Origin of the sequence: Pseudovibrio sp. W64 (assembly GCF_001623145.1) — a bacterium.
GTDB lineage: Bacteria > Pseudomonadota > Alphaproteobacteria > Rhizobiales > Stappiaceae > Pseudovibrio.
Genome location: NZ_LMCI01000018.1, coordinates 26,837 through 84,507, shown reverse-complemented (window position 1 = coordinate 84,507; position 57,671 = coordinate 26,837). Strand labels below are relative to the sequence as shown.

48 protein-coding genes and 1 other RNA gene (1 of these 49 cut by a window edge) are annotated in these 57,671 nt (G+C 52.8%); 16 read left to right on the top strand and 33 right to left on the bottom strand.

Annotation, left to right across the window (positions count from 1 at the left end):
• Positions 1–154, top strand: the 3' end of a protein-coding gene (locus PsW64_RS09180) for a 2-isopropylmalate synthase (RefSeq protein WP_063303414.1). Its footprint begins 1,403 nt before the window's first position; 154 of the gene's 1,557 nt are visible here — the last part of the coding sequence; the start codon falls outside the window, past its left edge; it ends in the stop codon at positions 152–154.
• Positions 155–214: 60 nt separating this feature from the next.
• Here PsW64_RS09180 and PsW64_RS09175 read toward each other — a convergent pair whose 3' ends face one another.
• The gene (locus PsW64_RS09175; RefSeq protein WP_208980682.1) at positions 215–751 is read right to left on the bottom strand and encodes a GNAT family N-acetyltransferase; all 537 of its coding nucleotides are present in this window, start codon (positions 749–751) and stop codon (positions 215–217) included.
• Between the two features lie 609 nt (positions 752–1,360).
• The gene (gene miaA / locus PsW64_RS09170) at positions 1,361–2,359 is read right to left on the bottom strand and encodes a tRNA (adenosine(37)-N6)-dimethylallyltransferase MiaA (RefSeq protein ID WP_082831072.1); all 999 of its coding nucleotides are present in this window, start codon (positions 2,357–2,359) and stop codon (positions 1,361–1,363) included.
• On the opposite strand from miaA, the gene serB reads away from it, so the two are divergent.
• Positions 2,337–3,230 carry a phosphoserine phosphatase SerB gene (gene serB, locus PsW64_RS09165; protein ID WP_063303412.1) on the top strand — a complete coding sequence of 298 codons (894 nt, stop codon included), beginning with the start codon at positions 2,337–2,339 and terminating at the stop codon, positions 3,228–3,230. The genes miaA and serB overlap by 23 nt on opposite strands.
• Positions 3,231–3,302: 72 nt before the next feature.
• Here the strand turns inward: serB and PsW64_RS09160 are convergent, their stop codons facing one another.
• The 5 genes from PsW64_RS09160 to PsW64_RS09140 form a co-directional block, all read right to left on the bottom strand.
• Positions 3,303–4,787 (bottom strand): Do family serine endopeptidase, encoded by a 1,485-nt coding sequence (locus tag PsW64_RS09160; RefSeq protein ID WP_063303411.1) that lies wholly within the window; start codon positions 4,785–4,787, stop codon positions 3,303–3,305.
• A gap of 164 nt (positions 4,788–4,951) precedes the next feature.
• On the bottom strand, positions 4,952–5,146 hold the full coding sequence (locus PsW64_RS09155) for a DUF2065 domain-containing protein (protein WP_057465757.1): 195 nt from the start codon (positions 5,144–5,146) through the stop codon (positions 4,952–4,954).
• A complete protein-coding gene (gene hflC, locus PsW64_RS09150; protein WP_057465756.1) occupies positions 5,146–6,033 on the bottom strand; it encodes a protease modulator HflC in 888 nt (295 codons plus the stop codon). Before hflC ends, PsW64_RS09155 begins: the two co-directional genes overlap by 1 nt.
• Complete coding sequence (gene hflK, locus PsW64_RS09145; RefSeq protein WP_057465755.1) at positions 6,033–7,202, bottom strand: FtsH protease activity modulator HflK; 1,170 nt, start codon at positions 7,200–7,202, stop codon at positions 6,033–6,035. The genes hflC and hflK overlap by 1 nt, the downstream gene beginning before the upstream one ends.
• 349 nt (positions 7,203–7,551) lie before the next feature.
• Complete coding sequence (locus PsW64_RS09140) at positions 7,552–8,016, bottom strand: GNAT family N-acetyltransferase (RefSeq protein ID WP_063293878.1); 465 nt, start codon at positions 8,014–8,016, stop codon at positions 7,552–7,554.
• A 199-nt stretch (positions 8,017–8,215) separates the two neighbouring features.
• On the opposite strand from PsW64_RS09140, the gene PsW64_RS09135 reads away from it, so the two are divergent.
• Positions 8,216–9,136 carry a phytanoyl-CoA dioxygenase family protein gene (locus tag PsW64_RS09135; protein WP_208980681.1) on the top strand — a complete coding sequence of 307 codons (921 nt, stop codon included), beginning with the start codon at positions 8,216–8,218 and terminating at the stop codon, positions 9,134–9,136.
• A 9-nt stretch (positions 9,137–9,145) separates the two neighbouring features.
• Here PsW64_RS09135 and PsW64_RS09130 read toward each other — a convergent pair whose 3' ends face one another.
• The 4 genes from PsW64_RS09130 to PsW64_RS09115 form a co-directional block, all read right to left on the bottom strand.
• Positions 9,146–9,667 (bottom strand): dihydrofolate reductase, encoded by a 522-nt coding sequence (locus tag PsW64_RS09130; RefSeq protein ID WP_057465752.1) that lies wholly within the window; start codon positions 9,665–9,667, stop codon positions 9,146–9,148.
• 89 nt (positions 9,668–9,756) lie between these two features.
• Entirely contained in the window at positions 9,757–10,368 is a 612-nt protein-coding gene (locus PsW64_RS09125; protein WP_063303410.1) for a histidine phosphatase family protein, read from the bottom strand.
• Entirely contained in the window at positions 10,365–11,189 is an 825-nt protein-coding gene (locus PsW64_RS09120) for a 3-deoxy-manno-octulosonate cytidylyltransferase (protein WP_063303409.1), read from the bottom strand. The genes PsW64_RS09125 and PsW64_RS09120 overlap by 4 nt, the downstream gene beginning before the upstream one ends.
• A gap of 29 nt (positions 11,190–11,218) precedes the next feature.
• Positions 11,219–12,013, bottom strand: a complete 795-nt coding sequence (locus PsW64_RS09115) for a thymidylate synthase (protein WP_063303408.1) — start codon at positions 12,011–12,013, stop codon at positions 11,219–11,221.
• A gap of 272 nt (positions 12,014–12,285) precedes the next feature.
• Here PsW64_RS09115 and ssrA point away from each other — a divergent pair.
• The 4 genes from ssrA (at position 12,286) to PsW64_RS09095 (ending at position 13,878) form a co-directional block, all read left to right on the top strand.
• Positions 12,286–12,641: a transfer-messenger RNA gene (ssrA, locus tag PsW64_RS09110) on the top strand.
• A gap of 127 nt (positions 12,642–12,768) precedes the next feature.
• A complete protein-coding gene (locus tag PsW64_RS09105; protein WP_063298175.1) occupies positions 12,769–13,380 on the top strand; it encodes an SspB family protein in 612 nt (203 codons plus the stop codon).
• Between the two features lie 57 nt (positions 13,381–13,437).
• Positions 13,438–13,647 (top strand): DUF4169 family protein, encoded by a 210-nt coding sequence (locus PsW64_RS09100; protein WP_063290143.1) that lies wholly within the window; start codon positions 13,438–13,440, stop codon positions 13,645–13,647.
• Between the two features lie 9 nt (positions 13,648–13,656).
• A complete protein-coding gene (locus PsW64_RS09095; RefSeq protein WP_063289922.1) occupies positions 13,657–13,878 on the top strand; it encodes a ribbon-helix-helix domain-containing protein in 222 nt (73 codons plus the stop codon).
• On the opposite strand, the gene PsW64_RS09090 is transcribed toward PsW64_RS09095, so the two are convergent.
• Entirely contained in the window at positions 13,871–17,947 is a 4,077-nt protein-coding gene (locus PsW64_RS09090; protein ID WP_063303407.1) for an AsmA family protein, read from the bottom strand. The genes PsW64_RS09095 and PsW64_RS09090 overlap by 8 nt on opposite strands.
• A 172-nt stretch (positions 17,948–18,119) precedes the next feature.
• Positions 18,120–19,541 carry an FAD-binding oxidoreductase gene (locus tag PsW64_RS09085; protein ID WP_063303406.1) on the bottom strand — a complete coding sequence of 474 codons (1,422 nt, stop codon included), beginning with the start codon at positions 19,539–19,541 and terminating at the stop codon, positions 18,120–18,122.
• 309 nt (positions 19,542–19,850) lie between these two features.
• Here PsW64_RS09085 and PsW64_RS09080 point away from each other — a divergent pair, with 309 nt between their 5' ends.
• The 4 genes from PsW64_RS09080 to PsW64_RS09065 all read left to right on the top strand — a co-directional run bounded on the left by PsW64_RS09080 (position 19,851) and on the right by PsW64_RS09065 (position 23,714).
• The gene (locus PsW64_RS09080; RefSeq protein ID WP_063303405.1) at positions 19,851–21,491 is read left to right on the top strand and encodes a chloride channel protein; all 1,641 of its coding nucleotides are present in this window, start codon (positions 19,851–19,853) and stop codon (positions 21,489–21,491) included.
• Between the two features lie 89 nt (positions 21,492–21,580).
• The gene (locus tag PsW64_RS09075; RefSeq protein WP_057465742.1) at positions 21,581–22,450 is read left to right on the top strand and encodes an AraC family transcriptional regulator; all 870 of its coding nucleotides are present in this window, start codon (positions 21,581–21,583) and stop codon (positions 22,448–22,450) included.
• Between the two features lie 194 nt (positions 22,451–22,644).
• Positions 22,645–23,394: an AzlC family ABC transporter permease gene (locus PsW64_RS09070; protein ID WP_063298180.1), complete on the top strand. Its 750-nt coding sequence runs from the start codon at positions 22,645–22,647 to the stop codon at positions 23,392–23,394.
• A complete protein-coding gene (locus tag PsW64_RS09065; RefSeq protein ID WP_063303404.1) occupies positions 23,391–23,714 on the top strand; it encodes an AzlD family protein in 324 nt (107 codons plus the stop codon). The genes PsW64_RS09070 and PsW64_RS09065 overlap by 4 nt, the downstream gene beginning before the upstream one ends.
• 59 nt (positions 23,715–23,773) lie before the next feature.
• Here the strand turns inward: PsW64_RS09065 and PsW64_RS09060 are convergent, their stop codons facing one another.
• The 4 genes from PsW64_RS09060 to PsW64_RS09045 form a co-directional block, all read right to left on the bottom strand.
• The gene (locus PsW64_RS09060; protein WP_063303403.1) at positions 23,774–25,594 is read right to left on the bottom strand and encodes an aminopeptidase P family protein; all 1,821 of its coding nucleotides are present in this window, start codon (positions 25,592–25,594) and stop codon (positions 23,774–23,776) included.
• A gap of 680 nt (positions 25,595–26,274) precedes the next feature.
• Positions 26,275–27,177 (bottom strand): 50S ribosomal protein L11 methyltransferase, encoded by a 903-nt coding sequence (locus tag PsW64_RS09055; RefSeq protein WP_063293890.1) that lies wholly within the window; start codon positions 27,175–27,177, stop codon positions 26,275–26,277.
• A gap of 89 nt (positions 27,178–27,266) precedes the next feature.
• A complete protein-coding gene (locus PsW64_RS09050) occupies positions 27,267–29,084 on the bottom strand; it encodes a cation:proton antiporter (RefSeq protein ID WP_063303402.1) in 1,818 nt (605 codons plus the stop codon).
• 74 nt (positions 29,085–29,158) lie between these two features.
• On the bottom strand, positions 29,159–31,597 hold the full coding sequence (locus PsW64_RS09045; RefSeq protein WP_063303401.1) for an ATP-dependent helicase: 2,439 nt from the start codon (positions 31,595–31,597) through the stop codon (positions 29,159–29,161).
• Positions 31,598–31,968: 371 nt separating this feature from the next.
• Between PsW64_RS09045 and PsW64_RS09040 the strand changes: the two genes are divergently transcribed.
• The gene (locus tag PsW64_RS09040) at positions 31,969–32,466 is read left to right on the top strand and encodes a DUF4142 domain-containing protein (protein ID WP_208980680.1); all 498 of its coding nucleotides are present in this window, start codon (positions 31,969–31,971) and stop codon (positions 32,464–32,466) included.
• Between the two features lie 216 nt (positions 32,467–32,682).
• Positions 32,683–33,294 carry a hypothetical protein gene (locus PsW64_RS09035; protein WP_063298185.1) on the top strand — a complete coding sequence of 204 codons (612 nt, stop codon included), beginning with the start codon at positions 32,683–32,685 and terminating at the stop codon, positions 33,292–33,294.
• Between the two features lie 59 nt (positions 33,295–33,353).
• Here the strand turns inward: PsW64_RS09035 and ligA are convergent, their stop codons facing one another.
• Together ligA and PsW64_RS09025 are read right to left on the bottom strand one after the other, a co-directional pair.
• Positions 33,354–35,546: an NAD-dependent DNA ligase LigA gene (gene ligA / locus PsW64_RS09030; protein WP_208980679.1), complete on the bottom strand. Its 2,193-nt coding sequence runs from the start codon at positions 35,544–35,546 to the stop codon at positions 33,354–33,356.
• Positions 35,547–35,739: 193 nt separating this feature from the next.
• Complete coding sequence (locus PsW64_RS09025) at positions 35,740–36,999, bottom strand: glycosyltransferase family 87 protein (protein ID WP_063293893.1); 1,260 nt, start codon at positions 36,997–36,999, stop codon at positions 35,740–35,742.
• Between the two features lie 335 nt (positions 37,000–37,334).
• Between PsW64_RS09025 and PsW64_RS09020 the strand changes: the two genes are divergently transcribed.
• The 3 genes from PsW64_RS09020 to PsW64_RS09010 all read left to right on the top strand — a co-directional run bounded on the left by PsW64_RS09020 (position 37,335) and on the right by PsW64_RS09010 (position 39,413).
• Positions 37,335–37,784, top strand: coding sequence for a hypothetical protein (locus PsW64_RS09020; protein ID WP_063293894.1), 450 nt, complete (start codon positions 37,335–37,337; stop codon positions 37,782–37,784).
• 190 nt (positions 37,785–37,974) lie between these two features.
• Complete coding sequence (locus tag PsW64_RS09015; protein ID WP_063303399.1) at positions 37,975–38,658, top strand: ATP-binding cassette domain-containing protein; 684 nt, start codon at positions 37,975–37,977, stop codon at positions 38,656–38,658.
• Positions 38,655–39,413, top strand: coding sequence for an ABC transporter permease (locus tag PsW64_RS09010; protein ID WP_063293896.1), 759 nt, complete (start codon positions 38,655–38,657; stop codon positions 39,411–39,413). The genes PsW64_RS09015 and PsW64_RS09010 overlap by 4 nt, the downstream gene beginning before the upstream one ends.
• A 242-nt stretch (positions 39,414–39,655) precedes the next feature.
• On the opposite strand, the gene recN is transcribed toward PsW64_RS09010, so the two are convergent.
• The 14 genes from recN to PsW64_RS27875 all read right to left on the bottom strand — a co-directional run.
• Positions 39,656–41,329 carry a DNA repair protein RecN gene (gene recN, locus PsW64_RS09005; protein ID WP_063303398.1) on the bottom strand — a complete coding sequence of 558 codons (1,674 nt, stop codon included), beginning with the start codon at positions 41,327–41,329 and terminating at the stop codon, positions 39,656–39,658.
• 33 nt (positions 41,330–41,362) lie between these two features.
• On the bottom strand, positions 41,363–42,229 hold the full coding sequence (locus tag PsW64_RS09000; protein WP_057465730.1) for an outer membrane protein assembly factor BamD: 867 nt from the start codon (positions 42,227–42,229) through the stop codon (positions 41,363–41,365).
• 153 nt (positions 42,230–42,382) lie between these two features.
• A complete protein-coding gene (lpxC, locus tag PsW64_RS08995) occupies positions 42,383–43,345 on the bottom strand; it encodes a UDP-3-O-acyl-N-acetylglucosamine deacetylase (protein ID WP_057465827.1) in 963 nt (320 codons plus the stop codon).
• A gap of 247 nt (positions 43,346–43,592) precedes the next feature.
• Complete coding sequence (gene ftsZ, locus PsW64_RS08990; RefSeq protein WP_063303397.1) at positions 43,593–45,356, bottom strand: cell division protein FtsZ; 1,764 nt, start codon at positions 45,354–45,356, stop codon at positions 43,593–43,595.
• A 111-nt stretch (positions 45,357–45,467) separates the two neighbouring features.
• The gene (ftsA, locus tag PsW64_RS08985; protein WP_063289938.1) at positions 45,468–46,790 is read right to left on the bottom strand and encodes a cell division protein FtsA; all 1,323 of its coding nucleotides are present in this window, start codon (positions 46,788–46,790) and stop codon (positions 45,468–45,470) included.
• On the bottom strand, positions 46,787–47,701 hold the full coding sequence (locus PsW64_RS08980; RefSeq protein ID WP_208980678.1) for a cell division protein FtsQ/DivIB: 915 nt from the start codon (positions 47,699–47,701) through the stop codon (positions 46,787–46,789). Before PsW64_RS08980 ends, ftsA begins: the two co-directional genes overlap by 4 nt.
• Positions 47,689–48,615 (bottom strand): D-alanine--D-alanine ligase, encoded by a 927-nt coding sequence (locus PsW64_RS08975; protein ID WP_208980677.1) that lies wholly within the window; start codon positions 48,613–48,615, stop codon positions 47,689–47,691. Before PsW64_RS08975 ends, PsW64_RS08980 begins: the two co-directional genes overlap by 13 nt.
• A 46-nt stretch (positions 48,616–48,661) precedes the next feature.
• The gene (gene murB / locus PsW64_RS08970; RefSeq protein ID WP_063303396.1) at positions 48,662–49,636 is read right to left on the bottom strand and encodes a UDP-N-acetylmuramate dehydrogenase; all 975 of its coding nucleotides are present in this window, start codon (positions 49,634–49,636) and stop codon (positions 48,662–48,664) included.
• Positions 49,633–51,054: a UDP-N-acetylmuramate--L-alanine ligase gene (gene murC, locus PsW64_RS08965; RefSeq protein WP_063303395.1), complete on the bottom strand. Its 1,422-nt coding sequence runs from the start codon at positions 51,052–51,054 to the stop codon at positions 49,633–49,635. Before murC ends, murB begins: the two co-directional genes overlap by 4 nt.
• Entirely contained in the window at positions 51,051–52,175 is a 1,125-nt protein-coding gene (murG, locus tag PsW64_RS08960; RefSeq protein ID WP_063303394.1) for an undecaprenyldiphospho-muramoylpentapeptide beta-N-acetylglucosaminyltransferase, read from the bottom strand. Before murG ends, murC begins: the two co-directional genes overlap by 4 nt.
• Positions 52,176–52,203: 28 nt before the next feature.
• The gene (locus tag PsW64_RS08955) at positions 52,204–53,361 is read right to left on the bottom strand and encodes an FtsW/RodA/SpoVE family cell cycle protein (protein WP_063303393.1); all 1,158 of its coding nucleotides are present in this window, start codon (positions 53,359–53,361) and stop codon (positions 52,204–52,206) included.
• On the bottom strand, positions 53,361–54,761 hold the full coding sequence (murD, locus tag PsW64_RS08950) for a UDP-N-acetylmuramoyl-L-alanine--D-glutamate ligase (RefSeq protein ID WP_063303392.1): 1,401 nt from the start codon (positions 54,759–54,761) through the stop codon (positions 53,361–53,363). Before murD ends, PsW64_RS08955 begins: the two co-directional genes overlap by 1 nt.
• A 12-nt stretch (positions 54,762–54,773) precedes the next feature.
• Entirely contained in the window at positions 54,774–55,868 is a 1,095-nt protein-coding gene (mraY, locus tag PsW64_RS08945; protein ID WP_063289943.1) for a phospho-N-acetylmuramoyl-pentapeptide-transferase, read from the bottom strand.
• A gap of 10 nt (positions 55,869–55,878) precedes the next feature.
• Positions 55,879–57,671: UDP-N-acetylmuramoylalanyl-D-glutamyl-2,6-diaminopimelate--D-alanyl-D-alanine ligase (locus PsW64_RS27875; protein ID WP_244277261.1), on the bottom strand; the 1,793-nt coding region annotated here is incomplete at its 5' end.

The following is a 57,671-nucleotide window of genomic DNA, read 5'->3' as shown; positions in this document are numbered from 1 at the left end:
CGTTCGTCTGGAAGACAACGGCAAAATCGCAACTGGTAAAGGTGCAGACACAGATACATTGGTCGCCTCTGCCCGCGCCTACGTCTCTGCACTGAACAAACTGTCAATCCGACGTCAGCGTCAGGTCAACGTGGAAGACGCGATCACCGTTTAAGTCATTCAATTTTCATGGAAAGAGCGCGGGTCGAAAGCCCCGCGCTTTTTTTGTGCCAGTTCAGGCTGGAACAGCAAGCTTTTGACAGCTTGGGCTAAGCACTTGATAAAATTCGCAAGGCAATCCATCAACCAGACGCGTCTCACGAAACTCAAAGCCTGCACGCTTCATGACTTTCTTGGAAGCATGATTTTCTGGATGAGCGAAGGCCAAAAGGTGAGAGTAATAAGTGTTCTCGAAGAACCACTCCACCAGCGCCTGTGCAATCTCACTGCCAAAACGTTTGTTCCAGAAGTGCTCTAACAAAGTGTAGTCCATCTCGACTTCGGCGGTTTTCTCGTAAAGAGAGAAACCAGCACGGCCAACGAACTCACCCTCATGCGTCGACAGATGCCATTGACTGAAACCCATCAGTTCCTGAGTCTCAATAAAGCTTGCCAACCGTTTTTTCACGATCGAAACATCCCAGGCCACATTAGTGGGCTGTAAGTAACGATTGACCTCTGGATTGCTATGAAGGCTTACAAGATCTGCCAGATCATCAGAGGTAAAAGGTCGTGCCCGCAGCCGTTTCGTTTCCAGGATTGGGAGTGTCACGCTTGCTTCCTCCATTATAATCACACGCCAGCCAGCCAGAAAAACCAGCCACGTAAGACCAACAGCCTCAGGTCACATCTGGAGAGTTCTCCCTCAGATTACAACCGCCTTAATGCATGCAATATGCTTTTAAATACCATCAAAATTCAAAGCCGAATGCTTGATGGCACTTCATTATGTCTAAAAAGCGTCAGAAGTCCTGCTACATGCAATCCTTTGAAATTCAGTAGGATTTTCTCGAAGAAAGTATGCAGATAACATTTAATAAGGCAAAATTACGATCTTTAGATACCACAGATTTGCTGGATAACGCCAATTATGCGAGCCGCACAATGACTTAAGGTAAACCTAGTCTTATACAACTCATCACAATCGCTTAAAATTAGTACTGGTCGGTGGAGTATACTCACACCGACCAGAGCTCTAAGGAGCCTCAGCTCCGCCGCAAATTAAATTTCTCGGAATATAGTATGGCTTGTTTGGCGGCCTCTGCCAAACGTGCGCCTCTCTTTAAAGAAACCGTAGAAAGATGTCACTCAGAAATTCATCAGTAAAACTATCTATCTGCCAATTTTAACAGGGATTTTCGCCAATCAATAAAAGCCAGCATTAAGATCCATGGGAGAACGCAGTCTTCACAGTTTCAACAAAAGCTTCAGTTTCGCTGGTCTTGAGCGGGTCAATATTCTGCCAGGTCGAAAGTTGTCCCCTGAAGAACGTGGATTGTCGCTTTGCATAGCGGCGTGTTTCAGTCTTAGCTTTCTCAACTGCCCAGTCCATGCTGGTGAGCCCCTGAGCGGCTTCAGCAAGCTGCTTCACGCCAATCGCCTTCATCACTTGCAAGTTTGGGTCAAGGCCTTTGGCCCAAAGCGCACACGCTTCCTCAACTGCTCCCTGCTCCACCATCAAATCAAACCGGCGATGAATCCGATCATGCAGGACTTTGCGATCTGGCGACAATACCACTCTCACAGATTCATCAGTACTCAGCAAAGGAGTGCTACGCTCATTCTGCCAGACTGATAGAGACTTACCCGTCCCCTCAACAACCTCCAGAGCGCGTACAATGCGCTGCGTGTCTGATGGATGCAAACGGTCAGCCATAATCTGATCCCGCTCTCCCAGAGCGTTATGAAGCGCCCCTGCTGCTGCATCCTGTGAGAACACCCTCCAATGCTGCCGCACATCCTCTGGGATGTCGGGCATCAGGGATAGTCCCTCCAACGCGGACCTGAAGTAAAGACCAGTCCCACCAACAACAACCAGCGGGCGACCTGATTGTCGGGCATCCGACAACAGTTCTTCAAACTCCGTCAGCCAGTTCATCACGCTGTAAGGTTGGTCACTGGGCACATGGCCGAACAAGTGGTGCGGTGCCTGCGATTCTTCTTCCACGCTTGGACGCGCGCTCAAAATATGCAGATCGGAATAGATTTGCATGGAATCTGCATTAACAACCCACGCATTCAGCTCTTTTGCCAGTTGAATGGAAAGAGCTGTCTTGCCGCTGGCCGTCGGTCCGGCTATCAACACCGCAACAGGCCTTTTACCAGCGCCATTCACTTGCCCAGTCCGAGAGCTGCTTATGTCGTTTGTTGTCACGCTCATTTCCAATCCAGCCAAACCTGCTGTCACTGAGGATATCGTTGAGAAGGTCAGTGCCCTTCTTCCCGCGGCACCTCAGGTTAAGGTACTCAACCCTCACATCGCTGTAGACCTGACGATTGAGGGTCACGCAGAACCTGAAGAACTCGAAAGCTCTATTCGCACAAACCTTGCAAATGCACCAGTTGATGTTTTCATTCAACCCCAGAATGGCCGCAGAAAGAAACTCCTGATCGCAGATATGGATTCCACCATGATCCAGCAGGAGTGCATTGATGAGCTTGCAGCGGAACTGGGTTTGAAAGAGAGAATCTCCGAGATCACCGAGAGCGCCATGCGCGGCGAAATTGAGTTTGAACCTGCTCTGCGACAGCGCGTTGCCCTGCTTAAAGGCCTGGGCACAGAAGTCATCGGCAAGACCATCGAAAACCGCATTACGTTGACACCTGGCGGACGAGAACTCGTGCAGACCATGAAAGCCAATGGCGGATATGCTGCACTGGTATCCGGTGGTTTCACCTCTTTCACGCAGAAGATTGCCGAGGTCATCGGCTTCGATGAAAACAAGGCCAACATCCTTCTGGAAGCGGAATCTAAGCTCTCAGGTGAAGTTGCTGAACCCATCCTTGGCAAACAGGCGAAACTAGACCGCCTCAACGAGCTTACTGAGGAAAAGAGCATCGCACTGGAAGACGTCATTGCAGTGGGCGATGGCGCCAATGATCTGGCCATGATCTGCGCTGCTGGTCTGGGCGTTGCCTTCCACGCAAAGCCGAAAGTGGCTGCGGAAGCTCGCGCTAAGATTAACCACGGCGACCTGACGGCCCTGCTCTACATTCAAGGTTACAGCCACGACGAATTTGCAAAAACCTAAGTTTCCTTGCTTTCAAATAAAAAAGCCGCCTCCAATCTGAAAGCGGCTTTTTTCATGTCTGATAAAAACGAACTAGTCTTCGATACGAACTGCAACAAACCGCAGTTCGCCAGAACCGTTGGAAAGCAACAGCAACGCAGAGCGACGTTTATCAGCCTTAAGAGCTTCGATCATAGCAACCACATCTTTTGGTGCTGCAACAGGCTCCTGAGCCACCTCAACGATCACATCACCAGCGCGAACCCGTTTGTCTTCAGCAGAACTGCCTTCAGCAACGCGGGTAATCACAACGCCTTCGATTTCGTCTGACAGGGCAAAACGTTCACGTAAAGGTTCATCGATTTTGGCCAGAGACAATCCAAGCACAACGGTTTCATCCGCTTTGCTCTTTGGACTTTCCTGCTCTTCCTCGACCTTCTCAATTTCAGCCACTTCATCAAGACGTCCGAGCGTGACTTCAAGCTCGACTTCTTCACCACGGCGCAAAACCATGAGCGGAACAGTACTGCCAATCGTTGTCGTTGCAACCATGCGCGGCAGATCGCGCATTTCAGGGACACTCCGGCCATCAAAGCTCAGCACAACATCACCTGGCATGATGTCAGCTTCCTGTGCAGGTCCACCCTCAGTTACGCCAGCAATCAAAGCACCACGCGCACTTTCCATACCGAGACTCTCAGCAATCTCTTCAGTGACATGCTGAATACGCACACCAAGCCAGCCGCGACGGGTTTCACCAAACTCACGCAGCTGCGCAATCACACGGGTTGCAGTCTCTGCAGGAATAGCAAAGCCGATGCCGATAGATCCACCTGAAGGCGAGAAAATAACAGTGTTGATCCCGACAACTTCACCATCCATGTTGAACAGTGGTCCACCCGAGTTGCCTCGGTTGATGGCAGCATCAGTCTGAATAAAATTATCATAAGGACCGGAGTTGATATCGCGGTTTCGTGCAGAAACGATACCTGCTGTAACTGTACCACCAAGACCGAACGGGTTACCGATCGCCATCACCCAGTCACCAACACGCAGCACTTCAGAACTGCCGAACTTCACTGAATCCAAGGTTGACTGAGGCTCAACCTTCAAAACAGCAAGGTCCGTCTTCTCATCAGATCCAAGCAGCTGTGCTGACAGTTTGGTACCATCATTGAAGTTAACGGTAATCTCGTCCGCACCTTCAATCACATGGTTGTTGGTAACAATGATGCCCTTTTCACCGTCAATAACAAAGCCAGAACCGAGCGATTGAACACGCTGCGGGCTTTCACCTTCAGGTTCTTGCCCGTTGAAGAATTCTTCGAAAAATTCCTGAAAAGGAGATCCCTCAGGGACATCTGGCAGCTGAAGAGACCGTTTGGCTTTCACTCTTTGCGCGGTCGAAATATTGACCACGGCATCACCAAGCTCTTCAGCAAGGTCTGCCAGAGATTCTGGGCCGCTTGCGCGAGCACTATCGAAGCTGCCGGTCACCGCCGCAACTCCAAGTACACTCGCAAAAACAATTGCCTTGATCGATCGTCCAAGCTCAAGGCGAGGGAAAACACCGGCCATAAGCCATCTCCTCAGATTATCAGGTGAACACAAACACTTCACCAGAACGCATACTGAAAACAAATATGCCCGCGCTTGGTTAATAAAGCGCGGGCAAAACTAACATTTATTTCTTAACTGCGTCAGGCTGATTTCTCGCAGTTGTATCATTGGCAAATCTGCGTCTAGCCACTGAGGGAACGCACCAACCATACAATCAACACACCCAGCCCCATCGCAGCAACACCACCAAGACGGAGAGACTGATCAGGAATCTCCTGAGCTTTCCGCATGAATTCCTTCAAATGGCCTGGGGCTAGAGCATAAACAACTCCCTCAACAACGAGGACAAGTCCCAGAGCCACAATAAAATCATTCATTACTGTGGTGCACCAACCGCCGGAGCACTCCGCGTTCCTGCCGGATCGTTGAAGTAGCGGAAGAAGTCAGAGTCAGGAGACAGCACCAGAGACGTATCGCCACCTTCCAGAGCATTGGTATATGCCTGCATGGAACGATAGAACTCGAAGAAGCTTGGGTCTTTGCCATAAGCTTCTGCGAAGATCTGGTTGGCAGCCGCATCACCATCACCACGGATGATATCAGCATCACGCTGTGCTTCAGCAACAAGAACGGTTGCATCACGATCAGCACGAGACTTAATACGGCGAGACTGCTCTTCACCCTGTGCGCGGATTTCAGTTGCTTCACGCTGACGCTCTGTCTGCATGCGACGGAAAATCGCCTGAGAGTTTGCCTCTGGCAGATCCGCACGACGGATCTTCACGTCAATCACATCAATGCCGATCGCAGCAGCGCTTTTGTCCACGTCCTGACGGATCTTTTCCATCAGATCAGAACGGTCATCACGCACCACCTGTACGAAGGTTGCTTTTGCCAGTTCAGAACGCAGAGAAGACTGCAGGAACGTCGCAAGACGGCGTGCACCTTCATTTACGTTGTTCACAGACTGGTAGAAGCGCACTGGGTTGGTGATACGATAACGAGCAAACGCATCAACAGTCAGACGTTTTTTGTCAGCAACAATTGCTTCCAAAGGAGGCATGTTGAGATCAAGAATACGCTTATCCAGAACGATAACGTTCTGCCAAGGCAACTTGAATTTCAAACCCGGCTCAGTTTCCTGGGCTTTCACCTCACCAAACTGCAGAACAAGTGCCTGCTCAGTTGGGGTAATGATGTAAGCCGACCAGTAAAGAACCAGAGCGATAGCAGCTATAACAATGCCAAGAAGACCGCTTTTCATTAGTTGTTTCCTCCAGCACGTTTGTTCAGCTGGTCAAGCGGCAGATAAGGCACAACACCATTTTGCTGACCATTTCCGTCGATGATGATTTTCGGATTTTTGCTCAAGACATTTTCCATGGTCTCAAGATAGAGGCGCTGGCGAATAATATTAGGAGATTTCGCGTATTCCTCATAAATCTTGCTGAAGCGCTGTGCCTGACCATTTGCATTCGCAATAGTCTTGTCACGATACGCTTGTGCAGCTTCAGAAACGCGAGCCGCATTACCACGAGCTTCAGGGACGATCTTGTTAGCGTAAGCTTGTGCTTCGTTCTGGATACGCTCTTGGTCAGCACGAGCTGCCTGAACATCACGGAACGCTTCAATAACCTGCGCAGGAGGATCAACCTTCTGCATCTGAACCTGAGTAACCTCGATACCAGCTTTGTAGTTATCGAGAGTTTCCTGCATCAGTTTTTGCACTGCAATCTGAATTGGGGCACGGTTTTCAGTCAGAATTGAATCAATGCGGGAGCTGCCAACAACTTCACGCATCGCGCTTTCAGCCACTGCTTTCACGGTACCTTCTGGATTCTGAATGTTAAACAGGTATTCCTGAACACCAGTAGGAGTATTCTGAATGCGCCATTGAACTTTGAAGTCTACGTCAACGATGTTTTCATCGCCGGTCAACATCAGGCTCTCTTCAGGCACATCACGCTGGTTGATAGAGCTGCCACGAACGAACTCTTCCATACCAACAGTCAATTCGCGAACACGCAGCACTTCTGGAGTGCGCACTTCGCCAACCGGATATGGCCAGTTGTAGTTCAGACCCGGATCGGTTTGTCCAACGACCTTACCGAATACCAGTTCCACACCAACTTCACTTGGTTCAACGCGGTAGATACCGGTAGCAAGCCAGATAACAACGGCAACAAGAATAGCGAACAAAATGCCTTTAAAACCAAGGCCGCCGCCATCACCAGGAAGAACGGATTTCAGCTGGTCCTGACCCCGTTTGAGGATTTCCTCAAAATCAGGTGGATTACCGCCGCCACCGTTTCCGCCGCCACGCTGTGGGCCACCGCCGCCACCCCAAGGGCCACCACCGCCCTTGTTGCCGCCGGAGTTCCCCCAAGGGCCGCCGTTATTGCCGCCACCTCCGCTTTGATTGCTCCAAGGCATAGAGAGATCCCTTTACTAGGTATGCTGCCGGACAAACCGACAAATAGATGAGAGTTAGACTAAGCCAACTATTACTTGATTAGGGTTATAGGCAAGTTACCAGCGCCTTTCAACGAATGCAGATACGCCAAAAGGCTGCACTTTATGGAAAAACACCAAAACCCCACAGAAACCGGACATTATTGAAGAAGATAAGCCTTCTTTCGCACGTTTCAACCGACGTACAAGAGCCTACCTGCAAATTTCAGCTGTAAGAATTAGAGGCACAATCAGGCAAATTCTTGCTGTTTTGCTCAACAAAACGTAAACCAAGCCAACACACAGCGGAAACGTGCAGAGTTTTAAGCCCTCAGCTTTCAGGCGGCACCCTTAAACGCATATCAATGTGCGGAATACCATCGTCCAGATAAGTCTCCGAAGTGGCGTAGAAGCCAAGCCCGCCATAGAAGTCCTTCAGATAGTCCTGTGCCTGCAGCTCCACACGCGCATCATCATTGGTCGCTGCGCAGTAAGAAAGCGCGGCATTCATCAACTTACCAGCAATACCCTGCCCACGCGCCTCCTTTGAGACCAACACACGGCTAATCTTGAACACATCGCCATCGTCGTATTTCAGGAGGATTCGCAGCGCCCCGAGAATATGCCCGGCATCATTCATCACGAGAATGTGTTTACTGACAGGATCGAGCCCATCGATATCTGGATATGCGCACTGCTGTTCAACAATAAACACATCGCAACGTAACTTTAGCAAAGCATAGAGCTGTTCAACGCTGAACTCGTTGAAGTCTTTAAGCTCAAGAAACTGGGACATTCCACCTCAAAAATTCCGCGGCTCACTCCCGAAAAGCAAGCCTCAAACCCTTATTTATCTTGGTGGTCAGCGTTCAAATTGCAAGTCAATTACTGCCAGAAACTAATCTTTAGGCAGATTTCACAAGCAGAAACAGAAGGAAAGACCCAAAGCACCGATCCCCTTAACCTCTCGTTAATGAAGAGCGGCGGGGATGCAAATGCGGGCAATAAAGCCAAAACACCTCATGAACAGCTTGCAGCGCAGGTTCCTGCCTTCGTCCTCCTATCAATCGGAGTGGGACGAAGAAACGACACCCAATTGGTTTCATAGCGAGCTGACCGATCTCCATAGCCAGAAGATTGAAAAGCAGGCGAAACTGTATTCAACCCTGCCTCTCTCTTGCGCTCAGGCTTTGCAAACCCATGGCATCTGGATCAAACATGATGTGTTGCCGCGGGAGTTCTTTCGCAGGCTCAAGTTCGAAGCCTTTGACTATTTTGTCGGGCAGAGAGATCGGAATAAGCGGCTTCTCTCCAACTGGCATAACGCACAAAGCTTCACACTGCCGTTGAACTATACGCACCTTCTCAGGCAACCCTTTTTACAATCTGCCATCACAGACGAGCTTATTCCGCCACCGCTACAGTTCGCAGCAGGCAGAAAAGCCAAGCCTGCGTACCATATCGAGGCAATGGCACAATGCACGCCGTCCTTCCGCTTTGAAACGGAAGGCAGCAACACACCACCTTTTGAAATTGAACACGATGCATTCTCGCCCGGCGCAATTGCATTGCTTTTTCTGGAAAAAATCACACCCGAAGACGGCGCAATGTTTTACATCCCCGGCTCACATCGCATGACAGAACAACGTATTCTCTGGGAATATCAGCGCCATCTTGATTATACAGAGATGGAAGAAGACGACGATGAGCCCATCACAGGGCTGAGTGATCTGCAAGAGCTGGATCTGCCACCTCTCCTACCTTTAAAGGTAGAGGCAAACACATTGCTGATTATGGACCGCTCAGGTTTCCATGGCCGTTTGCCAAGCACCAACAACGCGCACAACGCCCATACAGCTCACCGCCTTGCTTTGCGCGCAGACCTCACAACAAAGTCATCAACGCGCAACAACTAACAGGCTGTATCAAAGCTTGCGGCGATAAATTTCCAGAGAGGAATCAGCGGAGTCTTTTTCTCCACGATCAAACGGCGTGCGTTCAGCAAGCTCCCATTCGCCCTCATAGATATCCGGGAATTTCGTGTCACCGTCTGGCTGCGCATGAATACGGGTAATGTAGAGAGTGGAAGCCTTCGGCATCGCTTCTTTATAAATCTGCCCACCACCCACAATCATGATCTCATCGACGCCATCATTCTCAGCAATGTCATTTGCAAGCGTGAGTGCATCACCAAGACTGCTGACCACTTCAACACCTTCATAAGCGTAGTTCGGATCACGCGTGATGACGACATTTTTGCGGTTTGGAAGAGGCTTGCCAAGCGTCGTGCAAATACTCTCAAAGGTCCGACGCCCCATGATCACGGGCTTACCTGTTGTCGTCTTGCGAAAGAACTTCAGATCGGTAGAAACAGACCATGGCATGTCATTGTTTGCGCCAATCACACCATTTTCAGCCACGGCTGAGATCATCGAAATTTGCTTCATCCTATCCTCAATTGGCAAGAGACAAGTCGTACTCAGTTGATGAGAGCATCAAGCTCCCATCTAAACCAGTTCAGGCAGCAGGAAAGAACCTACGGCCTCACGTTCCAACTAAGCATTAACGGCTGGCCTTCGTCTGTAACATCGAACACACCATAGGCCGCTGTCTTCAGTTTCAAATCAGCACCAGCACCTTGATCAGCCAGTGTTTTCAATGCAAAGCGTGCAATCCCGTTACTGGTCACCACAAGAAGGGTCTTGCCTGGGAACTTCTTGGGAGCAGATGCAAAGAACTCCTGCCAACGTCCAATCACAGCGTGCGGGTCAATGTGCCAGCCATTTGGCGGCACACCTTCTTCTTCCCATGCACGAAGAGCCTCATCACCAATCCGGGCCAGAACCTCTTCCTCGGGTTTATTTTCATCCGGGCCGTAATCGATCTCCACCAAAAACGGCAGAACCTTCAAATCAACCTCTTCAGCCTGCGTTTTCAGTGCAATCTGCGCTGTTTGCTTCGTTCTCTGCAGCGGAGAGCAAAACGCCATATCAAAGCTCACACCCAGATCAGCAAAGTGCTCAGAGAGCTTCTCAGCCTGCCCCAGACCAGAAACACTGAGAGGCAAGTCTGTGCGGCCACCAACACGAGTGACAACATCGCCCTTATCAAAAGTGTTGCCGTGTCTGAGAATATAAACGCGCGTCAAAGGCCAGTCTCCAAATGATCAAACGGGTCGCCAAATTTAGCAATCAATTGTGCTGCAAGCTCCGCATCGCTTGGCGTGTCCACACCAGACATGGAAAGTTTAGGCGGCTGCACTTCTTCCGCATGAACAACCATACCGTTTTCCAGAAAACGAAGCTGCTCAAGCCCTTCCATCTGCTCGTAGTACCCAAGCCCAAGCTCGTTGAAGCGTTTAAGCGCGTCAACGCGGTAGCCATAAAGCCCGATATGGCGGAAGACAGGAGAAAGCTTGTCGCTCTCCCGCAGTTTCTCTTCTTTACGAATGGCCGGAAGAATGTTCTTGGAGAACCACAGAGCCGTTCCATCATCCCTGCGCACACAAGTTGTGCCGGAAAACGGATGAGCCTTCTTGTGCTCACGGAGCTCGTCCAACCCGTTCCAGTCCAGCCGAATAACAGGCGTGAACACGTCCGCATCAGGGCGCATTGCAGCCGCCTGGATCAGCGCAGAAACATGCTCAGGCGGTGTAAACGGCGCATCACCCTGCAGGTTTAAAACAAACTCAGGATGCGTGCCATGCACTCTGGAGGCAGCAAGTGCCCGGTCCGTACCGGATGGATGCTCCGGATCAGTCATCACAAAGGGCGCACCAATATGGCGACAATGCTCGGCAACCTCTTCATGGTCCACCGCGACCACATAGTCAGAACCAGTTTGTTTCGCCGCAACACGAGCAACTTGCACAACACGCTCCAGTAAGCTGCGGCCACTGATTGGGTGCAGCGGCTTGCGCGGAAAACGGGTTGATCCAATACGCGCCGGAACGCAAATAAGGGTTCGCATGGGAACTCCTTTTAAAAAACCAAAGACAACTAGACCGCAACAACACCTTTGATGTGTGGATGCGGGTCATAACCTTCCAAAGCAAAGTCCTCGTAGCAGAACCTGAAGATATCCTTCACTTCTGGATTGATATGCATAACAGGCAAGGCGCGTAGCTCTCTGGAAAGCTGAAGCTCAGCCTGCTCCATATGATTTGAGTAAAGATGCGCATCACCAAGCGTATGAACAAAATCACCAGCTTCCAGATCGCAAACCTGTGCAATCATCATGGTCAGTAATGCGTAAGAAGCGATGTTGAACGGAACACCGAGGAACACATCTGCAGAACGTTGGTAGAGCTGGCAGGAAAGCTTGCCGTTTGCCACGTAAAACTGGAACAGCGAATGACAAGGCGGCAGCGCCATATCGTCAACAAGCGCAGGGTTCCAGGCAGAAACAATCAACCGGCGGCTATCCGGGTTCGTTTTGATCTGCTGCACCACATTGGCAATCTGGTCGATAGAACCACCGTCTGGCTTGGGCCAGGAGCGCCACTGATAACCATAGACTGGCCCCAGGTCGCCATTCTCATCTGCCCACTCATCCCAAATACGTACCTTATTATCTTTAAGGTACTTGATGTTGGTATCACCCGCCAAAAACCAGAGCAGCTCATAAATGATAGATCTCAGGTGCAATTTCTTGGTCGTAACAACCGGAAAGCCCTTGGACAGATCAAACCGCATCTGATGACCAAAGACAGACTTGGTGCCTGTCCCAGTGCGATCTTCTTTAACCACACCTTCATCCATGATACGGCGCATCAGCTCTAGATATTGCTGCACGAAGGATCATCTCCTGTTTTACGATTCGAGTCGCGCACAGTATAGCCAATCTACCGAAAATCGCCTCTGTGCCATCTTGCATACGGGGTCTTACCCCAAGCTTCCGTCGATAAAAAGACCGGGAAAATAGCTTGAGTGCTTCCGCCTTAGTCAAATCCCAGCAAAAGCGTCATTTACAAATCTTCAACACCACCACTTGTTCAAATTGGCCTGTGAATATGCCGCTTTGTCAACAGGTTCTCTTAGCCCTGCGACAGTAACCGATAGCTTTTGCCCTTCCATTTGCCAGTGCGTGCACCTATATTCCCCCTGCCAGTTCGCTGGCTACGGCAATAAATTGCGAGCGCAATAAACCATTCGGACCCGGGGGCGGTACCCGGCGCCTCCACCAAAGCCCGTTGTACACCAGCGGTCTTCGGGGGGGCGAAACAGGATCGACGAGGGCGTAAAGGCTTTGTTTTTGCTCGGCATGGTACCACCGTTATCGGACCAAAATGATAGTTGCAAATGACAACTACGCTATGGACAACGCTGTAGCTGCGTAATGCAGTTCCGGTAGTCCACTAAGTCCCGTTGGTTAGCACCTTCAGGCGGGGTTCGGAGGCACCTGGCAACAGAAGCCTCCACTTTAGTGTTAAAAGGCTCTTTCCTTATTCTATGCCTATTCAAGGTATAGAAATAAAAGACAGGCCTTTTTGTTGCCTCTACGCTATAGTTAGGCCGAATAAGAACGCAAAGGATGAGCGGTGCCGGACATGGCTGAAGATTTAATCCGCTATGACATCATCATTCAGGACGCGCTGAGAAACGCAGTCCGAAAGATATTGGTTGAGGTCAACCGGGCAGGACTTCCCGGAGAGCACCATTTTTACATTGCCTTTGAAACCACGGCCCCTGGCGTCAAGATTTCAAACCGCTTAAGGGAACGTTACCCGAAAGAAATGACGATCGTGCTGCAGCACCAGTTCTGGGACCTGCAGATCACTGAGCACGCTTTCGAGGTTGGTTTGTCCTTTGGTGGTGTTCCGGAGCATTTGTACGTTCCGTTCTCTGCAATCAAGGGTTTCTTCGACCCGTCCGTCCAGTTTGCTCTTGAGTTTGAGCCTGGCAAAACCGGTGAAGAACTGCCTGCAGAATTCCGCATTGCGGAACGTGATCTGGACTCTGTTGAAGAGTTCCATGCACGTCTGGAATCGGCTGTCGAACAGGACGAAAAAGAAGAAGCTAACGCAGCTGCTTCCGAAACAGAAGAGACAGCTTCAGACTCTGAGGAAGAGAAAGAGAAAACTGACTCTGACGAGACTTCCAAAGATGATAACGGAAGTGCGCAGGTTGTTTCTCTGGATGCTTTCCGCAAGAAGAGCTGATCCTTCCGATCAAGATAAGAGCGGTCGGCTCATCAACGTCATGTAATGGGTGATTGTATGAGCGCGACCGTTGTTAACCTGCGTCAGGCCCGCAAACAAAAGGCCAGAGACAGCAAAGCCCAGTCTGCTGCGGAAAACCGCCGGAAGTTCGGGCGTTCAAAAGCCGAAAAATCTCAGGAAAATGCAGAAGCAGACCTGCAGACAAAACGCTTTGAAGGTCACAAGTTGGCCTCCGTCTCTTCTTCATCACCAGCAGATAAAGAGTGAGGCATCCTTATGAGCCTCAAGAAACGCTCGATCACCCTACACGGACATAGAACCAGCATCACGCTGGAGCCGGAGTTCTGGTCTGGGCTGGAAGACTTTGCGCGAAGTCAGGGTAAAAATATTACCGCGACCATCGCCTCAATTGATGATGAACGAAACCCGGAAAACAATCTCTCAAGCTGCATCCGCGTCGCTGTGCTCAAACACTTTCAGACCCAGTTGGTCAGTTAACCTGCAGCAGGCGACCACCTGGCAGCTCAATGAATTTAGGCGCTCCCCTCTCATCAGTCTGCAAATCCGGCAGTGGTCCACGCAAGACTTGATTGTCATTGCCTGCTTCAAGCACGCCAAGATTCTTCGGAGCACCTGACTGGATGATAGGCCCGAGCAGGTCAACCTCTCCCGCTGGCACAGTCGCCTCGTTCACACCATCAATGGTCACCGGAGCTTCCAATGCAGGTAGACTGGATTTCGCGCGCGGTTTCGGCGGGTCAACGATTGCAACAGAGGGGCTAACGGGCTTTTTTGCAGTGGCGTCTCCGTCAAGAACAGACCGAATACGCGCACTAAAGTCCTGTACAGTGCTCTTGTTGCTCTCAGCATCGGCCTTAGCTTGCGCTTCAGCCGCGGCTTTGGCCTCCTCAGCAGCTTTCGCATCTGCCGCTTTCTGAGCTTCCTCAGCCCGCTTCACAGCCTCAACAGCTTTCGCCTTGCGCGCTTCTTCCTCAGCAGCCAAGCGGACGGCACGGGCTTTCGCCTCTTTGTCTGCCTGCGCCTGTTGCTTACGTTCAGCGGCGGTGGCAGCTTCGGCTTGCCGAGCCTTTTCCGCGTCCTCAGCAGCCTTCGCTTTTTGGGCGGCTTCCTCTTCCCGCTTTTTCTTCAGTTCATCAAGCATGCGCTCTTGCTCAGCAATCTTGCGTTGCTCTTCTTCAATGCGTTTCACATTCAGCTCAATCGCACGAAGATTAAGGTAGGAGAGCAAAGGCCCCGTATCCAGCTTGCGCACCGGGTTTTCCAGCGGACCAGAATACAAGATAGCGACCTGAGGCTCAGCACCCGCAACCTTTTGCGCCTCATCACGGGTCTTCATGGAAACATCGCCCGTCAGCGCCCACTTCTCCAGATCAACAAGCGCAGAGCCAAACAGCGTGGTTCCGGCAGTATCAACGGAGATGTTACGCGCCCGGATCCGCCCACTGGCAATGCCCAGGGACCCGTCAACCCGGTTGAACGATATAGAGCCCGCATCCAGATGGTCTGCAAAGGTGTTTTGAATAGCAGCCTCATCCAGCTCAAGACCTGCATCCGCTGCCTTGATCACAAGGTCAAAGGCCGCTGGGTTGATCCGGCGAATTACACCATCAGTAACGCTGAAAGTACCACCACCTGAAAGACCAGCCACAAGGCCCGAGATTGTGCGTCCGCTTCCTTCAAACTCAGCAATCGCCTGCAGCTTACCTGTTGCTAAAGCGCGACCTTCATCAGTCCAGGCTAACTCTTCAAAATCAACATCATCCAGCCGGAACCTGCCAGAAAGGCTCGCCTGTCCCTGATCCCGCCGCAAATCAAAGGCACCAGAGAACTCGCCTCCTGCGAACCGGCCAGTCCCTTCATTGATAGACAGCTGATCCGAACGTAGCCGAAGCTGACCACTTGCAGCATCCAGTCGGAACTCATCACTGAACAAAGCGCGATCGCTCTTCACATCAAGGGTCAGATCCACACCATCAGCAAGACCTTGCCCCAGCGCCTGCGAAGACCAGACAGAATCTTCCTGAAGCACACCGACCCAAACATTGGCTCCCAGCAGCAGCTCACTCAAACTGCGCATATCAAGCTCAGACAGTTCCAGTTTTCCGGATGCTTCTAAAGGTCCACCTTTTTTCAAAGTACCTTCAAGATCACCAGACAGATCCATATTGGCCAGTTGGCCTTTCAGATCTGAGAGTTTGAAGTCCCGCCCGCGGCCTTCAAACTGACCACTCAGGTTCGCTTTAAGAGGACCGGAGTAAATTGGATAAATCTTGCCAAATGCCAGTCCATAGTCCGCCAGATCATCAGACTGCAACGCAACCTTGGCAGACCAGACAGCAGCAGACCGGTTCGGAACCCGCACGGTGCCATCGGAAAGGATCTTCAACCCAACAAGGTCACTTGAAAAACCAAAGGCCAGTTGATCGCGCGGACTGCCAGACAAGGAAAGACGAACCTCTCCCGGTTGCAATTGCGTGATTGGGATAGCCTCAAACCCAAGCTGTCGAAGCACTTTGACGCCATCTTTGCCACCAAGCGTCATTTCCGCATAAAGGTCACCTTCTGCGAAATCATCAATGCGGCCTTCAAAGGTGCCATTCAAATCCAGATCGCTGACACCAACCTCACCAAAAAGGTTCAAAGACATATCCGTCCGCCCCTTCTCAGCATAGGCAGAAAGCTCAGCTTTCAGGCTGGCAGGTGCAAGATCCGGAGCAGCTGTTTTCAGGCGCTCAATCAACGGATGGTCAGGTGCATATTCTTCCAAAACAGCAACCGCTCCAGTCAGAGACGATGCTGTCAGCGTGCCTTTGATGTTCCCCTGCGGCGTCGTACTCAGGTCATCAATGCGGCCCTTCATATCAATGTACGCACCAGCAAAGTCGCGAATTTTCAACTGCTCAATGGAAAGCGTATCCCTACTCAGGCTCGCACTCACAGCCATGCTTTTCGCTTTGACACCACTGGCAACAAGCTCATCTGCGTAAAGCCGCATGGACATATCAACTGCGCTTGGCTTGATCTTTTTGCCTGTAAACGCTTCCACATAACGCTGGATCTCATCCAGATTGACGCGGTCACTATCCATATCAACGGTGATCAACGGGCTGCGATCAAGCGGATGTTCAAATGAAATCAAACCAACACTGCGCACATCTCCGGCATCAATCCGCAAATCAGGAAGTCGCAGAGCACCGGAACCAGCTTCAACACGGCCTCTCAACGCAACCGGAGACAGACGTTTGGAAGCATCCTTCCGCTCTCCCAACCACCAATGCGCCAGCTGATGTGGCTGACGGGAAGAAATCTCCCAGTCTCCCTGATAGCCAGCAGAGCCGCGCAGCTCCAAGTAACCACTGGTCTTGAAGAGGCTACGACCCGGCAACTCACCAGAGAGCTCATCAATCTTCCAGCCAGTGCCTGTCGATTCAAGCAATGCGCTCAGATTGGAAACAACAGAACCACCCGTCACCACAACAGGTACGGTCAGGTCCATATTGCCTTTCACATCCAGCAGGGGCAGAGACTGCAAGCCGCCAGCCAGTCGCGTCAAAACAGCATCAGTCGGAACCAGCGGACGCTGTGGCCCACCACCAATCATCCGGTCCAGATCAACCTGTTTAAACTGAGCAACGGCCTGAAATTCTGGCTCTGGACCAAAACGATAAATACCGCCACCTTCAGCGGTAATCGGACGATCTTCTGAGCCGAGACGCAAAGTGCTCTCAGTCAGTTCCAGCCGCTCACCGTCCAGATTAAACTTACTCTTCCCAGCCCATTCCAGCGCATCAGAGCCTTCACTGACAACAGATTGAACCTCGGCATCTCCGTAATAGGAGACCACACCGTTCTGGTGTGTCAGGAATCCATCAGTTGAAAATTGAGCCGCAACATTTGCAGGAGACACCTGCGTCTTAACCCGGATCTGACCATTGCGTTCAACACGGCCACTACCAATTTTCAGCGTGTAAGGCACACCTTCATAAAGCATCGCTCCTTCCGCTTTGAAAGGCCCCTGCAAACCGCCAGCATAAAGCTCAAGGTTCGCATTGCCTGCGCGGCGTACTTCTCCCGTCCGTGCATCAGTCAGTACGACAGAACCATTTTGAACGCTCACGCCTTCCAGAATAAGCGAGGTCGGGTCGATTTCAGAAATAACGGAACGGCGGGAATTGGTTTGCAAAACATCAAGACGGCCTTCCTCATCAAGAGAAAGGTTAAGTTCTGGCGCGTTGAGTTTCATCTCAGTGACGTGCACTTCTCCGCGCAAAAGCGAAGGCAACTCAATACGGCCTTCAAATCCTTTGATGGTCATCAGCGGATCTTCGACAGAACCAACACGAACGTCAGAGAGCTTCACGTAGGGAGCAGGTAGCAGCTGGACATCGGTCTCACCGAGGATCGTCACCTGATGCCCCAGAACTTTCTCACCATAGCTTTCAAACAGGGAACGATAAGCTGACCAATCGATGACCAAAGGGCCAACAAGCGCGATGACCAGCGCCAAGATCAAAGTCCCACCGACGGTGATGTAAACCGAATTCAACGTTAAGCTCCTTTACCCACTTCGAACCTCACGCCTTGCCGCGCTGTCCGCCTATGAGCTGCATGCAAACACTTGTTTGTCTATGTGAATTACAGCAGGAACAAGACGACAGCAACGACTTAAGGCAATGTTTCCGAACGGATCGAAGCAAGTGCGTATTTATGGCACTTCTTTACTCGGTATCTAAGGCAACAATCTTACCGGGGTTCATAATATTCAGCGGGTCAAGACTACGCTTGATCGCAGCCATCACAGCCACCCCTGCACCATGTTCCTTAGGCAGATACTTCATCTTGCCCTGGCCTACACCATGTTCACCAGTACAGGTTCCACCCAGCTCAATCGCACGATAGTTCAGCCGTTCAACAAACGCCTCAGACTTGGCAATGTCCTCAGGGTCAGTCAGATCCGTCAGCACAAGCACATGAAAGTTGCCGTCACCAACATGGCCAACTATCGGACCAATCAGACCATTTTCTTCGATGTCATCATGTGTAGCTGTCACACAGTCGGCCAAACGAGAGATCGGCACACAGACATCTGTCGACAATCCGGTTCGCTCAGGTGCCAGTCCAAGGCCAGCCCAATAGGCGTCATGCCGCGCGGCCCAAAGCTTGTTGCGCTCTTCAGGATCCGTCGCCCATTCAAATTTTTTCAGAGAGTTTTCAGCCGCAATCTCACCAAACCGCTCAGCCTGTTCTCTCACACCAGCCTCAGAGCCGTGGAATTCCACAAGCAGCAACGGTGATTCAGGCAAATCCAGCTTTGAGTAAGCATTGACGGATTGGACGGTCAGTGTGTCCAATAGCTCCATACGGGCAACGGGAATGCCATACTGTACCGCCTCGATAACCGTGTTGCAGCAATCTGCAATGCTATCGAAAGAAGCAATTCCACCTGAAATTGCTTCAGGTATGCCCTTCAGCTTCAACGTAATCTCAGTGATCACCCCGAGCGTGCCTTCCGAGCCAACCATCAAGCGCGTCAGGTCATATCCCGCAGATGATTTCTTGGCACGGCTTCCAGTCTTCACAATGGTCCCGTCAGGCATGACAACCGTCAGCGCCAGAACCATATCCTTCATCGTCCCATAAAGCACCGCATTCGTACCGGAAGCACGTGTCGCTGTCATACCGCCAATGGTGGCATCAGCGCCCGGATCAATCGGAAAGAACAAGCCAGTATCACGCAAATAAGCATTGAGCTGCTTGCGCGTCACACCCGGTTGAACCACACAGTCCAGATCCTCAGCATGAACTGAGACAACCTCATTCATTTGAGAGAGATCCAGCGAGATGCCGCCGCCCGGTGCATTCAAATGCCCTTCCAGAGAAGAACCACTGCCAAACGGAATGACCGGCACACGTAGGTCAGCACAAAGCATTACGATTTCAGAGACTTCCTCGGTCGACTGCGCAAAGACAACAGCATCTGGCGGCTGGTTTGGTAGCCATGATGTCGTATGCCCGTGCTGCTCCCGCAAGCTCATGGATGTCTGGCAGCGATCGCCAAACTTCTCACTCAAGAGCGCAATCGCTTTGTCGATCCCCTCGGCATTACGTGTAACATTCAGCTGCATCCCCGTCAGAGACATGGCAGCCCCCCCTTATATTCCAGATACTTCCCCCCGGAAGCACACTTCCAAGCATATAGTCGAAACTTCGAGACACGCCTCGGCATTTATTGGAATTATAGTATTCTGCATGGTCAGCATAATTGAGCTTTTGACAAGGCTGAACCCACCTTGACGTTGCGGCCTCTTGAGGTTCCTTAAGTGTTTCTCAGTGCTTATCGAAAATAATGATCCGAAATCCGATGATCAGAGCATATCCTGATTAGCGTTTGCCGGGGAATCTCGTTAAAGACAGTGCCAATCATTCATTGTCGTATCGCTTAATCTATTATGCCAAACCAAGCTAACCCGCTGAAAATCGCAATGCGTATAGCCTATAAATGGGTCGAACCTAACTTACGTTTGTTCATGTCATCGCGGCTCCCGCTTGTCTGGCTCCTTGCGTTGATCATCGGGGCAGCTGTGGGCGGGTCTGCGATCCTGTTTCGCATTGGCATCGGTCTGGTTCAGTGGCTATCGCTCGGCACCGTCTCCGAACGCATGATAAGCGCGGCCAACGCGCAACCATGGTATGTGATTGTTCTGGCACCCGTCATAGGCGGCGCAATTGTGGGCCTCCTTTTGCAAACCATCCAGAAGAAGCAACGTGCTGGCGGCGTAGCAGACGTGATTGAAGCACGGGCTCATGGAGGAACCGGCCTGCCCTTTTGGCCTGGTCTCAGCTCCGCGCTCATCACAGTCATCTCACTCGGCAGCGGCGCCAGTGCTGGCCGTGAAGGCCCCATGGTTCATCTGGGCGCCACACTCGGCACCTCCGTCTTCTCCAAGCTGAAACTCCCTGATTCAACAATGCGTATCCTGCTTGCTGCAGGTGTCGCAAGTGCAGTTTCTGCAAGCTTTAACGCACCAATCGCAGGCGTATTGTTCGCGCATGAGGTCATCCTCGGACACTACGCAATGTCCGCCTTCGTTCCAATCGTGCTCTCATCAGCCATGGGAACGCTCGTGTCTCGCCTCTATTTCGGCGAAGCAGTAGCCTTCATTCTGCCCCACTACCAGATCAACACATACTGGGAATTCCCGGCTTTCGTGCTGCTCGGCATCATCTGCGCGATTGTTGCCATCTCGTTCCAGTTTGCATTGATCGGCTCAGACTGGCTTGCCAGAAACATCAAAATGCCAATCTGGCTCCGCCCGATCATCGGCGGCGCATTGGTTGGCTCAATCGCTGTCTTCTATCCGGAAATCATTGGCGTTGGCTACGAGGCAACAGATGGAGCGCTCAACTCAGAACTACCGCTCACATTGATGCTCTCGCTGCTCGTCGTGAAAACAGTAGCAACAGCCATCACGCTCGCCTCGCGCTTCGGTGGTGGCATCTTCTCACCCTCACTGTATCTGGGCGCGATGACGGGTGGTGCCTTTGGTCTGATCGCGGCAAATCACCTGCCCGAAATGGCTTCCAGCCACGGCCTCTACGCTATTTTAGGCATGGGAGCGGTCGCCTCAGCCGTCCTTGGCGCACCAATCTCAACCACCATGATCGTGTTCGAGCTGACAGGTGGTTACGAGTTGTCCATTGCACTGCTGATCGCTGTCTCCGTTTCAACAGGCCTCAATCAGGCAATCCATGGCCGTTCCTACTTCCATTGGCAGCTGGAAATGCGCGGTGTCATGCTGCAGGACGGTGCCCACAAATGGCTCGTCCGCATTGTTCATGTTGAAGATTTCGCAGATCCACCTAGGCCGGACTCCGATACCACCTTCGACCCAGTGTCAGAAGAACCGTTCCTTGCACCGCTCGACACGCTCGAAAAAGCGCTCAAGACCTTCGATGATGCAGGCAAATCCACCCTGCCCGTCATAGACCCCAAGAACCCGGCGGAAGTTATCGGTTACGCAAGTCACGTGAAGGCTCTGCGTTACTTCAATTCAGCTCTCATTCAGGCGAATGTTGAGGAGCACCGCTAGCCAAACCCCAGATAATCTCCATTGACCCATCCGCAAAAAACAGCAATCTCATTCAAGACATCCTTGTCTTCGCTGGATAAATTGGGTCTATGAAGCCGGTTACTCAAAAAATTGCCTTAGAAGCAACTCCGCTCAATTCGGGAGAGAACGCACAATTCTGGTGTGCGCCTCGCTTTGATGGGTTGGAATGTCTTGCGGCAAGTTTCAGAACCCATGTTTACGAACCTCACACTCACGACACGTTCGTTGTTGGTGGTATTCTCTCGGGCTGTCAGTGCTACTGGCAACGCGGACAGCAGATATTCGCAGGTCCCGGAGATCTGGTCTTCGTCAACCCATTCGAGCTTCACGACGGCATACCGGAGGGCTACGGCTACACCTACCGGATGACCTACCCCAGCATCTCACTGTTGCAGAAGATCGCTGAGGATCTGACGGACAAGCCACAAAGCGGAACGCCGTTTTTCCCGGAGGCCTGTGTCCATGACCCGGAGCTCTGTCAGGAATTCGTTGAAGCACACAAGTCCATACAGAACCGTTCCATTGATCTGGAAGCCGAAGAACCGCTCTATATGATCTTCGCCAAGATGCTCGCAAAACACGGCAGCTTCACTGACAACATCACCGGATCAAAAGATCCCGTCGCAATCAAACGAGCGCGGGAATATCTGGAAGAAAGCTTCATGGGCAGCGTGCATCTGGATGATCTGGTGAACATCTCGGGCCGATCAAAGTATCACCTCATCCGGTCCTTCAAGAAAGCGACTGGGCAAACACCGCATGCCTACCTGACCGATGTGAGGGTACGAAATGCCAGACGCCTGCTCGTGCGCGGAACCTCTCCAAGTGAGACGGCATCACTCTGCGGCTTTGCGGATCAGGCCCATCTCACGCGGCAGTTCAAATCCCGTGTTGGCACCACACCAGCAGCTTTCCAGCGATCTGTGATTTCCATTTAATCACAGCGGCATACCAGAAGCGCAATTTCATTCAAGACGACATCGGCCTCTCTGACTTAAAAGCACTCCATGCTCTGGAGCGAATTCTTGTCGTTTGATTCAATTCAATCAAACGACAAGAATTCGCTGAAAGTAAAGAAATTAGAGCGTGAGGCGTGAATGCAAATGAGCGCAACAGGCTCTAGGAGGGTTTTGTGAAAAGCAATCAGAACAAATCAGCGATCAACGCTGGTCCCAATGAATTTTTCCTCGGTGTAACAACATTCTTCCCGTTGATTTTCGCCGCGACACCCATCGGCCTGTTGTTTGGCGCGCTCGCAGCACAAAAGGGTATGTCTCCTTTAGAAGTCCTGCTGATGGGCTCCTTCGTATTTGCAGGCGGCTCCCAGTTTCTTGCGCTGGATTTGTGGGCCGACCCACTCCCGTGGCTCACCATTGCCTTCTCTACTTTCCTGATCAACCTGCGCCACGTGCTTATGAGTGCATCCCTTGCCCCCAAACTCGGCCATTGGACACCCCTGCAAAAATACCTCGGCTTCTTCATATTGGCCGATGAGGTCTGGGCTCTGTCTGAACAGCGCGCCATCAAGCATCACACCACTTTCAGTTTCTATCTCGGTGTTGGCCTGACCCTGTTCATCACCTGGCAAGTCGCGACAGTGGTCGGAAGCCTGATAGGCGCAGTCATGGGCGACCCATCCCGCTACGGTCTGGACTTTGCGTTCACCGCTCTCTTCATCTGTCTGGTCATGGGCTTCTGGCAAGGCCGCAAAACTGGTGTAGTCCTCGCAGCGAGCGGTTTAGCAGCAGTACTCACTCACAAGTTCGTTCCAGGTGCTTGGTACATAATCGCTGGCGCAATCGCAGGCGTCATCGCCGCAGCAGTCCAGTATGACGAAAAAACCAACGGGCTCCGGAAACCTGCGGAGGCACTTCAGTCATGATGTCAGAAGTCTTCGCAGTTGATCCGCTTGTCCTCTTCACCATTGTGGCAATGGCAGCAGGAACCTACCTGACCCGCATCGCAGGGCTGGTGCTGACAAAATTCGTCACTTTCTCAGGCAGAACTGAGGCAGCCTTGCAAGCCGTTCCGCCAGCAATCCTTATGTCGGTCGTCGCCCCAACAGCCTTCGCAACCGGCATCGCAGAGACCACAGCAACAGCCATCACCGCGATTGCAGCCCTACGCTTGCCAATGCTCGCAGCCATGACACTCGGTGTTGTCAGTGTTGTCGTGCTCAGAATGGCACTCACTGTCATCTAAACAAAAACCCCGCTCCATGAAGCGGGGTTTTCTTTAACCTAATGAGAAGCAGGAGCGGCTCAGGAAACCGGACGGGTCGCCTCTTCCAGCCATGCTTTGGTCTCACCATCCAGCAGTGGCCCAACCAGTTCCCGCACACGAGCATGGTAAGCATTCAGCCAGTTCAGCTCGAACGCGGAGAGAAGCTTGGTATCCACCATACGCAGGTCAATCGGTGCCAGTGTAAGCGGCTCAAAACCGAGCATTTTCTGATCACCACCCTCAATGGCAGCAGCAGGCGTCACCAGCTCAAGGTTCTCAATCCGGATGCCGTACTCATCAGCCCGGTAATAACCCGGCTCATTGGAAAGGATCATACCCGGCTTCAACGCGATGCTGTTTGGAGCTTTGGAGATCCGCTGCGGACCTTCATGCACGCCCAGATAAGAGCCGACACCGTGGCCAGTGCCATGGTCGAAGTCGAGCCCCTGCTTCCAAAGATCGATACGAGCCAGCGTATCCAGTTGTGACCCAGTCGTCCCAACAGGAAAACGCGCGGTCGCAATGGCAATATGGCCCTTCAGAACAAGCGTAAAGTGCTTGCACTGCTCAGCAGTCACAGCTCCAACAGCAAGCGTACGTGTGATGTCTGTTGTGCCATCCTCGTACTGCGCACCAGAATCGATCAGATACACACTGTTCAGCTCAATCGGCAGATTGCTATCGTTGCTCACACGGTAGTGACAGATCGCACCGTGAGGGCCAGCCGCTGAAATAGTGTCGAAAGAAATGTCCTTCAAAGCACCCGTCTCACGGCGGAACTCCTCAAGCTTTTCAGCAACAACAACTTCAGTCAGGCCACCAAGAGGCGCCGTCTTCTCAAACCATGCAAGGAAGCCAGCATAGGCAACACCGTCACGCAGATGCGCAGCTTTTGTGCCCTCGATCTCAGCCTGATTTTTAACAGCCTTGGGCAGCAGAGTTGGCTCCTGCCCTTCCACAACATGGCCGCCATTGCCAGCAACCGCATCATAAAGAGCCTGACCCGCAAGACCGGTATCAATGAGCACTCGTTTGCCTTCAGTACCCAATGCTTTCAATGCAGGTGCAAGTTCTGTCGGTCCTGCAATATCAGCAAGAGCGCTCAGCTCATCACGCACTTCATTGGAAAGCTTGCGCCCATCAATAAACAGCGATGGCTTGCCGTTGGTCGGTACCAAAGCAAAAGACAGTGGCAGCGGCGTATGCATCACATCGCTACCGCGAATGTTCAACAGCCACGCAATGGAGTCTGGCTGTGTCAGAAGCGCTGTATCCGCCTCTTTTCCAGCAATCAACTCACCAATACGCTTGATCTTGTCTGCAGCACTTTCACCAGCAAACTGCATCCCGTGCATTTTCACGGCACCAAGCGGCGCTTCCGGGCGATCACTCCAAACGGCATCAACAGGATTGCTTTCAATAGCAACCAGCTGTGCACCAGCCTTTTCACAGGCAGCTTTCAGGGAGCGCACCTGACGAACAGGATGCAACATCGGATCGTACCCGATCTTCTGGCCTTCTGCCGCGTTCTCACGAAGCCAGCCCGTCAGCGGCTCATCAATCAGATGACGATAGGCAAACGCCTCTTCGTCTACCTGATCCCGCACCTGAATGGTGTAGCGGCCATCAATAAAAACAGCTGCCTTGTCACTGAGAACACCAGCAATACCAGCAGAGCCGGTGAAACCCGTCAGCCACTCAAGGCGGCAGTCACTATCAGGAACGTACTCACCTTGGTGAGCATCTGCCCGCGGCACCAAAAAGCCATCAAGCCCACGCGAGGCCAGCTCGTCTCGCAGAGCGGCCAACCGAACCGGCCCACGAGATTTATCATTTACTGTGTCAAAGCTTTGAAACATGCCGGAAGGCTAATGCCGATCGTCACGCAACTCAACCATACAAACACGGCTCCTAAGAGGAATTTATGCTCTCAATTCAGACGATGGGGATACAGAAGTACACAATCCATGCGCTATACGCAGATCTGCTATGTACTCCATGCAATTTCAGATCATGACAATACAGAGATATGCAAAAAACGCATAAGTGTCATGCGAAACTATCTCTTTTTTTACAAACTAAAATAATAGATAACTCCTCTTGTCGACGGGGCGCTTCCCTCCCAAAGCAAACCGGTGGATCACACCTCCTCCCAAAGTGATCTGCACGACAAAAATGGCCGGCATCCATCAGCTGCTGATAAAGCGCTAGAAATGCCACTCATACAGCTGGATACCTCCTCCCAGTATCTAGCAAGCTAAGCAAATTCCTCCCAGTTGCTTGGCACACAAAAAAACCTTTGCTTCCCCGGCAATTTCCTCCCAATTTGCCGGATCAGGAAGCAAAGGTTTTTTGTTTTTTTGCATTTCAATCAGACATCAAAAAACCCTCACTGCATCAGCAATGAGGGTTCAGAATTATTACAGCGTATCTCCGAAAAGTGGAAACCGGTTTTCGGAGAAAAATACGCAAAAACAAAGGCTAAAGCAGTTCATGCGTTTCCATTTAAATGCGAACTGCTTTAGCAATCTGTCAGGCCTTATGAGTCCCAGTTGCCTTTTGCAAAGGTCAGCGTCAGCCATCCTTCAATCTCGCGGCGATGCACAAGCTTCAATCCCTGCTGTCCATACGCTGAGATGATCCGTGGACCATGCTCAATCCGCAAGCCGGATAGAACCAGCGTAGACTTATGCGCAAGGTGAGCGCACAGTTTAGCGGACATCTGCATCAACGGTCTTGCAAGAATATTGGCAACAACCAAATCAAACGGGCCAAACTCATTAAAGCGGCGGTCATCCACACCAGCACCGGTAAAGGCTTTGAAGTGAGGCCCCACATTGTTCTTACGCGCATTATCAATCGCAGCTTCCACCGCAATCGGATCAATATCGGTCGCCAGAACTTCAGAGCTGGTCAGCTTAGCAAGTGCAATGCCCAGAACACCCGTTCCGGTGCCTAAATCAAGCATACGGTGGTATTTGTGCCGCTTCAACAAGCGCTGAAGCTCCAACAGGCAACCTTCAGTCGTACCATGGTGACCGGTACCAAAAGCCTGTGCTGCTTCAATCTCGATACCAATGTCAGACTGGCCGACAGCATCACGATCATGCGCACCATGAACGATAACCCGATCCGCACGAACCGGCTTCAAACCTTCAAGGGATTTGGCAACCCAGTTGATGTCAGGCAGCGCCTCAACTTCAGCAAAACTTGGAATAACGCCGCCTTCAAACTGATCAAACAAACGCATTTCAACCAGATTGATTGCGTCATCAACCGTAGATTCCAGAACCAGCACTTCTGCGGTCCAAGTTTTTCCGTCCTTGGAGCTTTCAAAGACGGCAACTGGGAACCCGTCATCTTCAAAGCGCGCCTCCATAATATCGGAGAGTGCTTTTGCTTCAGCCTCAGGTGCCGGAATGCGAACCCGGATCGTGTCCATGCAAAATCCCTTAGTTACGATGAGCTATCAAAACTCAGTGAAAACCTTTGCCTAGGCGTATAGAAGGTGCAGCAACGAAAAGCCAGTACTCACGAGGCTTTCTCGCGCTCTGCCGCATATTCGCAGGGAACAAGGCTAAGTATTGTTGAACCAGCAATCGGCATCGCAGGCTTGGTGCCATTCAGTGGGCGAAGCTTCTTGGTCGGGTCTATCAACATCAGCACAATAGCCGTCTCTGGCAAAGCCTCCTGAAACTCGGTCCAGCCATAAGTATCTGTCAGCTCACTGGCTTTGATGAACCAGCCTTCACGGATCTTCGTTTCAAGGTCGTTATAACTGTGTTCTGGTGTCAGGAAGGGACGCCCACCAAGCGTCACAACACGGCGAAACTTTTCCTTCTCGCTTTGCTCTTCTGAGGGTGCAAACTGATACACCTCCCCTCGCCCCATAAGCGGTCCAAAGTTTGTGGTCACCAGCGCGTTGTAATCATCATTATCAGTCACAGCGAGCAAAACGCTGTAATTCTCAAGCGGAAGCTCATTCTCAACTTCCTCAGAAAGAACCTCGCCATAGTGGTTCGTAAGCCCGGCATTGCGCGAAAGCCGCAGCTTACCCCAGTTACGGTCAACGGTAAGGCTCGGAACATCCAGCGTTTTCAGCTTGGTCGCAAGTGCTACGCTAAACCGGCTCGCTCCCACAATCAGCAATCCCGGCCCCGTATGGCTGGAAAGCCCCAGCCACCGTGCAAATGGCCCAAGCGAAAACCCGTGCGCAAACACTGTGGCAACCACAACGGCAAACGACAAAACCGCCAACCGCTCTCCATCAGGAGCTCCATGCTCAACAAGCGACCTTGCAAACAAGCCGGAAACCGCAACGGCCACAATACCACGTGGCGCAATCCACCCAACCAGCAAACGTTCTTTCCAGCTCAAGTGAGCACCAATGGTTCCAACCCAAACAGAGATAGGCCGGATCACAAACAACAGCACCAGAATAAATGCCAAATCCTCCAACCCAAACTCCGCAAGACTGCCAAGCTGAACTGAAGCCGTCAAAACAATGAATACCGAAGACACCAGAATGATCGTGACGGCTTCCTTAAACCGTTTCAGCTCTTCAAGACTGGCAAGACGAGAGTTACCGAGCACCAGCCCAAGAACCGTCACCGTCAGCAGGCCGGATTCCTCCAGCACCAGATCAGAAAGCGCATAAGCGCCCATCACACTCACAAAAATCAGCGGAACTTTGAGAAATTCAGGAACGCGACCACCAACAAACAGCCAGATCAATCCACGCCCCAGCGCCCAGCCACCAACACCGCCAATCAACAACCCAGCCACAGCCCGGATCGCCAGCACCCAAAAACCATGGTCGCCGTGATAAACCAGATACCCTTCAAACATGAACACCGCGAGCAGCGCACCAAGTGGATCAGCAAGGATCGCTTCCCAGCGCAGCAGCGAACTCACCCGTCGCTCTAACCGCGCCTGACGCAGAAGGGGAATAATAACAGTAGGACCGGTAACAATCAGAATGGCAGCAAACACCAGCGCCGAAGGCCAGCTCAGCTCTGCGATATAGTGGGCATTCAATGCGCCCAACAAAAACGCGATAAAAGCGCCCAAAAGAACGAGCCGCCAAACCGCCTTCTCAACACCGCCAATACGTTGAAAGTTAAGAGAAAGACCGCCTTCAAACAGAATAACGGCAACACCAAGCGCAACAGTTGGACGCAATAAATCACCGAACAACGCAGTTGGACTGAGAACACCCGTGGCAGGACCAATGAGAAAGCCAGCAACAAGCAGAAGAACGATCGCAGGTAAAGACCATCGCCAGGCAAGCCATTGTGCACCAACCCCCGCCACACCAATCATCGCAAGCGCGAGAACCACCTCATTCATTGCCATCTCCCAACACAACTTAGAAGAGAGATAGCACAATCTACCCTAAAGGTAATTAACGCTTGAGTTGCAGCTTATGCCCGCTCAACAAAGCTATCGAGCACTTTCTTTTGGCCAGCTTTTTCAAAATCGACGGTAAGCTTGTTCCCCTCGATATCGCCGATCAATCCATAACCGAACTTCATATGGAAGATCCGCTCACCAATCGCAAAATCGCTTCCTGCCTCAGTAACGCTCTTGGCAACCAGCTCGCCTTCAATGGTCATCGGACCAGCCTTCTTGGCACGACGGCTCTGGTTTCCGCCATGCATTTTGCCATACTGCTGACCAGACGCCTGCGCCTTACGCGCACGCTGCCAACCCGGCGTAGAGTACTTGCTCTGGAAGGGATCACTGTTGTCAAACCGGCTGGCACCATAACCACCACCAGCGCTATTCAGACCATACCCACCGTAAGAGCTGGAGGCCTCAACAACCTCAACACTATCTGCAGGTAGCTCATCCAGAAACCGCGAAGGAATGCAGGACTGCCACGAGCCATGAATGCGGCGGTTAGAGGTAAACCACACTTTCACACGCTTGCGGCCACGGGTAAGACCCACATAGGCAAGGCGCCGTTCCTCTTCCAGACCAGCTTGTCCGGTTTCATCCAATGCCCGCTGGTTCGGGAACACACCCTCTTCCCAACCGGGAAGGAAAACACTATCAAATTCAAGGCCTTTTGCAGAATGGAGTGTCATAATCGAGACCGCATCCTCTTCCGCATCGCTGTCCTTATCCATCACCAACGAGATGTGCTCAAGGAACCCAGCCATGCTCTCAAACTCTTCCATCGAGCGGATAAGTTCTTTCAGGTTGTCCAAACGTCCCGGCGCTTCAGCAGATCGATCCTGACGCCACATCTGGGTGTAACCACTCTCATCAAGAATGATCTCCGCCAGTTCCGTATGGCTCATGGTCTCAACCTGATTACGCCAGTTCTCCAACATGCCAAGAACATCCGCGAGCGCAGCACGAGCTTTCGGACGCAGCTCATTGGTCTGCACCAACTCTTCAGCAGCGATCATCAGCGGAATAGCGCGCTCCCGTGCATAAGCATGAACAATCTTCAGCGTCGCTTCACCAAGCCCACGCTTCGGCGTATTCACGATACGCTCAAAAGCCAGATCGTCTGACGTCTGCATCACACAGCGGAAATAGGCGAGCGCATCGCGGATCTCCATACGCTCGTAAAAGCGCGGACCACCGATCACGCGGTAGTTCAATCCAAGCGTGACAAACCGGTCTTCAAACTCGCGCATCTGGAAGGACGCACGCACCAAAATGGCCATTTCATTCAGAGAATGCCCATGGTTTTGAAGAGCTTCAATCTCATCACCAATGGAGCGGGCTTCCTCCTGAGAATCCCAGGCCGAGGTAACCTGCACCTTCTCTTCTTCCTCAGAACCCATCTGGTCGGTGAAAAGGGTTTTACCAAGACGGCCCTGATTGTGTGCAATCAGATGAGAAGCTGCGGACAAGATGTGGCTGGTCGAGCGATAGTTCCGCTCAAGACGAACCACAACGGCACCCGGGAAATCCTGCTCAAATCTCAGGATGTTATCAACCTCAGCACCACGCCAGCCATAAATGGACTGGTCATCATCACCAACACAGGCCACGTTCGGATTGCCCTGCGCCAGCAGACGCAACCACATGTACTGCGCGATGTTGGTATCCTGATACTCATCCACCAGCATGTAACGGAAGCGATGCTGGAAGCTCTTCAAAACATCATCATGCTCTTTGAAGATCGTAATACAGTGCAGCAGCAAATCACCAAAATCACAGGCATTCAGGATCTTAAGCCGTTCCTGATAGGTCTCATAAAGCTTGCGCCCCAAGCCGTTAGCAAAGGCCTGTGCGTCACCAGCTGAAATCTGTGAGGGTGTAAGCCCGCGGTTCTTCCAGCTGTCCAGCAGCCCCGCAAATGTCTTTGCAGTCCAACGCTTTTCATCCAGACCTTCCGCCTGAATGATCTGCTTGATCAAACGAACCTGATCGTCCGTATCCAGAATGGAGAACGAGGACTTCAACTCAACAAGCTCAGCATGGCGGCGCAAAATCTTCACGCAGATGGCGTGGAACGTGCCGAGCCAGGCCATGCCTTCAACGCCATCGCCAATGTAAGCGCCAATGCGCGTTTTCATCTCGCGGGCAGCTTTGTTAGTGAAGGTCACAGAAAGGATCTGCCCCGGAGTGGCGTGACCCGTTGCCAGAATATGTGCAATACGCGTTGTCAGAACACGTGTCTTACCAGTGCCAGCACCTGCAAGAACGAGCACTGGTCCGTTGATCGTCTCAACAGCAAGTCGTTGTTCTGCATTCAATCCTTCCATGTAGGCTGGGGCGTTGGTTTGCCGTGCAGCCATGGCCCTCGCTGCGATACCACCTGCCTTGGGCTGTGGTGCAGCCAGAGGATCAGCAGGGTGAGCAGGTATTCCGCGATGAAGTGGGCCAGAAGAGTTTGCCATTGAGCTCGTTAGATCCTTTGAACGCATACCCCTCTCAAATCAGAGGGAGAATCTCCAATACTTAACGAGGAACAATATAGCAACAACATTGAAGAAGCGAGGCATCAGCAAAGAGATACACATCGTTTTGTAGGGCAAGGCATCTTCACTCAGTAACTCTTGCCTCACGCCAGTTTTGCTCTGTGATGTTTTATCAAGCTTGTTCTGAGTTACTTGAAATCCGGGAGGCCCTTTAGTGTTTTAAAGAGGAAGTATGCGTATACCTGCCAACGAGAATAACTCAGCTTAGCAATGGGAATATCTTCACTTCCGAAAGACAAACAACACTGTAACAACCTGAAAGAAAAACTATGAATACTGGTAAGTTACACATGACACGTCGGAACGCCCTCATTGGCATCTCCGGTTCTTTACTGGCAGCACCTGCTCTGGTTTCCTCCGCCCAGGCCAACCACCACGGCTCCACCGATTACACCAACAAGACGCTGACAATCAGCCCCTTCTCACTTGCCATCAGTGAAATGGCGACAATGAAGGCCAGCAATCCATTGGTGCGCCAGTTTGCAGAGCTGGAAAGCGAAGAACAAACTGCGGTCTCAAAAGTGATTGAATCCACAGGCGCCATGCCTCCCCCGCGTCCCGCTGCTCTGGAAGACATCTACAAGAAGCTGGAGGCCGAAAACGGTGAGGACTTTGACCGTCTGTACATCTCAGCTGAAATCACTGGTCATGAGGACTTGCTGAAGATTCAATCACCGGAATCCGGTAAAAAGCCTGTGAACGTGGATGTGGCAACAGCAACCATTCTGGTCGCTTTCATCCATACCCATCTGGCGATGCTGGCAGAGATCCGCAAGCAAATCGGCTAAACAACTCATTCAAACATCTCAGAAAACACCAGTGGTGCGCTCCGGCCTCACTGGTGTTTTCCTGTCAAATTCAGCCACCCCAACGATCACATCTTCAAATTTGGCTCAATTATCGCTGTCTCCCGAGAGATCTTGCTAAGATTTCCTGCCCACTCTCTTAGTCACGGATGTTGCTTTTGGAGAACATCTGACCGCAACTGGAATGGAGTTTGAGATATGCCGAAGGTCATTTGCAGATATAAAAACTACGATGACTTCTATAAAAACCGCACAAGCATCTGGGCTGAAATCAGACGTCGGATGAACATCCACGCGACGGACACTGCAAGCTTCGACAAACTCATTTTCCAGGGCAAGGCAGCCATCCGGCTGACCTACGACAATCATGTCGAAGACGCGCCGGATATGAAGAAAGCCAGAACGAACATTGCCGCACTTGAAAAAGAGAAAGCAAGAACCTTCCGCTTTGTTCAGGCCTCCAAGTCACTGGAAGAGGATATCTCGACAAAACACAAAATGCTCAAAGTGCTCGAAAGCCAGCTGAAGCAGCAGGAAAAAGACCCTAAAACTGATCCCAACTATCGCGATACGGCGAAAGAGCTCAAAAAGCTGCTCAAGCTCCAACCTGCAGTCAAAAAGAAGATCCAGGAATACGACAGTGCTCTGAAAGCACTTGAAAAAGCTGAAGCAGACTACGACCCGCTGAAAAAGCAGGTTGAAAAAACCATCCCAATGAGCGTTCAGACAGACGGCAAAAACATGATGCTCTATATCGGCGGACGCGCCGAAGCATCTGTCCGCCTAAGAGCAACATTGGCGCAGAAGTAGGTTTTGCCGCAAACCTGCGAATGCAGCGAGAGGAGCCAAACAGCTCCCTCGCTTTTTAATTATTGATCGCCAACCAGCACGAACCAGTCATCCTCTGAGATAACCTGAACACCAAGGCTCTGTGCTTTGGTGAGCTTAGACCCAGCCTTCGGACCCGCGATCACCAGATCAGTTTTCTTGGAAACAGAACCAGACACTTTCGCACCCAGACTTTCCGCACGTGCCTTCGCCTCATCCCGGCTCATACGCTCCAAACTACCTGTAAACACGAGTGTTTTTCCAGCAACGGGACTGTCAGAGCTATCAGCAACAACCACATCAAGCGGGGTGATCTGGTCAATCAGTGCAGCAAGCGCGTCGCGGTTATGTTCCTCTGCAAAGAACTCGACCAGAGCATTGGCAACCGTACCGCCAATTCCGTCAATGTCATTGAGTTCACGGTAAGCTTCTGAAGTTGCATCAGTTGCTGCAATCATGGCATCAGAAAAAGCACTCCAGGAGGAGTACGCCCGAGCCAGAAGCTTGGCATTTCCCTCTCCAACATGGCGAATTCCAAGCCCGAAAATCAAACGGTTCAGTTCAATTTGCCGTTTGCTATCAATAGCTTCAAACAGCTTGCGCGCAGAAACAGCACCAAACCCCTCACGCGAACGCAGCTTGTTGAGCGAGCTCTTGTCCCGCTCCGCTAATGTGAAGATGTCCGCTGGTGTGCGGATCCCACCTTTATCCATGTCATATTCGTAGAACGCTTCCACCTGCTTCTCGCCCAGTCCTTCAATATCGAAGGCATTACGGGAAACGAAATGCTTAAGCTTCTCAATCGCTTGCGCTGGACAAATCAAACCACCTGTACAACGGCGAATAGCATCAACCTTGCCAGAGTTCGGATTGACTTCGCGAACGGCATGAGAGCCACAGGCCGGACAATTCACGGGATACTCGAACGGAACCGAATCTTCTGCCCGTTTACTCAAGTCCACGTCCACGATTTGTGGGATAACGTCACCGGCACGCTGGATAATCACCGTATCACCAACACGGATGTCCTTGCCATCTCGGATGGGTTCACCATCCTGACCAATGCCTTTGATGTAGTCTTCATTGTGAAGAGAGGCATTAGAGACCACAACACCGCCAACCGTGACAGGCTCCAGCTTTGCAACCGGAGCCAGTGCACCTGTTCGTCCCACCTGAATTTCAATGGCATTGAGCATTGTAAACGCGCGTTCTGCCGGAAATTTATGAGCAATTGCCCAACGCGGTGAGCGCGATACGAAGCCAAGACGGCCCTGTAGATCCAGCCGGTCCACCTTGTAAACCACACCGTCAATATCATAGCCAAGACCGGAGCGATCCTCCTCGATCCCATGATAGACTTTCAGGAGTTCCTCAGCGCTCTCACAGCGCTTCATCAGCGGGTTGATCTGGAAGCCCCACTGCCCGAACAGCTCCACCATGCCCATCTGTGTCTCAGCAGGAACCTCACTCATGTCCCCCCAGGCATAGGCGAAGAACTTGAGCGGGCGGGTCTTGGTGATCTCGGAATTTAGCTGACGCAAAGACCCTGCTGCCGCATTGCGCGGGTTGGCAAACACCTTGCCGCCATTGGCTTCCATACGCGCATTCAGTGCCGCAAAGTCCGCATGGCTCATGTAAACTTCGCCGCGCACTTCAACCACATCCGGCACACCCGCAGGCAACACCTGCGGAATATCCTTAATGGTCAGCGCATTAGCTGTCACATTCTCACCAGTGGTGCCATCACCACGGGTTGCGGCATAAACCAGTTTGCCGCTCTCATAGCGCAAAGAAAGGGAAAGGCCATCAATCTTCGGCTCAGCCGTCACCGCAAGTGCGCCCATCAACGGATCATACTTTAAGAAGCGCCGCACTTTGCCAATGAAGTCCTGCACATCCTCGTCAGAAAACGCATTATCCAGCGAGAGCATCGGTACGGCGTGAGTGACCTTGCCAAAGCCTTCCGCAACAGCACCACCAACCCGGTTGCTCGGGCTGTCTGCGCGCACCAGTTCCGGATGAGCAGCTTCCAAAGCCTCGTTCCGGCGGCGCAGCGCATCATAGGTCGCATCATCAACAATCGGCGCATCTTTGGTGTGATAGGCCGCATCATACTCAGCTATCAGCCCCGCCAGCCGCTCCAGCTCCAGCGCAGCTTCGTCCGCGTTCAGGGCTTCAATTTCTTTTTGAGAGGTATCAGCAAGGCTCACCGGTTTACTCACCTGTTTAATCATCAACTGGGCATTAGTCTTATCGCCACCGGGAATAACACACCAGCCAGAACAGTTAAGATTTAGACAGGAATTACTCTGGACCCGAGAAAAGTTGGTCCATGACTTTGCGCAGTTTGCGTTGCTTTGTGTGATTTTGCGTTGATCTGCGTTTTTTACGTGAAACCTGCGTTCCTAAGTAACGGACGGCCAAGGCTCAGGTTGTCCCGAGCCCTTCATCCTTTTCACGCTCATCAGAAAGGGAGTTATCCCCCTCCTCTGGTTCATCCCCTACACTAACTTGCATCTGATCAATACCAACCATCCGCGTTAACACAGCAGCCAACGCCAGCGCCGTGAAGATTGGCCCCACCGGGAAGCCATGAGCCGCCAGCGCAATATTGACGATTGGCAAAAGATAAACCGCAAACAATAAGAGCGGCGCTACAAACGGAGAATTCGCGTCATCATCAAACAGACCAGTGCGTGTCGCATAAAGGTAGAGCGCCGGAGAAAGCACTGCATAGTCCCAGAGGAACAGGAAAGGCGTTGCAAGCAAAACACACAGCGTCACAGCAAGGTTGCGGGCAATCGGTTCACGCTCACGCATAAACAGCCAGAACACCACCACGAACGCCAAAACAGTGAAAGGCAATTGTACCAGATATCCAGCCGTCGCAGAAAACCCAAGCGCCCGCATCGCCCCAAACGCAGATGGAATCAGATAAAGGAAGCTGCCCTCACCCTGGTCCATGACTGTTGCCAGTAAGGACGGAACCGTATCCAGATAGATCCACCAAAGACCAGACCCAAAAAACACAGCAGAGGCATCAACAAGAAACGCCACTGTCGCAACACACGCACACAGCGCGATGATACTGCGGTGAGCAATCAATATAATCGGGATCAGCATAAACAGCTCAGGCTTGATGGAAACACACCCAAGCAACACACCCGCCCACGCCGGATGCCGGTCCAGCAACCGCAACCCGCCATAAAGGAACCCGCCAGCCAGCATGCCAAACTGACCGTAAAACAGGTTTACCAGAGTTGCTGGGGCGAAAATGAAAAAGGTGAATGCACGAATAGGCGCTTTACGGCTAAAGGCGACAGACAACGAGAGCAAAGCTCCCATCCCCATCCAAAGGCTATAAGCCTGCAGGTAGGTCAACCCAGACAGCGGAACCAGAAAGACCAGCAGACTTGGCGGATGCACCCAAGCGTAAAAGCCGGAGCCACCAGCCACATTGCGCTGTACTTCATCATAAAACCAGCCAAAGTCATAAAGCTGCGCAGCTTGCCCCGCCACAGCCATGCGAGAGGCAAGCAGGAACTGGTAGAAGTCGCCCCCCACCCTGCGCAGATCGAATCCGTCAAGGCCCATCACCGATCCAAACAGATACAGCGGATAAACCACCACAATCAGCAGCAGCGCGATGACAAAATAGATCTGTAAGCGGGCGAACGAGATAAACATCTACCGGCCTCCATCTATGCATATCCCCGTAAGTGGTTCCGGTTTTCGGATGAGAATATGCGCAAGTATAAAGTCTTGGTTGCCGGAGAGTTTAGAAGATACCAAGTTAATTATTTGAATACGCTACGTAATTTAAGATTCTTTTAGGGAAATGAAACAATGTTCACGAGAAAAAGATGAGAAATTCTACTCATTTCAGGGTCTCCTAAAAATTTAACAGATTATAAACATGCAACCTATCGGTAAAGATATCACCAGAAAAATTCATTAAGGAATTTGACTGAATTGTGACATCTGCCTAATTAGCCTCAACGTAAATTTGGGGTAGTTGGGAAATGAAATCCTATTTTGTAGCTGGCGTCGTAGCATCCAGCATTCTCTTGGCCGGTTGCGGCACAGTTGTTCGCGGCACATCTGAAGACATCAAAATCGATGTAAAGCCAGCAAACGCAAAAATCACATCAACAACAGCGCATACTTGTGTTGGACCTTGCGTGATCAACGTTCCACGTAAAAAAGAATTCACTCTGACTGCATCTGCACCGGGCTACCAGTCTCAGGTCATCGATGTTCAGACCCGCGTCAGCGGCAAAGGTGCAGCTGGCATGGCTGGCAACATTATCCTTGGTGGTGTTATTGGTGTTGGTGTTGATGCAGCGACTGGCGCAACTCTGGATCACTATCCAAACCCGGTTACTTTCAATCTCAAGCGCGGCAAAGGCTCCCGTAAGCTGACCCCTGCTGAGATCAAACTGATGAACAAGGCGAAAGCCCCGACTTCTTAATCGGGCAACGTCAGTGAGGGGCATCGGATCGAACCATGCCCCTTACATTCAACAGCTCCATGAGAGCACAAGCAGCACATGACCTTGGCTCACCCAAATAAGGTCCACTCCCAAAACACCATGGCCACCACTCCCTCCTTGATTTTCCACAGCAACTAGGGAACTCTCCCTCCTGCAATCAGGAGTTCCAATGGCCGCCCCTCAGGACGCAGAGCGTGTGCCTCTTATCGAGGCCCGAAATATCTCAGTCACCAAGCAAGGGCGCCAGCTCTTTCACGCCTATTGTTTCAAGCTGTATGAAGGCGATAAACTGTGCCTCCGCGCCCCTTCCGGTCGGGGCAAAACGGTTCTCCTGCGCATTCTCGCAGGGCTGGATAAACCGGAGGCAGGCGAGCTGCTCTTCAACGGCGTCTCTTACACAGCAGGCGGGCGAACACAGCTCCACAAACGACTCAACTGGCTCCCTCAACGCGTGAGCCCTCTGGCAGACCATATTCGCGAGGCCTTGCTGGCACCGTTTGAGCTGCAAGCCAATCACAAACGCAAGCCATCAGATACTCAGATGCTTCAGGCTCTCACAGCAGCGGGCCTGCCCAACACGGCACTCGATCAGGCGACAAGCAGCCTTTCCGGCGGCGAACGTCAACGCCTCGCACTCGCCCGTGCGCTGCTTCTGCAACGTCCTTTGTGGATTGCAGACGAACCCACAGCAGCCCTCGACAAAGCCCATGCCCTCGCCTGTGGTGACCTGCTGATGGAAAACACCGGGACACTGCTGGCTGTCACCCACGACGCCCACCTTCAAAGCAAGATTGATCAGGTAATTGAACTGCCCGAACCAGCACAGCCAGGCTCACAGGAGCGCGCGCAATGACCTCAAATGTCGCGTGGAGTGATCTGGCTCTCTTTTATCTCATAGCAATCATCCCACTGTCCCTGCTCTGGACTATGGGCCTCAAAGACCTCTCCCGGGATCTGGCAATATCCATTGCCCGCATGAGCATTCAGCTGCTGGTCATCGGGTTCTATCTGCAAACCGTCTTCGATCTGGACAATCTGGCCCTCAACCTGCTCTGGCTGGTCGCCATGGCAATAATCGCTGCAATCACCTCGGCTGGTCGTGCACAAATGCCCCGCCTCAAATCAACAGCCCCGCTCACGGCAGCCATACTCATTGCCATGCTGCCAGTACTGCTGATGTTCATCGTAATCCTCAGCCGCCCTGTGCCGTGGTACTCTGCGCAGGTCACCATCCCAATCGCCGGCATGCTGCTCGGCAACGCTCTGGGGTCGCTGGTCATCGCCCTGCGCCGGTTCAACTTGAGAACACCGGAAGATAAGGAACACATCGAGCTGCTCACCACCATGGGAGCGACCAAACTGGAAGCCCGGCGAACACTCGTCAAATCCTCCCTGCGCGCAGCCGCCTCCCCCGTTATCGCCAGCATGGCAACACTGGGACTGGTCTCGCTGCCCGGAATGATGACAGGTCAGATTCTCGGCGGCTTCAACCCGATCGAGGCGGTCCAGTACCAGATCGCCATCATGCTCGGCATCTCCGCCACCCAAACCCTCGCCATCATCCTCGCCCTCCGCTTCACCATCTATATGGAGCCAGAGTACGAGTGATCAGAGACAAAGAGTCTTACACCGGCAATTCTTGGCCATCAGCGATTTTGCGGGAGGGCCTGAGCTTTTTCGGTCTGATGGAATGAGCCAACATACGGGCAATTACTTTGTGACAGTCTACCTGTGCATCGTCGGAGACGCGATTCCGGGCACCTGAGACTATAAGTAAGTCAATAACTTACCATAGGAGGGCATCAAGTTTACCCTTATGCGTTGCAGGAATTCCGATCAAAGTAGGAGGCTTAAATCAGCTCTTCCTGGCCCATCAGGCGTTTTGCAGCGGCACGGGCTTCTTCGGTGATGGTGGAACCGGCGAGCATACGGGCGATCTCTTCGTGTCGGTCGCCCTCGGCGATCTCAGTCACGCGAGTCGCCACACGGTCCTTTTCCACCTCATCCTTGCGGATCAGGAAGTGACCATTGGCACGTGCAGCCACTTGCGGTGCATGCGTCACTGTCAGCACCTGAACACTGTTCGCAAGGCGGGCAAGACGTACGCCAATCGCTTCAGCCACGGCACCGCCAACACCCGTGTCGATCTCATCAAACACCAGTGTCGGAGACGAGCCCTTATCTGCCAGCGACACCTTCAGCGCCAACAGGAAGCGGGAGAGTTCACCACCAGAGGCAACCTTGAACATAGGTCCCGGACGAGTACCCGGGTTGGTCTGCGCCCAGAACTCGACAGTGTCGATACCGGACGGCCCGCGCTGTTCAACATCACTCTCGATATTGATGATAAACCGCGCCCGTTCCAGCTTCAGAGCCGGAAGCTCAGCATGAACCGCAGCCTCAAGGCCTTTAGCAGCTTTCTGACGCTTCTTTGACAGCGCAGCCGCCAGCTTGTCATAGGTTTGCTTGGCAGCTTCTACAGCGCTTTCCAGCGCCTGTAATTTCTCTTCACCTGCATCCAAATCGGAAAGGTCACCTTCCATCTGGGCCCGCAGTTTAGCAAGGTCATCCGGCTGTACAGAATACTTGCGAGCCGCAGCCCGCAATGCGAACAGACGTTCTTCCGTCTGCTCCAGCTCTTGCGGGTCAAAATCCGTATCACGCAGTGCCTGCTCCAAACCACCGCGCGCTTCCTCCAGCTGGTCCAGAGACCCGCCGATGGCTTCAACCACACTTGTCAGATAGTTCGGAGCAAGATCAACTTTGCGCTCAAGACGGCGCAACAAACTGGAAAGCTCAGGGATTGGAGAGGCTGGTCCGTCAAGTGCCTCATAGCCCTCGCGCAGATCGCCTGCAATCTTCTCCACCTGCATCATATCCTGACGCCGCAGAGCAAGCTCGTTCTCTTCTCCGTCACGAGGATCAAGCGCGCTCAATTCATCAGCACTGGAGCGCAGATAATCCGCCTCACGGCGGGCTTCTTCAATGCGCGCAACATGATCTTTCAGAGCCTTCTCGGCAGTGCGAACCGCTTTCGCGCTCTGCCCCACCTTCGCAGCATCACCTTCCAGCCCGCTAAAGCTGTCCAGCAGCTGACGATGGCTCTCAGGATCAATCAGGGCGCGGTCGTCATGCTGCCCGTGAACCTCAACCAGCAACTCTCCGATCTGCCGCAGCAAACCAGCACTCACGGGTGAGTCATTCACAAACGCACGGGTACGTCCATCAGATGCCTGAACACGGCGCAAGATGATGTCGCTGTCGTGCTCTAGTTCATTTTCCTGAAGAAGGGTGCGCAGAGGATGCGCCATTGGAACGTCGAAAACCGCGCTCACCTGACCGCGGTCCTGACCATGCCGAACCAGTCCGGCGTCTCCTCGCCCACCAAGGGCGAGGCTTAAACTGTCGAGAAGAATAGACTTACCTGCACCGGTTTCACCCGTCAGAACACTCATGCCGTCGCTGAAATGCAAATCCAGCTTATCAATGAGAACGATATCCCGAATAGAAAGCGATGCCAGCATGGTAGTCTAGGAAACTCCGATTCCTTGAAAGGCTTAAAGGAGTTTCATATCCCCAAATGCCCTGCTAAGCCAGCTGCCTTTGTTCTCATGTGGCTCCAGACCGCCCTTTTTCAAAAGAGAAAACGCATCTTTGTACCACTGGCTCTGCGGGAAGTTGTGTCCCAGCACCGCTGCAGCTGTCTGTGCTTCGTTCGTCACACCAAGTGCATAATAGCTTTCGGTCAGACGATAGAGCGCTTCTTCAACGTGACGGGTGGTCTGATAATTGCTCACCACAGTCTTGAAGCGGTTGATAGAGGCAAGGTAGTTACGGCGCGCCAGATAGTAGCGGCCAACTTCCATTTCCTTACCAGCCAGCTGATCTTCCGTCGCGCGGATACGCTGACGAGCCTGCTTGGTGTATTCAGAATCTGGGTAACGCTGAACAACTTCACGCATTGCGTCCAATGCTTTGGCGGTCACAGCCTGGTCACGACCCACATCTGGGATCTGACGGAAGTAGGACTCACCAATAATGAAGAGCGCGTAGGCGGAATCATCGTTACCAGGATAAAGCGAGGTAAAGCGCTCAGCAGCGGAAATCGCTTCAGGATACTTACCCATTTTGAAGTTCAGGTAAGCAATGTTAATCAGCGATTTACGCGCGAATTCGGAGTAAGGATAGATGCGGTCAAGCTCGTAGAACTTTTTCGCAGACGCTTGCACGTCGCCAGATGCACGAAGAGCCAAAGCCTCATTGAACATCACTTCCGCAGGAGTTTCATCCAGCGCAAGATCATCAACATCATCCTTGGTTGCACAGCCCGCAATAACGAGTGCCATCGCCAAAGAGGTATATCTAATCGCTCTTTTGAGGCGATTAGCCCCCAAAGCAGTCCCGGCAGCATCTGAACGCAGCAATGTTTCCGACTCCTATCGTGTTGGGATTCGGGTAAAATCCCTCCCAGTTCACGCTTCTATCTCAATGTTTGGATAACGTCACGTAGTACCACAGCATTTGCCTCGAATTTATGTCGGAATAGAGGCAAAAACCGTTGAATAACTATTTTAGCCTCAGGAGACGTTAGGGCCAAATGCTGCAGCCTGCAGTCCGCCAATCAACTCGGCATGACCTTTTTCGCGTGCGTGACGATCTACCAGAGCAACATCAGCTTCGACAATTTCAAAAGCATCCGGGTTCTTGAAAAGCTCCACAAGGATGCAGTGATTCATACGGTGACCGCCTTTGTAAGAGCGGTACTCGCCCAAAATTGGCAGACCAGCAAGAGCAAGATCACCGATCGCATCAAGGCTTTTGTGACGTACGAATTCGTTTGCCCAACGGGTTCCTTCAGGGTTCAGAACGCGATCACCGTCAAGAGCGACGGAGTTCTCTAAGGAAGAGCCCATGGCAAAGCCAAGCTTCCAGAGCTTCTCAACATCCTGCACGCTACCAAAGGTACGGGCACGGGAAATTTCATCACGGAAGTAATCAGGTGTCAGGTCAAACTTGAGCTGCTGACAACCAATTTTCTCGTGATCAAAATCGATGGTGATGTCAAAACGGGTGCCGTCAAACGGGTTGAGTTCACACCACTGATCACCGGAAACGTAACGAACTTTTTCTTTGATGCGAATAAAGCGACGCTTTGTGCCGAGCGTTTTCAGGCCAACGCGGTCGATAGCTTCAACGAATGCTTCGGAGCTACCATCCATGATTGGCATCTCAGGTCCGTCAATGTAAGCGGTCACATTGTCAACGCCCATACCGCGCAGAGCAGCCATCAGGTGCTCAACGGTAGAGATGCCGCTGTCATGAGGATCACCAAGTACGGTGCACAAAGATGTTGCAGTGACTTCCTTCCAGTTTGCTTCCGTCTGCACGTAGCCACCCTTGGTGCTACGATGGAAAACAATGCCGGAGTTCGCGTCTGCTGGGTGAAGTGTAATGGAAGCTGGACCGCCAGAGTGAACCCCAATACCATTCAAGGTTACACTGTCCGCAAGCGTTGTCTGTTTTTCGACACGCATTCCCATATTGTTCCAGCCTTTATCATTCCGCTCCAGGTACATACTGAACCTCACGAGCCACTACTTTCGAATACCCTCTGCGGGTTGGCTGGAACATAGCTCTTGGAGCTTACCAAATAAAATAAAGCTTTATTACGGTTTGTAACGTCCTGAAAATTTTAGGTACATTTACCGACAATTCCATTTAAAAACGCAAAGCAGCAACCCGGAAAAATCCGGATTGCTGCTCGAGAGGCGCGAGTTCTGTTGATAATCAGGTGGCTTGGCGGCGCAGGAACGCCGGGATTTCCAACTGATCATCTTCGATCATTTGTGAGCGTGCAGGTGCAGGGCGTCCACCAGCGTCCAGAGTCCCGGCTGCACCGTGATTCTGAGGCTCGGTTGGACGAGGCGCTGCTGGCTGGCGTGGAGCCTCAGCAAACGCATCTGCCTGTACTGGCTCATGGTGCTCCATGTGCTCATCTTCACGGCGGCCAAGACCACCAGTCAGACGGCGCAGAAGACCCATTGGCCGACGCTCTTCTTCCAAATGATGCTCATCATGCTCTTCAACCTGCTGGGCCATAGTGGCTGGTGCTGGCTGAGGAGTTGCAGATGCCGGCTGTGGTGCAGGCGCTGCAGCAGGAGCATCCGTGCGCGCACGAATTTCACGCTGTGCAATTGGCGGAAAGTCTTCAACACGTGGCATACGTGTCTGAGGCTCTACCTTTTGTGCAACAGGTGGAATAAATGGCTCAGGAATATTGGTAGGCTCATCAAAAGCCTGTGTTGGTTCCTCAAGTGCATCATATTCCTGCACAGGCTCATAACGACGAGACTGATAAGGAGAAATTTCCACTTCCGGGTCAGTTGCAACAGCAACCGGCTCAGAGTGCATAAGTGTTTCGGCTGCTGCGGAGCCCATCGCGCGCATCGCACGAACTGGGGTGGGTGCAGGAGCTACTTCTACCGGCGCAGCTACCGCTGGACTGGGCGTAGGCGTAGTAGCGCTCTGCAGACGCTCTGTGAGTTCAGCCATACGAACCTCTGCAGGAGAGATATCTTCACGCAGCTCTTTGTCGATGCCGGTGGCAACAACAGAAACGCGGATAATACCGTCCAGAGATTCATCGAAGGTCGCACCAAGAATGATGTTCGCTTCCGGATCTACTTCCTCGCGGATACGAGTTGCAGCTTCATCAACTTCAAACAGCGTCAGGTCGTTACCACCAGTGATGGAGATAAGCAGACCGCGCGCGCCCTTCATGGAAGTCTCGTCAAGCAGCGGGTTCGCAATCGCAGCTTCAGCAGCCTGGATGGCACGCTGTTCGCCGGATGCTTCACCGGTACCCATCATCGCTTTACCCATGCCACGCATTATGGAGCGTACATCAGCAAAATCGAGGTTGATGAGACCTTCTTTGACCATCAGGTCAGTGACGTTCGCTACACCGGAATACAGCACCTGATCAGCCATGGAGAAGGCGTCAGCAAAGGTGGTCTGTGCATTCGCAATGCGGAACAGATTCTGGTTTGGAATAACAATAAGAGTATCAACATTACGCTGTAACTCTTCGATGCCGGCTTCGGCAACACGCATACGTCTGGACCCTTCAAACTGGAAGGGTTTGGTAACCACACCGACGGTCAGTATACCTTGTTCACGCGCAGCTCGAGCAACAACTGGCGCAGCACCGGTACCGGTGCCACCACCCATACCCGCGGTGATAAACACCATATGCGAGCCGGACAAGTGATCGTTGATCTCGTCAATAACTTCTTCAGCAGCAGCTGCACCAACTTCAGGCTGGGAACCAGCGCCCAAGCCTTCCGTAACAGCAACGCCCATCTGGATAACACGCTCAGCCTGGCAAAGTGCCAATGCTTGTGCATCCGTATTAGCAACAACAAAGTCACAGCCCTGAAGACCGCTCGTTACCATGTTATTTACGGCGTTTCCGCCACCGCCACCAACACCGAATACGGTGATCCTGGGCTTCAATTCCTGAATATCAGGCATTTTCAGGTTGATTGTCATATTAACCTCGCGACCCTAATAACATGCCCGAAGTCGGGCATGTCGTTCTTCCTCTCGTGCGTCCGCCGCATCTGGCGAAACTCGTGATAGTGGGGGTTATGCGCTTCCCCACTAGAAACTTTCTCTAATCCACTGACCAACCCGAGCCAGATAGCTCCCGCGCCCTTTAAGGCCACGGCGTTGGTGCCGGGGTTCGAATTGCTCAATCTGCGCCACCTGCGGATAAATCAGCAGGCCCACAGCTGCCGAGAACGCCGGACCCTTGGCTTCCTCTGGCAAACCGGAAATACCCAGCGGACGCCCCAGACGCACACTGCGCCCAAGAATGCGTCGTGCCGTTTCAGAAAGACCAGTCAACTGACTGCCCCCACCTGTCAGCACAACACGCTTACCCACTCGGCCTGCAAAACCAGAAGCGACAATCCGGTCTCGCACCATCTCCAATATCTCTTCAACGCGCGGGCGAATAACCCGCGTCAGCATCGCCCGGGGGATCTGCGTTGGCAGATCGCCATCCGTATCCACGGGCGGCACCTGAATAAAATCACGGTCATCCACCACACTCGGCAGCGCAGACCCATGTAAAACTTTCAAACGCTCAGCAGCTTCCATCCGTGTGGAGAGCGCGCGCGCCACGTCCATGGTGACGTGATTACCGCCAACAGCCAGCGCATCCAGATGCACCATTTGACCATCAACAAAAATCGAAAGCGTGGTTGTGCCACCACCCATATCAATACAGGCAACACCCAGCTCAATCTCGTCTTCAACCAGCGTGGAAAGGCCTGCCGCGTAAGGCGTCGCAACCAGTGACTCCACTTGCAGGTGTCCACGTTCGATACAAAGCTCCAGATTACGCACCGGCGGCACTTCTGCAGAAACCACCTGCATGTCCACGCCCAGCTTGCGGCCCATCATGCCGCGCGGATCACGAATGCCGCGGTTGCCATCCAGCCCGTAGGAGATCGGCAGCGCATGCATCACCGCCCGCCCCTCAGTCGCCGTATGGGTAGAACCCGCCGCCAGCACACGCTGAATATCGGCCTCAGTCACACCTTCAGTTCCAAGCGGCACAGTGGCGGAGAAGATCTCGCTCTGCAGACGGCCACAGCTGACGGTCACCAGCAGCGTTTCCACCATCACACCGGCCATACGCTCGGCCTGATCAACCGCGCGGCGGATCGCCTGCTCAGCCTGATCCATGTCCACAACAACGCCGGACTTCATGCCTGCGGACGCCTGATACCCGTATCCCAGCACCTCAATGCCATGCGAACGGCCCGGCATCAGGTCTTCCTCATCACCAGGCACCAATTTCGCGATAATACAGCACACTTTCGTGGAGCCGACGTCCAGCACAGAAACCACAACAGATCTGCGGCTCGGCAAAGGCCGCATCCGCGGCAGAAAAATCACGTTCTTATTCGAGCTCATGTGTCCCTCCCGGAGTTGGAGGGCGTACCCCGTTGCTCGATGGTGGTTTTGCGGCGAATGGCGGCGTCATCCGAAAGACGCACCACAACGCGATCCTGCAAACGCAGGTCCACCGCGACGATATCGCGGGAGAGCAAACCACCTTGATCATCCAGCTTCTTAAGTTCCGCCAGCGCATCGCCAACATCAAATTCTGGCAGACGCACTGTAATTCCGTTTTCCAGGGCAAGATCCCAGCGTCGTTCGGAGCGCAGCTTTGCAGCGCGCACCCGGGCACGGATACCTGGGAAATTGTCCAGCTCGCTCATAATCTCACCAGCACGCAGCTGCGCACCGTGATTGACCACGCGAAGCAAATTCGCATAACGGCCATCCACCTCATCGGTGATGACCTCGCCTTTTTTGGTGATGACAGACGTAATGTCCCCACGCTGCCAGAGCGCATAAGGCTCTTGCTCTTTGATCATCACACGCAGCGTACCGGGGTAGAACTTCTGGATTGCCGCATTCCGGATCCAGGCAATACCTTCCAGACGCTCTTTCGCGTCAGCCGCATCAAACAACATCAAAGAAGGACGTTCGTGAAGTTCAAGCGCTTCCAGCACCTGAAACTCGGTAACACGCTGCAAACCTTCCATTTTGATCTCATTCACCGCGAAACCGACGGAGGATGTAACTGATTCGCTCACATTACGGGCGTGTCCACCCAGCGTAATGCCATAAGCAGCGGACAATGCAAGGAAGCCAAAAGCGCCCGCAGTTGGTGCCCAGGATGGGATAAGTGCAAAAAATCCAGTGACCCCCCAAGCGGGTCTCTGGTGCAAACGCGATACGCCACGACTTCTGAAGCGATAGCTCCAGACGCCTGTGCGTTCCCGCAATGCATCAAATTTTGCCTTTATCTTCCGCAACTTGCGTCCTCCACGATCCAACTCACCAATTCTTGAAAATCATGTCCGGCGTGTGCCGCGATTTCCGGGAGCAGTGATGTTGGCGTCATGCCGGGTTGAGTGTTCACCTCAAGACAAATCAGTTCTCCTAGGCCACCGGGTCCTTCGTTAAAACGGAAGTCGGCGCGTGTAACGCCGCGACACCCCAGAGCCTGATGTGCCTTGAGACTTGATTTTTGTATTTCTTGGTAAACAGATGGTAAAATTTCCGCAGGAAGTATGTGTTGTGAACCGCCTGGGACGTATTTTGCGTCATAATCGTAATAAGTGTGACCCAGCGGTACAATTTCTAGTACCCCTAACGCCACATCACCCATCACCGCGCACGTCAATTCGCGGCCTGGGATGTAACGCTCGACCATGAGCAAATCACCATACTGCCAATCTTCGCGTGTCAATTCCTGCGGAGGATGCTCTTGCCCCTCCTTCACAATCAGCACACCGAAGGACGATCCTTCGTTGATTGGTTTGATCACATAAGGCGGCTCCATCACATGACGGCGCGCAGCATCAGCGCGGCTGGCCACAATGGCATTGGCAACCGGAACACCGGCAGCCTTCATCACGGCCTTCGCCTTTTCCTTATGCATGGCAAGCGCAGACGACATCACTCCGGAATGGGTATAGGGAATATCGAGCACTTCCAGAATACCCTGAATAGCTCCGTCTTCACCAAACGGCCCATGCAGCGCATTGAATGCCACGTCCGGTTTCAGCTCCTGAAGCACAGCAGAAATGTTGCGGTCAACATCTACACGCGTGATCTGATAACCAGCCGCTTCCAGAGCGTCCGCACAGTCTTTGCCTGAAGACAGAGAAACAGGCCGCTCAGCAACCCATCCACCCATCAAAACTGCAACATGCTTGGTCATCACAAAACCCAATCCTGATTTAAACGCCTAAAACAACACGTGAACGGAATTAGCCCGCTTTACCCAAAAACGGCTCAATCGCCGCTCCGTCCACAAACGCCCCAAGACGCTTGATTTCCCATTCCAGACGCGTCCCTGTCTTTGCCAGAGCATCCCGGCGAACAGTCTCGCCAAGCATTTCCAAATCGTGAGCGGTAGCGTCTGCAACGTTCAACATAAAGTTGCAGTGTAATTCCGACATTTTTGCGCCGCCGATCTGCAATCCACGACATCCAGCCGCATCAACCACCTTCCAGGCACTGTTGCCGTCAGGATTCTTGAAAGTGGAACCACCGGTTTTCTCGCGAATGGGCTGTGCTTTCTCACGATGAGCAACAACTTCAGCCATTTCTGCGCGAATCTCGTCTTCACTCTGCGCAAAACCTTCAAACACCGCACTGGTAAAAATCAGGTCCTTGGAGGCAGAAGAATGGCGATACGCATAGCCCATTTCCTCATTGGAAAGAGTGAGGATTTCGCCGGATCGTGTCACCGCGTTAACGTTAACAACGCGGTCCTTTGTCTCTGTCCCGTGAGCCCCTGCATTCATGCGCAAGGCGCCGCCAACAGCACCCGGAATGCCGGTGTAAAACGCAAATCCACCCGTGTCCGTCTTGGCCGCTTCTTCCGCCAGCTTCTTGTCAGGAACGCACGCCCCTGCCCGCAGCTTATGGCCGCCAAGGTATTCAACCTGACCAAACCCGCGGATTGGCAGACGAATAACAACACCTTCAATGCCACCATCACGCACCAGCAAGTTGGAACCAAGCCCAACCACAGTCACCGGCACATCCTCAGGCAGTGCTTTCATGAACACAGCCAGATCTGCCTCATCAGCAGGCTGGAACATCAACTGCGCAGGGCCACCCACACGGAACCATGTCACAGCAGAAAGCAGCTGGTTCGGAATAAGACGACCGCGAATATCTTCGACAGCATCACCAAGAAGCGGCAGGAGATCAGGGTAGCTTACAGTTTGGCTCATACAGTCTCTCCTTTGGGAGAGAGCGCTTCCAGCTCTACAGGCAACTTGTAAGCCCACTGGGTAATGTTCCCTGCGCCAAGGCAAATCACCAGATCACCCGGCTCCGCCAGCTCCGCAATCTTGCCAGCCAGCTCATCAGGACCGGCAATGCTGTGAACCGAACGGTGACCACCAGCACGCAGACCGGAAATCAGATCAGCCTGACCAGCCCCTTCAATCGGCTGCTCACCAGCTGCAAACACAGGTGTAATCACAACCTTGTCTGCATCATTGAAGCAGGCACAGAAATCTTCAAACAGGCTCTGCAGGCGCGTAAAACGGTGCGGTTGCATCACAGCAACCACCTTACCTTCAGCTGCCTCACGCGCCGCATGCAAGACGGACTTAATTTCAACTGGATGGTGCGCGTAATCGTCAAAAAACTCTACGTCGTTCCAGGAGCCAGTGCGCGTAAAACGACGCTTCACTCCGCCAAAGCTTGCCAGCCCCTTGCGGATGTTCGCATCAGAAATACCGAGAGAATGCGCCAGAGCAATTGCAGCCGTCGCATTGGACACGTTGTGCAGACCCGGCATTGGCAACACCAGATCTTTCAGCTCAGTTACCTTGTCCCCGCGGCGATCATGAATGATCACGGTGAAGATGGACTTGCCACCCTTGGTGGAGACATCAGTAAAGCGAACATCAGACTGTGGGTTGGTGCCGTAAGTGATGATCCGGCGGTCTTCAATCTGGCCCACAAGGCTCTGCACCTCTGGGTGATCCAGACACATAACCGCAAAGCCGTAGAACGGAACGTTCTCAACGAACTGGGCAAACGCAGCACGGACACCATCAAAGTCGCCGTAGTGATCAAGATGCTCAGGATCGATGTTGGTCACCACAGCAATATCAGCAGGAAGTTTGACGAATGTCCCGTCGGACTCGTCCGCCTCAACCACCATCCAGTCACCCTCACCCATGCGGGCATTGGTGCCGTAAGCGTTGATGATACCGCCATTGATAACAGTCGGGTCCATATGACCAGCATCCAGCAGCGCCGCAACCATGGAGGTCGTCGTCGTCTTGCCGTGTGTGCCGCCAATGGCAATCGCTTGTTTAAAGCGCATCAGCTCAGCCAGCATTTCAGCGCGGCGGACAACAGGCATGTTGTTTTCGCGTGCAGCCTTCAGCTCAACATTGCTGCCTTTGATTGCGGAAGAGATGACGCAAACATCCGCACCTTCCAGGTTCTCGGCAGCATGACCCACCATGACCTTGATGCCCTTATCACGCAAACGCTGCACGTTTGCATTCTCGGACATGTCAGAGCCCTGAACACGGTAACCAAGATTATGCAGCACCTCGGCAATACCGCTCATGCCAATGCCGCCGATACCGACGAAGTGTACTCCCCCAATGTCTACTGGCATTTTCATGAGGCAATCTCTTTCTGTTCAGTTGCCGGTGCAGCACCAACAAGTGTTTCGGTCAGATCCGCAAGGCGCTGTACAGCTTCCGGCGCGCCCTGCGCCTGTGCTGCGTGTGCTGCCTGTGCAAGACGGCCCGGATTATCCATGAGTTCTTTCAGCTCACGGGCCAGTCGTTGCGGATCAAGTTCTTTTTGTGGGATCGGCCATGCGCCACCTGCCTCAGCAAGCACATTCGCATTCATGCCCTGATCGTTATCAAGAGCACCCGGTAAAGGCACTAAAATTGAAGGACGCCCAATCGCTGCCAGCTCGCATACAGTACCAGCACCGGAACGGCTGATAACCAGATGAGCCGCCGCAATGCGCTCAGGCAAATCCGTAAAGAAGGACGCCACCTGCGCGGCAACACCCATCTCGCGATAAGAGCTTTCAAGCCCCTCCAGATCTTCAGGGCGAGCCTGCTGCACAACGACCAGCTGCTCGCGATCTTCCGGCGCCATCAGCTTCAACGCAGCCGGCAAAATCTGAGAGAATACACGCGCTCCTTGCGAGCCACCAAACACCAGCAGATGAAAGGCGCCGCCTTTTTCAGGTGCGTTATAAGTCTGACCACACACCGCAATCACATTGTCACGCAGTGGATTGCCGGTCATCGTCGCTTTAGCAGCCAGATCAGCAGGCAGTGTTTTCAGCGGAAAACTGGTTGCAACCGCACTTGCGCCTTTGGCCAGCATCCGGTTCGCCCGGCCCATCACAGCGTTGGCTTCATGCAAAATGGATGGAACGCTTAAGAGACGGCCAGCAAACATTGGCGGAAAGGTCGGATACCCGCCAAAGCCGACAATCGCAGCAGGTTTAGCTGCGCGGATTGCTTTCATGGCCTGCAACGTACCCAAGCCAAGTTTGATTGCCGTCTTGGCAAGAGAAATCGGGTTCTTGCCGCGAATGGTATCGCTCTTGACCAGATGCACGTTATCTGCCGGAAACGCGCTGCCATACTTGTCTGCGCGACTGTCCGTGATCAGCTCAACACCATACCCACGGCGCTTCAGCTCGCAGGCCAGCGCTTGTGCAGGAAACAGGTGGCCACCCGTTCCTCCAGCAGTGAGCATAATCTTTGGCTTCATTTCACTCTCCGACACAGGCAAAACTCTTTTAGGCAGGCTGCACAGGGGCAGCACGGGTAACGGTAATAATCGGGTTCTTGCGCGGTTGCGGACGTTTGCGCGTCAGCGCCAGCACAAAACCCATCGTCAGGGAGATCGCCATCAACGACGACACACCTGATGAGATCAATGGAAGGGTCATTCCCTTCGCAGGCATAAGATTGAGGTTCACCGCCATGTTGATGGTGCTTTGCAGGCCAAACATGACAATAAGACCGGAAGACGCCAGACGGCCAAACGGGTCCTGATCCTGTGTTGCCATGTAAAGGCCACGCAGCACAACAAACGCAAAAACGGTCACCAGCACCACACAAACAATGATGCCGTATTCTTCCGCAGCCACTGCAAAAATGAAGTCCGTATGACTATCGGGCAAAATCCGCTTCACCGTACCTTCACCCACACCGCGGCCTAGCCACCCTCCGGCAATGAAGGAGTCGATCGCTTTGTCGATCTGGTAGGTGTCACCGGAAGACGGATCCAGAAAACGCATGATACGCCCGCGAACGTGCGGCAGATACGTAAAGCCTGCAGCAACGCCAAGAATGCCCATGATCCCAAGCGGCACAATCGCCAGCCAGGACAACCCGTTCAGGAAGAACAGCGCAAACAGAACAATGGTCAGCAGCATGGTCTGCCCAAAGTCAGGCTGTGCCACAAGCATGGCGGCCACAATGCCAAACAGAAGAATGGAGATCAGCTGCCCCGGAATGTCCTGGGCTTTACGCCCCTCAGACAACAGAAACGCAATGATTACCACCAGCACTGGCTTGATAAACTCTGACGGCTGAATGGAAACACCAAACAAGCTCACCCAGCGCCGCGCACCTTTAATGTCAGACCCGAAAAACAGCGTGCCCAACAACAGCACCAGCATCACGCAGAACACCACCAATGCCACCCGGCGTATATAGCGCGGCGACAGCGCAGAAACGCCCAGCATCACAGCGGCGCTTGGGATAAGGAAAAGCGCCTGCTTCTTCACAAAGTAGAAGCTCTCAAGCCCGAGGCGTTCGGCAACAGGAGGGCTCGCGGCAAGAGACAACACCAGACCTGACACCATCAGCGTGAAGATGCCGATCAGCATGTAACGGTCAATCGTCCAGAGCCATTCTGCAAATGCACTGCGATCCGTACGTGATACCATCAGCGTGCTCCCTCACCCTTCAGCATTTTGGCAGCAGCAACAGCCGCGCTCACAAATGCATCCCCGCGAACTTCAAAGCTCTTGAACTGGTCAAACGAGGCGCAGGCCGGAGACAGCAAAACCACCGCCTCACGGCTCTGATCCCGAGCAGCATCTTGTGCCGCAGCCTCAACAGCCAGTTCCAGAGAGCCAAACTTGTGCGCCTCAACAGACCCAGCAAGCTCTTGCTCAAACTCTTCCGCCGCTTCCCCAATCAGGTAAGCCTTCACGACTTTCGGGAAGTAGGCTTTAAGCGAAGAAATCCCGCCCGCCTTCGGACGACCACCAGCAATCCAGTAAATCCGGTCAAATGCCGCCAACCCGTGGGCAGCAGCTTCCGCATTGGTTGCCTTGCTGTCATTCACAAACAAAACCTTGCCTGCTTCAGCAATCAGCATCAAACGATGCGCAAGACCCGGGAAGGTCGCAAGCGCCCTCGCAATCTCGTCAAGCTCCAGCCCAAGCGCTGCACAAACCGCAACAGCAGCAGAGGCATTCTGCCCGTTGTGAGAGCCACGCAAAGTGTTGGAGGAAGACAGGTCAGCCACAACCACCTGCTCTTCATCAAAAACCTCAAAGACCTTGCCGTCTTCAGCATAAACGCCAAACTCGACAGGCCCCAGACAAGAGATCAGCTCAACTGGCTCACCGCTTTCTGCCCGGCGCTGAGCAATGGCAGCGCTGTACTCATCGTCCACGCCGACAACAGCCAAACGCGCCGCTTTGACAATCCGCTCTTTGATGGACGCGTAATTCTCCATGTTCCCATGCCGGTCCAGATGGTCCGGCGACAGGTTCATCATCACCCCGATATCCGGCACAAGACTTGGGGCAAGATCGATCTGGTAGGAGGAGACCTCAACCACATAGACACGATCCTCGGAAAATTCTTCGAGATCCAGAACCGGACGGCCAATATTGCCCCCCATCTGAACATCCATGCCGCATTCTTTGAGTACATGCGAGATCAGTGCAGTCGTGGTGGATTTGCCGTTGGTCCCAGTGATGGCAACAAACGGCGCTTCAGGACAAACCGCTTCCCGCTCATTGACGAAAAGCTCCACATCCCCAATCACCGGGATACCAGCCTGCCTCGCCCGCTCCACACTCCAGTGCGGCGTCGGATGCGTCAGCGGAACACCCGGCGCGACAACCAGCGCTGCATAGCGGGACATATCCGCCTCACGCAGATCGATGGCGGCAAGCCCGTATTCTTCAGCCGTGGCAACACTGGCCTCATTATCGTCCCACACATCAACGCGAGCCCCACCAGCCTCAAGCGCACGCGCAGTCACAAGCCCGGACCCTCCGAGCCCGAACAATGCGACTTCTTTGCCTGCAAGATGACGGATAGGGATCATGTGTCGAACCTCCTAGCGCAGCTTCAGTGTGGCAAGACCAACAAGGGCCAGCACAACAGCAATGATCCAGAAACGAATAACCACCTGACTCTCAGTCCAGCCCAGATGCTCAAAGTGGTGGTGAATTGGCGCCATGCGGAACACACGCTTGCCAGTCAGTTTGAACGACGCCACCTGCACAATCACTGAAACCGCTTCCAGCACAAACAGACCGCCGATGATCGCCAGAACAATCTCGTGCTTGGTCGCAACAGCAATCGCGCCCAGCATACCGCCCAGAGCCAGAGAACCCGTATCACCCATGAAGATCGCAGCAGGCGGAGCGTTGAACCATAAGAACCCAAGCCCAGCCCCAATCACCGCACCACACACAACAGCAAGCTCACCTGTGCCCGCCACATGGTGGATCTGCAAATAGCTGGAGAACACAGCGTTACCAGTCAGGTATGCGACCAAACCAAACGCGGCAGCAGCAATCATCACCGGTACAATAGCAAGACCGTCCAGACCATCAGTCAGGTTCACCGCATTGCCCGCGCCAACAACAACAAAGGCAGCGAATGGGATGAAGAACAGACCAAGGTTCAGCGTCAGCTCTTTAAAGAACGGAAAACCGATGCTGGTGGAAAATGGCTCGGCATCCAGCAGTGTCACAGCAAAAGCAGCAAGGCCTGCAATCAGGAACTCAAGACCCAAACGCGCTTTACCGCCAAAGCCTTTGTGCGAAGACTTGGTGACTTTCAGATAGTCATCATAAAAACCGATAAGCCCAAAACCGACAGTCACACCCAGAACAATCCAGGTGTAGGGATTGCGAAGGTCAGCCCACAACAGCGTCGCAACAATCATCCCGGAAAGGATCATCAGGCCGCCCATGGTAGGCGTACCTTTTTTTGTCAGCAGATGGCTTGCAGGCCCGTCTTCACGAATTGGCTGCCCATGTCCCTGACGCGAACGCAGCGCATCAATGATGCGTGGGCCAAACAGGAACACAAACAGCAAAGCAGTCATAATCGCGCCGCCGGTACGGAACGTAATGTATTTAAAAACATTCAGCGCAGACAGGGAAGGATAAACCTCTGAAAGCTCCGCCAGCAAATATAGCATTTAGTCAACCTCAGGACTTACCGGTTGCAGCCGGTTCAGGAAAACGTTTCTTCAAGGCATCCACAAGTGGACCCATACGGGTTCCAAGGGAGCCCTTTACCATCACGATGTCGTTGGGACGCACTTCCGACAACAGGTCTTTTTCCAGTTTGTCGGAGGTCTCTGAATAGGCGCCTCTGGTCTGTGCAGGCAACAGGTCCCAGAGCACCTTCATGTGAGTACCCACACAATAAACCACGTCGATCTTTGCGCGCTCCAGTTCACGCGCAAGGTCTGCGTGCAACTTGTCGGAATCTGCACCTAATTCGAGCATATCTCCCAATACGGCGATGCGACGGCCATTCTTCGCAACGGGCAGACCAGCCACCAGATTGATCGCAGCGCGCATACTCGCCGGGTTGGCATTATAGCTCTCGTCAACAAGCAACGCCGTGCCACCATTCACATCAAGAACGGTCTGCGCACCACGCCCTTTCGGCGCAGACATTTCTGCAAGGGCCAGACCAGCAAACGCAAGATTGGCCCCCAGCTCCATAACCCCGGTCAGCACGCCCAGTGAGTTGATCACATGGTGTGCACCCGGAGCGCCGATCTTGTAGGAAATCTCCTGCCCGAGAATATTGGCATTCAGACAAGAACAATCAGGGTTTGCAGCCACTTTTTTGGCAATGGACTGAGCACCCGGCTGCATGCCAAAGCTGACAATGTTCCGCACCCCGGCCACAGCTGCCAGATAACGAAGCAAGTCATACTGGCGGTTATCCCGGTTCAGGATCGCCACACCACCCTTTTCGATGCCAGTGAAGATCTCAGCCTTCGCACGCGCGATATCTTCAACGGAGTTAAAGGCTTCCAGATGCACGGGCTCCACAGTGGTCACGATTGCCACATGCGGACGAACCATTTTCACCAGTGGAGTAATCTCACCGCGGTGGTTCATACCAATCTCGAAAATGCCAAACTCAGTATCAGCATGCATACGCGCCAATGTCAGTGGTACACCCCAATGGTTGTTGAAGCTCGCCACAGGTGCATGGGTAATACCGGACTTGGACAGGCAGAGACGCAAAGCTTCTTTCGTGCCTGTCTTTCCAACAGAACCAGTAACCGCGATGATCCGCGCTTTCGAGCGCGCGCGCGCAGCCACACCAAGGCGCTCCAACGCTTGAAGCACATCATCAACAGCCACATAGCGGCCACCTTCCGGCAGCTCAGCAAGCTTGTCACGCGCAACAACAGCCACAGCAGCACCGGCCTCAACAGCTGTTCCTGCGAACGCATGACCGTCAAAGTTCTCGCCCTTGATCGCGAAGAAGGCTTCACCGGGTTGGATCACCCGGCTATCAATGGAGATTCCGGTTATGTCATCACTCAGATCACCGTAAACATCCCCATCTACTGCCTCCAGAAAATCGTTAAGCAGCCACAGCGGCCCACGGTCTAATTCAGGCAGTTCAATCATTTGCCGCTCATATTCCGACTTAATGTCCGGGTCCAATAGGTTGATATGGGGGACGATAGTCCACTCAGGCTTGTCTATCGCTGACTTGAGCTTTGGTTTTTCTTCGGTTTTACGCTCAAAAGCAGCAGTCTCAGCCGTCTCAGCAGGTTCCTCAGAAGCAGGTAACCCACCTATTGCTTCTGTGCCGTCCTGCTCATCGGGTTGAGTGGACTGCGATACATCTTCCGTGACCTCCGGAGCAACCTCTTCAAGACCTTCATCCGCAAGAAATGCATCCGCATCCGCGTTTGGCGCCTCTTCCGGCTCAACAGCACTCACTGTCGCGACTTCAGGGTTCTCTT

Bases quoted from the DNA above. Each gene is read 5' to 3' on its own strand.
- serB (WP_063303412.1), top strand. From the start codon at position 2,337: ATGTCGTTTGTTGTCACGCTCATTTCCAATCCAGCCAAACCTGCTGTC.
- miaA (WP_082831072.1), bottom strand. From the start codon at position 2,359: ATGAGCGTGACAACAAACGACATAAGCAGCTCTCGGACTGGGCAAGTG.
- PsW64_RS09160 (WP_063303411.1), bottom strand. From the start codon at position 4,787: ATGGCCGGTGTTTTCCCTCGCCTTGAGCTTGGACGATCGATCAAGGCA.
- PsW64_RS09155 (WP_057465757.1), bottom strand. From the start codon at position 5,146: ATGAATGATTTTATTGTGGCTCTGGGACTTGTCCTCGTTGTTGAGGGA.
- hflC (WP_057465756.1), bottom strand. From the start codon at position 6,033: ATGAAAAGCGGTCTTCTTGGCATTGTTATAGCTGCTATCGCTCTGGTT.
- hflK (WP_057465755.1), bottom strand. From the start codon at position 7,202: ATGCCTTGGAGCAATCAAAGCGGAGGTGGCGGCAATAACGGCGGCCCT.
- PsW64_RS09140 (WP_063293878.1), bottom strand. From the start codon at position 8,016: ATGTCCCAGTTTCTTGAGCTTAAAGACTTCAACGAGTTCAGCGTTGAA.
- PsW64_RS09135 (WP_208980681.1), top strand. From the start codon at position 8,216: ATGCGGGCAATAAAGCCAAAACACCTCATGAACAGCTTGCAGCGCAGG.
- PsW64_RS09130 (WP_057465752.1), bottom strand. From the start codon at position 9,667: ATGAAGCAAATTTCGATGATCTCAGCCGTGGCTGAAAATGGTGTGATT.
- PsW64_RS09120 (WP_063303409.1), bottom strand. From the start codon at position 11,189: ATGCGAACCCTTATTTGCGTTCCGGCGCGTATTGGATCAACCCGTTTT.
- PsW64_RS09105 (WP_063298175.1), top strand. From the start codon at position 12,769: ATGGCTGAAGATTTAATCCGCTATGACATCATCATTCAGGACGCGCTG.
- PsW64_RS09100 (WP_063290143.1), top strand. From the start codon at position 13,438: ATGAGCGCGACCGTTGTTAACCTGCGTCAGGCCCGCAAACAAAAGGCC.
- PsW64_RS09095 (WP_063289922.1), top strand. From the start codon at position 13,657: ATGAGCCTCAAGAAACGCTCGATCACCCTACACGGACATAGAACCAGC.
- PsW64_RS09085 (WP_063303406.1), bottom strand. From the start codon at position 19,541: ATGTCTCTGACGGGGATGCAGCTGAATGTTACACGTAATGCCGAGGGG.
- PsW64_RS09080 (WP_063303405.1), top strand. From the start codon at position 19,851: ATGCCAAACCAAGCTAACCCGCTGAAAATCGCAATGCGTATAGCCTAT.
- PsW64_RS09075 (WP_057465742.1), top strand. From the start codon at position 21,581: ATGAAGCCGGTTACTCAAAAAATTGCCTTAGAAGCAACTCCGCTCAAT.
- PsW64_RS09065 (WP_063303404.1), top strand. From the start codon at position 23,391: ATGATGTCAGAAGTCTTCGCAGTTGATCCGCTTGTCCTCTTCACCATT.
- PsW64_RS09060 (WP_063303403.1), bottom strand. From the start codon at position 25,594: ATGTTTCAAAGCTTTGACACAGTAAATGATAAATCTCGTGGGCCGGTT.
- PsW64_RS09055 (WP_063293890.1), bottom strand. From the start codon at position 27,177: ATGGACACGATCCGGGTTCGCATTCCGGCACCTGAGGCTGAAGCAAAA.
- PsW64_RS09050 (WP_063303402.1), bottom strand. From the start codon at position 29,084: ATGAATGAGGTGGTTCTCGCGCTTGCGATGATTGGTGTGGCGGGGGTT.
- PsW64_RS09045 (WP_063303401.1), bottom strand. From the start codon at position 31,597: ATGGCAAACTCTTCTGGCCCACTTCATCGCGGAATACCTGCTCACCCT.
- PsW64_RS09040 (WP_208980680.1), top strand. From the start codon at position 31,969: ATGACACGTCGGAACGCCCTCATTGGCATCTCCGGTTCTTTACTGGCA.
- PsW64_RS09035 (WP_063298185.1), top strand. From the start codon at position 32,683: ATGCCGAAGGTCATTTGCAGATATAAAAACTACGATGACTTCTATAAA.
- ligA (WP_208980679.1), bottom strand. From the start codon at position 35,546: ATGATTAAACAGGTGAGTAAACCGGTGAGCCTTGCTGATACCTCTCAA.
- PsW64_RS09025 (WP_063293893.1), bottom strand. From the start codon at position 36,999: ATGTTTATCTCGTTCGCCCGCTTACAGATCTATTTTGTCATCGCGCTG.
- PsW64_RS09020 (WP_063293894.1), top strand. From the start codon at position 37,335: ATGAAATCCTATTTTGTAGCTGGCGTCGTAGCATCCAGCATTCTCTTG.
- PsW64_RS09015 (WP_063303399.1), top strand. From the start codon at position 37,975: ATGGCCGCCCCTCAGGACGCAGAGCGTGTGCCTCTTATCGAGGCCCGA.
- PsW64_RS09010 (WP_063293896.1), top strand. From the start codon at position 38,655: ATGACCTCAAATGTCGCGTGGAGTGATCTGGCTCTCTTTTATCTCATA.
- recN (WP_063303398.1), bottom strand. From the start codon at position 41,329: ATGCTGGCATCGCTTTCTATTCGGGATATCGTTCTCATTGATAAGCTG.
- lpxC (WP_057465827.1), bottom strand. From the start codon at position 43,345: ATGGGAATGCGTGTCGAAAAACAGACAACGCTTGCGGACAGTGTAACC.
- ftsZ (WP_063303397.1), bottom strand. From the start codon at position 45,356: ATGACAATCAACCTGAAAATGCCTGATATTCAGGAATTGAAGCCCAGG.
- ftsA (WP_063289938.1), bottom strand. From the start codon at position 46,790: ATGAGCTCGAATAAGAACGTGATTTTTCTGCCGCGGATGCGGCCTTTG.
- murB (WP_063303396.1), bottom strand. From the start codon at position 49,636: ATGAGCCAAACTGTAAGCTACCCTGATCTCCTGCCGCTTCTTGGTGAT.
- murC (WP_063303395.1), bottom strand. From the start codon at position 51,054: ATGAAAATGCCAGTAGACATTGGGGGAGTACACTTCGTCGGTATCGGC.
- murG (WP_063303394.1), bottom strand. From the start codon at position 52,175: ATGAAGCCAAAGATTATGCTCACTGCTGGAGGAACGGGTGGCCACCTG.
- PsW64_RS08955 (WP_063303393.1), bottom strand. From the start codon at position 53,361: ATGGTATCACGTACGGATCGCAGTGCATTTGCAGAATGGCTCTGGACG.
- murD (WP_063303392.1), bottom strand. From the start codon at position 54,761: ATGATCCCTATCCGTCATCTTGCAGGCAAAGAAGTCGCATTGTTCGGG.
- mraY (WP_063289943.1), bottom strand. From the start codon at position 55,868: ATGCTATATTTGCTGGCGGAGCTTTCAGAGGTTTATCCTTCCCTGTCT.